The 54,400-nt window shown below is 69.0% G+C and carries 59 protein-coding genes (1 of these 59 running past the window's edge); 31 read left to right on the top strand and 28 right to left on the bottom strand.

The window, feature by feature from the left end; all coding sequences use genetic code 11:
- Nucleotides 1–179: 179 nt before the first annotated feature.
- From IQ292_RS01635 to IQ292_RS01625, 3 genes are read right to left on the bottom strand one after another with little or no spacing between them, the layout of a single operon-like run.
- On the bottom strand, nt 180–917 hold the full coding sequence (locus IQ292_RS01635) for a thioredoxin domain-containing protein (protein WP_203308560.1): 738 nt from the start codon (nt 915–917) through the stop codon (nt 180–182).
- A 34-nt stretch (nt 918–951) separates the two neighbouring features.
- Complete coding sequence (locus IQ292_RS01630) at nt 952–1,647, bottom strand: DsbA family protein (protein WP_203308559.1); 696 nt, start codon at nt 1,645–1,647, stop codon at nt 952–954.
- A 6-nt stretch (nt 1,648–1,653) separates the two neighbouring features.
- Complete coding sequence (locus IQ292_RS01625) at nt 1,654–2,175, bottom strand: DUF721 domain-containing protein (protein ID WP_203308558.1); 522 nt, start codon at nt 2,173–2,175, stop codon at nt 1,654–1,656.
- A 26-nt stretch (nt 2,176–2,201) separates the two neighbouring features.
- Here IQ292_RS01625 and mutY point away from each other — a divergent pair, with 26 nt between their 5' ends.
- Genes mutY through nudC form a run of 3 tightly spaced genes read left to right on the top strand, consistent with a single transcriptional unit; the run spans nt 2,202 to nt 5,529 of the window.
- A complete protein-coding gene (gene mutY, locus IQ292_RS01620) occupies nt 2,202–3,272 on the top strand; it encodes an A/G-specific adenine glycosylase (RefSeq protein WP_287977479.1) in 1,071 nt (356 codons plus the stop codon).
- Complete coding sequence (locus IQ292_RS01615) at nt 3,272–4,633, top strand: serine hydrolase domain-containing protein (protein WP_420853639.1); 1,362 nt, start codon at nt 3,272–3,274, stop codon at nt 4,631–4,633. The genes mutY and IQ292_RS01615 overlap by 1 nt, the downstream gene beginning before the upstream one ends.
- A 44-nt stretch (nt 4,634–4,677) precedes the next feature.
- Complete coding sequence (nudC, locus tag IQ292_RS01610) at nt 4,678–5,529, top strand: NAD(+) diphosphatase (protein ID WP_203308850.1); 852 nt, start codon at nt 4,678–4,680, stop codon at nt 5,527–5,529.
- 57 nt (nt 5,530–5,586) lie between these two features.
- Here nudC and IQ292_RS01605 read toward each other — a convergent pair whose 3' ends face one another.
- Genes IQ292_RS01605 through IQ292_RS01585 form a run of 5 tightly spaced genes read right to left on the bottom strand, consistent with a single transcriptional unit; the run spans nt 5,587 to nt 10,564 of the window.
- Complete coding sequence (locus IQ292_RS01605) at nt 5,587–6,684, bottom strand: glycosyltransferase (RefSeq protein ID WP_203308557.1); 1,098 nt, start codon at nt 6,682–6,684, stop codon at nt 5,587–5,589.
- A complete protein-coding gene (gene leuB, locus IQ292_RS01600) occupies nt 6,681–7,730 on the bottom strand; it encodes a 3-isopropylmalate dehydrogenase (protein WP_203308556.1) in 1,050 nt (349 codons plus the stop codon). Before leuB ends, IQ292_RS01605 begins: the two co-directional genes overlap by 4 nt.
- Before the next feature lie 59 nt (nt 7,731–7,789).
- Nucleotides 7,790–8,521 carry a DNA repair protein RecO gene (gene recO / locus IQ292_RS01595; protein WP_203308555.1) on the bottom strand — a complete coding sequence of 244 codons (732 nt, stop codon included), beginning with the start codon at nt 8,519–8,521 and terminating at the stop codon, nt 7,790–7,792.
- A 19-nt stretch (nt 8,522–8,540) separates the two neighbouring features.
- Nucleotides 8,541–9,878, bottom strand: a complete 1,338-nt coding sequence (locus IQ292_RS01590) for a sensor histidine kinase (protein WP_203308554.1) — start codon at nt 9,876–9,878, stop codon at nt 8,541–8,543.
- The gene (locus IQ292_RS01585) at nt 9,875–10,564 is read right to left on the bottom strand and encodes a response regulator (protein ID WP_203308553.1); all 690 of its coding nucleotides are present in this window, start codon (nt 10,562–10,564) and stop codon (nt 9,875–9,877) included. The genes IQ292_RS01590 and IQ292_RS01585 overlap by 4 nt, the downstream gene beginning before the upstream one ends.
- Before the next feature lie 95 nt (nt 10,565–10,659).
- Between IQ292_RS01585 and IQ292_RS01580 the strand changes: the two genes are divergently transcribed.
- The 4 genes from IQ292_RS01580 (at nt 10,660) to IQ292_RS01565 (ending at nt 17,593) form a co-directional block, all read left to right on the top strand.
- Nucleotides 10,660–11,922 (top strand): efflux RND transporter periplasmic adaptor subunit, encoded by a 1,263-nt coding sequence (locus tag IQ292_RS01580; RefSeq protein ID WP_203308552.1) that lies wholly within the window; start codon nt 10,660–10,662, stop codon nt 11,920–11,922.
- Nucleotides 11,919–15,134, top strand: coding sequence for an efflux RND transporter permease subunit (locus tag IQ292_RS01575; protein ID WP_203308551.1), 3,216 nt, complete (start codon nt 11,919–11,921; stop codon nt 15,132–15,134). The genes IQ292_RS01580 and IQ292_RS01575 overlap by 4 nt, the downstream gene beginning before the upstream one ends.
- Entirely contained in the window at nt 15,131–16,591 is a 1,461-nt protein-coding gene (locus IQ292_RS01570; RefSeq protein WP_203308550.1) for an efflux transporter outer membrane subunit, read from the top strand. The genes IQ292_RS01575 and IQ292_RS01570 overlap by 4 nt, the downstream gene beginning before the upstream one ends.
- 156 nt (nt 16,592–16,747) lie before the next feature.
- A complete protein-coding gene (locus IQ292_RS01565; protein WP_203308549.1) occupies nt 16,748–17,593 on the top strand; it encodes a hypothetical protein in 846 nt (281 codons plus the stop codon).
- Between the two features lie 70 nt (nt 17,594–17,663).
- Here IQ292_RS01565 and IQ292_RS01560 read toward each other — a convergent pair whose 3' ends face one another.
- Nucleotides 17,664–18,896: a phospholipid carrier-dependent glycosyltransferase gene (locus IQ292_RS01560; RefSeq protein WP_338057564.1), complete on the bottom strand. Its 1,233-nt coding sequence runs from the start codon at nt 18,894–18,896 to the stop codon at nt 17,664–17,666.
- Between the two features lie 97 nt (nt 18,897–18,993).
- Between IQ292_RS01560 and IQ292_RS01555 the strand changes: the two genes are divergently transcribed.
- From IQ292_RS01555 to IQ292_RS01535, 5 genes are all read left to right on the top strand, one after another.
- Nucleotides 18,994–20,199, top strand: coding sequence for a trans-sulfuration enzyme family protein (locus tag IQ292_RS01555; protein WP_203308547.1), 1,206 nt, complete (start codon nt 18,994–18,996; stop codon nt 20,197–20,199).
- A gap of 10 nt (nt 20,200–20,209) precedes the next feature.
- The gene (gene apaG, locus IQ292_RS01550; RefSeq protein ID WP_203308546.1) at nt 20,210–20,608 is read left to right on the top strand and encodes a Co2+/Mg2+ efflux protein ApaG; all 399 of its coding nucleotides are present in this window, start codon (nt 20,210–20,212) and stop codon (nt 20,606–20,608) included.
- Nucleotides 20,605–21,402 carry a LysR family transcriptional regulator gene (locus tag IQ292_RS01545; protein WP_203308545.1) on the top strand — a complete coding sequence of 266 codons (798 nt, stop codon included), beginning with the start codon at nt 20,605–20,607 and terminating at the stop codon, nt 21,400–21,402. Before apaG ends, IQ292_RS01545 begins: the two co-directional genes overlap by 4 nt.
- A complete protein-coding gene (locus IQ292_RS01540; RefSeq protein WP_287977458.1) occupies nt 21,399–21,971 on the top strand; it encodes a GNAT family N-acetyltransferase in 573 nt (190 codons plus the stop codon). The genes IQ292_RS01545 and IQ292_RS01540 overlap by 4 nt, the downstream gene beginning before the upstream one ends.
- A 61-nt stretch (nt 21,972–22,032) precedes the next feature.
- Entirely contained in the window at nt 22,033–22,476 is a 444-nt protein-coding gene (locus IQ292_RS01535; RefSeq protein ID WP_203308543.1) for a c-type cytochrome, read from the top strand.
- Between the two features lie 18 nt (nt 22,477–22,494).
- On the opposite strand, the gene IQ292_RS01530 is transcribed toward IQ292_RS01535, so the two are convergent.
- Complete coding sequence (locus tag IQ292_RS01530) at nt 22,495–23,736, bottom strand: serine hydrolase (protein ID WP_238940712.1); 1,242 nt, start codon at nt 23,734–23,736, stop codon at nt 22,495–22,497.
- Nucleotides 23,737–23,771: 35 nt separating this feature from the next.
- Nucleotides 23,772–24,626: an ABC transporter permease gene (locus tag IQ292_RS01525; protein WP_203308542.1), complete on the bottom strand. Its 855-nt coding sequence runs from the start codon at nt 24,624–24,626 to the stop codon at nt 23,772–23,774.
- A gap of 66 nt (nt 24,627–24,692) precedes the next feature.
- Between IQ292_RS01525 and IQ292_RS01520 the strand changes: the two genes are divergently transcribed.
- From IQ292_RS01520 to parE, 3 genes are all read left to right on the top strand, one after another.
- Entirely contained in the window at nt 24,693–25,379 is a 687-nt protein-coding gene (locus IQ292_RS01520; protein ID WP_203308541.1) for a GcrA family cell cycle regulator, read from the top strand.
- A gap of 280 nt (nt 25,380–25,659) precedes the next feature.
- Nucleotides 25,660–26,082 carry a hypothetical protein gene (locus IQ292_RS01515; RefSeq protein ID WP_203308540.1) on the top strand — a complete coding sequence of 141 codons (423 nt, stop codon included), beginning with the start codon at nt 25,660–25,662 and terminating at the stop codon, nt 26,080–26,082.
- Nucleotides 26,083–26,277: 195 nt separating this feature from the next.
- On the top strand, nt 26,278–28,263 hold the full coding sequence (gene parE / locus IQ292_RS01510; protein WP_203308539.1) for a DNA topoisomerase IV subunit B: 1,986 nt from the start codon (nt 26,278–26,280) through the stop codon (nt 28,261–28,263).
- A 39-nt stretch (nt 28,264–28,302) separates the two neighbouring features.
- Here parE and IQ292_RS01505 read toward each other — a convergent pair whose 3' ends face one another.
- On the bottom strand, nt 28,303–28,569 hold the full coding sequence (locus IQ292_RS01505; RefSeq protein ID WP_203308538.1) for a hypothetical protein: 267 nt from the start codon (nt 28,567–28,569) through the stop codon (nt 28,303–28,305).
- A gap of 288 nt (nt 28,570–28,857) precedes the next feature.
- Here IQ292_RS01505 and IQ292_RS01500 point away from each other — a divergent pair, with 288 nt between their 5' ends.
- The 5 genes from IQ292_RS01500 to queE all read left to right on the top strand — a co-directional run bounded on the left by IQ292_RS01500 (nt 28,858) and on the right by queE (nt 33,616).
- On the top strand, nt 28,858–30,054 hold the full coding sequence (locus IQ292_RS01500) for an acetylornithine transaminase (protein ID WP_203308537.1): 1,197 nt from the start codon (nt 28,858–28,860) through the stop codon (nt 30,052–30,054).
- A 45-nt stretch (nt 30,055–30,099) separates the two neighbouring features.
- A complete protein-coding gene (gene argF, locus IQ292_RS01495; protein WP_203308536.1) occupies nt 30,100–31,020 on the top strand; it encodes an ornithine carbamoyltransferase in 921 nt (306 codons plus the stop codon).
- Nucleotides 31,021–31,131: 111 nt separating this feature from the next.
- A complete protein-coding gene (gene hslO / locus IQ292_RS01490) occupies nt 31,132–32,043 on the top strand; it encodes an Hsp33 family molecular chaperone HslO (RefSeq protein WP_203308535.1) in 912 nt (303 codons plus the stop codon).
- Between the two features lie 233 nt (nt 32,044–32,276).
- A complete protein-coding gene (gene queC / locus IQ292_RS01485; RefSeq protein ID WP_203308534.1) occupies nt 32,277–32,975 on the top strand; it encodes a 7-cyano-7-deazaguanine synthase QueC in 699 nt (232 codons plus the stop codon).
- An 8-nt stretch (nt 32,976–32,983) separates the two neighbouring features.
- The gene (gene queE / locus IQ292_RS01480) at nt 32,984–33,616 is read left to right on the top strand and encodes a 7-carboxy-7-deazaguanine synthase (RefSeq protein ID WP_203308533.1); all 633 of its coding nucleotides are present in this window, start codon (nt 32,984–32,986) and stop codon (nt 33,614–33,616) included.
- Between the two features lie 222 nt (nt 33,617–33,838).
- Here queE and IQ292_RS01475 read toward each other — a convergent pair whose 3' ends face one another.
- The 3 genes from IQ292_RS01475 to lipB all read right to left on the bottom strand — a co-directional run bounded on the left by IQ292_RS01475 (nt 33,839) and on the right by lipB (nt 35,853).
- Nucleotides 33,839–34,582, bottom strand: a complete 744-nt coding sequence (locus tag IQ292_RS01475) for a hypothetical protein (RefSeq protein ID WP_238940711.1) — start codon at nt 34,580–34,582, stop codon at nt 33,839–33,841.
- A 215-nt stretch (nt 34,583–34,797) separates the two neighbouring features.
- Nucleotides 34,798–35,061: a hypothetical protein gene (locus IQ292_RS01470; RefSeq protein WP_203308532.1), complete on the bottom strand. Its 264-nt coding sequence runs from the start codon at nt 35,059–35,061 to the stop codon at nt 34,798–34,800.
- Nucleotides 35,062–35,148: 87 nt separating this feature from the next.
- A complete protein-coding gene (gene lipB, locus IQ292_RS01465) occupies nt 35,149–35,853 on the bottom strand; it encodes a lipoyl(octanoyl) transferase LipB (protein ID WP_203308531.1) in 705 nt (234 codons plus the stop codon).
- Nucleotides 35,854–36,011: 158 nt separating this feature from the next.
- Here lipB and IQ292_RS01460 point away from each other — a divergent pair, with 158 nt between their 5' ends.
- Nucleotides 36,012–36,845 carry a DUF7847 domain-containing protein gene (locus IQ292_RS01460; protein ID WP_203308530.1) on the top strand — a complete coding sequence of 278 codons (834 nt, stop codon included), beginning with the start codon at nt 36,012–36,014 and terminating at the stop codon, nt 36,843–36,845.
- 10 nt (nt 36,846–36,855) lie between these two features.
- Nucleotides 36,856–37,611: a hypothetical protein gene (locus tag IQ292_RS01455; protein WP_287977425.1), complete on the top strand. Its 756-nt coding sequence runs from the start codon at nt 36,856–36,858 to the stop codon at nt 37,609–37,611.
- On the opposite strand, the gene IQ292_RS01450 is transcribed toward IQ292_RS01455, so the two are convergent.
- The 4 genes from IQ292_RS01450 to IQ292_RS01435 form a co-directional block, all read right to left on the bottom strand.
- The gene (locus IQ292_RS01450) at nt 37,584–38,183 is read right to left on the bottom strand and encodes a GNAT family N-acetyltransferase (RefSeq protein WP_203308529.1); all 600 of its coding nucleotides are present in this window, start codon (nt 38,181–38,183) and stop codon (nt 37,584–37,586) included. The two genes, IQ292_RS01455 and IQ292_RS01450, sit on opposite strands and share 28 nt — an antisense overlap.
- A gap of 4 nt (nt 38,184–38,187) precedes the next feature.
- Nucleotides 38,188–39,030 (bottom strand): oxygen-dependent coproporphyrinogen oxidase, encoded by an 843-nt coding sequence (gene hemF / locus IQ292_RS01445; RefSeq protein ID WP_203308528.1) that lies wholly within the window; start codon nt 39,028–39,030, stop codon nt 38,188–38,190.
- A gap of 48 nt (nt 39,031–39,078) precedes the next feature.
- A complete protein-coding gene (locus tag IQ292_RS01440; protein WP_203308527.1) occupies nt 39,079–39,840 on the bottom strand; it encodes a Crp/Fnr family transcriptional regulator in 762 nt (253 codons plus the stop codon).
- 82 nt (nt 39,841–39,922) lie between these two features.
- Complete coding sequence (locus tag IQ292_RS01435) at nt 39,923–40,399, bottom strand: tRNA (cytidine(34)-2'-O)-methyltransferase (RefSeq protein WP_203308526.1); 477 nt, start codon at nt 40,397–40,399, stop codon at nt 39,923–39,925.
- Nucleotides 40,400–40,602: 203 nt separating this feature from the next.
- Here IQ292_RS01435 and petA point away from each other — a divergent pair, with 203 nt between their 5' ends.
- The 5 genes from petA (at nt 40,603) to IQ292_RS01410 (ending at nt 44,883) form a co-directional block, all read left to right on the top strand.
- Nucleotides 40,603–41,178 carry a ubiquinol-cytochrome c reductase iron-sulfur subunit gene (gene petA / locus IQ292_RS01430; protein WP_238940752.1) on the top strand — a complete coding sequence of 192 codons (576 nt, stop codon included), beginning with the start codon at nt 40,603–40,605 and terminating at the stop codon, nt 41,176–41,178.
- 14 nt (nt 41,179–41,192) lie between these two features.
- Entirely contained in the window at nt 41,193–42,479 is a 1,287-nt protein-coding gene (locus IQ292_RS01425) for a cytochrome b (protein ID WP_203308524.1), read from the top strand.
- Between the two features lie 24 nt (nt 42,480–42,503).
- On the top strand, nt 42,504–43,346 hold the full coding sequence (locus IQ292_RS01420) for a cytochrome c1 (protein WP_203308523.1): 843 nt from the start codon (nt 42,504–42,506) through the stop codon (nt 43,344–43,346).
- Nucleotides 43,347–43,610: 264 nt separating this feature from the next.
- Entirely contained in the window at nt 43,611–44,141 is a 531-nt protein-coding gene (locus IQ292_RS01415) for an adenine phosphoribosyltransferase (protein WP_203308522.1), read from the top strand.
- Between the two features lie 130 nt (nt 44,142–44,271).
- Complete coding sequence (locus IQ292_RS01410) at nt 44,272–44,883, top strand: hypothetical protein (RefSeq protein ID WP_203308521.1); 612 nt, start codon at nt 44,272–44,274, stop codon at nt 44,881–44,883.
- A 9-nt stretch (nt 44,884–44,892) separates the two neighbouring features.
- Here the strand turns inward: IQ292_RS01410 and IQ292_RS01405 are convergent, their stop codons facing one another.
- The 7 genes from IQ292_RS01405 to ychF form a co-directional block, all read right to left on the bottom strand.
- On the bottom strand, nt 44,893–45,345 hold the full coding sequence (locus IQ292_RS01405) for a MaoC family dehydratase (protein ID WP_203308520.1): 453 nt from the start codon (nt 45,343–45,345) through the stop codon (nt 44,893–44,895).
- A gap of 10 nt (nt 45,346–45,355) precedes the next feature.
- Entirely contained in the window at nt 45,356–46,681 is a 1,326-nt protein-coding gene (locus IQ292_RS01400) for an alkaline phosphatase family protein (protein WP_203308519.1), read from the bottom strand.
- A 92-nt stretch (nt 46,682–46,773) separates the two neighbouring features.
- Entirely contained in the window at nt 46,774–48,354 is a 1,581-nt protein-coding gene (locus IQ292_RS01395) for a hypothetical protein (protein ID WP_238940710.1), read from the bottom strand.
- A gap of 57 nt (nt 48,355–48,411) precedes the next feature.
- Nucleotides 48,412–48,717, bottom strand: a complete 306-nt coding sequence (locus tag IQ292_RS01390) for a hypothetical protein (protein WP_420853643.1) — start codon at nt 48,715–48,717, stop codon at nt 48,412–48,414.
- 70 nt (nt 48,718–48,787) lie between these two features.
- A complete protein-coding gene (locus IQ292_RS01385; RefSeq protein ID WP_203308517.1) occupies nt 48,788–49,126 on the bottom strand; it encodes an energy transducer TonB in 339 nt (112 codons plus the stop codon).
- 92 nt (nt 49,127–49,218) lie between these two features.
- A complete protein-coding gene (locus IQ292_RS01380; RefSeq protein ID WP_203308516.1) occupies nt 49,219–49,545 on the bottom strand; it encodes an energy transducer TonB in 327 nt (108 codons plus the stop codon).
- A 54-nt stretch (nt 49,546–49,599) separates the two neighbouring features.
- The gene (gene ychF / locus IQ292_RS01375) at nt 49,600–50,700 is read right to left on the bottom strand and encodes a redox-regulated ATPase YchF (RefSeq protein WP_203308515.1); all 1,101 of its coding nucleotides are present in this window, start codon (nt 50,698–50,700) and stop codon (nt 49,600–49,602) included.
- 235 nt (nt 50,701–50,935) lie between these two features.
- Between ychF and IQ292_RS01370 the strand changes: the two genes are divergently transcribed.
- From IQ292_RS01370 to IQ292_RS01355, 4 genes are all read left to right on the top strand, one after another.
- The gene (locus IQ292_RS01370; RefSeq protein WP_203308514.1) at nt 50,936–51,607 is read left to right on the top strand and encodes a hypothetical protein; all 672 of its coding nucleotides are present in this window, start codon (nt 50,936–50,938) and stop codon (nt 51,605–51,607) included.
- A gap of 106 nt (nt 51,608–51,713) precedes the next feature.
- A complete protein-coding gene (locus tag IQ292_RS01365; RefSeq protein ID WP_203308513.1) occupies nt 51,714–52,346 on the top strand; it encodes a trimeric intracellular cation channel family protein in 633 nt (210 codons plus the stop codon).
- A 97-nt stretch (nt 52,347–52,443) separates the two neighbouring features.
- A complete protein-coding gene (locus IQ292_RS01360; RefSeq protein WP_203308512.1) occupies nt 52,444–52,824 on the top strand; it encodes a hypothetical protein in 381 nt (126 codons plus the stop codon).
- Nucleotides 52,821–53,012, top strand: a complete 192-nt coding sequence (locus IQ292_RS01355) for a hypothetical protein (protein ID WP_203308511.1) — start codon at nt 52,821–52,823, stop codon at nt 53,010–53,012. Before IQ292_RS01360 ends, IQ292_RS01355 begins: the two co-directional genes overlap by 4 nt.
- Before the next feature lie 57 nt (nt 53,013–53,069).
- Here IQ292_RS01355 and IQ292_RS01350 read toward each other — a convergent pair whose 3' ends face one another.
- Nucleotides 53,070–53,630: a GNAT family N-acetyltransferase gene (locus IQ292_RS01350; protein WP_203308510.1), complete on the bottom strand. Its 561-nt coding sequence runs from the start codon at nt 53,628–53,630 to the stop codon at nt 53,070–53,072.
- On the bottom strand, nt 53,627–54,400 hold the end of the coding sequence (gene sppA / locus IQ292_RS01345; protein ID WP_203308509.1) for a signal peptide peptidase SppA. The gene runs 1,131 nt beyond the window's last position; 774 of the gene's 1,905 nt are visible here — the last part of the coding sequence; its start codon lies off the right edge, out of view; the stop codon is at nt 53,627–53,629. The genes IQ292_RS01350 and sppA overlap by 4 nt, the downstream gene beginning before the upstream one ends.

Raw genomic sequence — 54,400 nt, 5'->3', positions numbered from 1 at the left:
GGGCGCAAACTCCGGGAACATTGCGGCAGGTTTGTGTCGAACCCGACGGTGCGGCAATCCGGGGCGAAGGGCGCCAGATGCGCGGGCCTGCCGCCGTCACGTCTCGCGGGCGAGGGGCACGGCCGCCTCGCCCGGTACTTGCAGACACCGGCCGTTCCGGTCGGCCGGTTGAATGGCCGTTACGCGCCCGCAGCCTTGAGCAGCGGCTCGAGCTGGCCCCAGGTGATCGCGTCGAGCTTCTGGCCGTTCAGGATCAGCGTCGGGGTGCCCTGCACGGTGCCGTCGGCGCCCTTGTCGGCGGTCTGCTTGGTCCAGCGGTCGATCTGGCCCTGGTCGGCGAGGCACTGCATCGCCTTCGCCTCGGGAATGCCGCGCTGCTTGACGAAGTCGATCAGGCCCATCTGCTGCGCCATCATGCGGAAGGCGTCGACGGGCTTGGCCGACTGGATCTGCTGCTGCACCGCGGGCGACGCGGACTGCATCTTGTCGAGGAAGCTCTGCTGGTTGGCGTACATCTGCTCGAGCAGCGGGAAGAAGGCGTCCTTGCCCGTGCAATTGCCGAGCAGCGTCGGCGGCATGTCGATCGCGCCGTGGACGAGGAACTCGCGGAACTCGAGGCTCACCTTGCCCGAATCGACGTATTTGGAGGTGAGCGGCGCATAGCCCTCACGCGCGAGCGCGCCGCAGGTCGGGCACAGGCGCGAGCCATATTCGACGAGCTTCAGCGGCGCGTCGGGATTGCCCATCACATAGCCCTCCTTGGTCTGCGCGACCACGTCGGTCCAATGCTGGCCGGCGGGCGGGGCCTTCGCCGCCACGGGCGCGGCGGGCGTGCCGCCGTTGGCGGTGCCGGCGTCGCCGCCCTTCGAACAGGCGACGAGCGCCAGCGGCGCAAGGAGGAGGGCGAGGAACTTCATATCGGACTAACGCTCCACGAAGGGGACTGGACGATTACTTGCCCGCCGGCGCGCCCTTGGCGCGCAAGGCGGCGGCGAGCTGCTCCCACGCCATCGGCGGTTGCAGCTGATTGTTGATGTAGAAGGTCGGCGTCGACTGGACCTCGATCGGCGCGTCGCCGGTCATCGCCGTGATCCGGTCGACCCCGGCCTTGTCCGCGAAGCAGGCGTTGATCTGCGCCGGGGTCAGTCCGCGCGCGCGGACTGCCTGCGTCAGCCCGGCAGCGTCGACGAGCGCGCGCGCCTGCGCGATCCCCGGCTTGGCATCGAGCTCCGGATGCGCCTGGGCGTAGCTGGCGAGCTTGGGCAGCCACGTCTCCTGCGTCGCGAAGATCATCGCGCTGGTCGGGAAGAAGCCCCTGGTGCCCGTGCAGCGCGCCAGGATCGCCGCGCCGAGATCGGCGGGATCGCGGATCAGGTGCCGGTATTCGAGACTGACCTTGCCCGATCGCACCATCTGGCCCTTGAGCGCCGCCTCGCTCGACTTCGAGAATTCGGCGCAATGGGAGCAGGTGTAGCTGCCATATTCGACCAGCTTGATCGGGGCGGCGGGATTGCCGAGCACGAACGCGCCCTTGGCGGTCTGCGTCGCGTGGCCGGCCCAGTCCGTCGCGGGCGCGGCCGCGACCAGTGCGCCGGCCGTCGCGGCGGCGGCGAGGAAGACGGCGAGACCGGCGGCGAGGGGACGCATGAGAACCTATCCTATCTTCGGCAGGCCGCGCGGCGTGGCGGCGACGCCCGCGGCAAGCGATTCGAGCACGGCGCGCAATTCGGGATCGGCGATCGTCTTCAATCCCTCGCCCAGATCGGCGGGCACCGGGCGCAGGGTCGCCCCGGCGGCGGGCGCGCGGCGCACGGGCTTCGCGACCTCGCCCTGCCGCAGCGTCAGGCGCGCGACCGCGGCATAGCCGAAGAAGCGGTTCACCCGCTCGACGATCTCCGGCGCGATATGCTGCATCATCGGCGCATGGCTGCCGCGCACCGTCACCGTGAGCGTCCCGTCCGCCTTCTTGCCCGGCGGGAAGCGCAGCGATTCGGGCGCGGACGCCCCCGCCCAGCGCTCCCCAACGATCTCGGGCCAGTGGCTGACGAGCGCGCTCTGGACGAAGCCGAAGCGGCGGAAGGCGGCGCCGCCGACCGCGGGCAGCAGCTCGCTGACCGCGCGGGCGCGGTTCTGCCGGGGGGATTCCATTTCGGGGGCGCGGCCGCGCTTGCTCATCCGCCGCTCCATGCCATAGCGAAAGCGTGGACGCTACATGCCTTTACCCAGCGGATACGGCCGCCCCCGGCGATATCGCGCCGCTGCTCCTCGCCTGGTACGACCGCCATCGCCGCGACCTGCCGTGGCGCGCCAGGCCGGGAGAGACGCCCGACCCGTATCGCGTCTGGCTGTCGGAGGTGATGCTGCAGCAGACGACGGTCGCCGCGGTGACGCCCCGTTTCCTCGCCTGGACGCAGCGCTGGCCCGACTTCACCAGCCTCGCCGCGGCGGCGGAGGCGGACGTCATGGCCGCCTGGGCAGGGCTGGGCTATTACGCCCGCGCGCGCAACCTGGTGAAGGCGGCACGTGCCGTGGTCGCGGACCATGGCGGGGCGTTCCCACGGACGGAGGCGCAATTGCGCACGCTGCCGGGCCTGGGCGCCTATACGGCGGCGGCGGTGGCGGCGATCGCCTTCGGCGAGCGGGCGGTGGTGGTCGACGCCAATGTAGAGCGGGTGGTCGCGCGGCTGTTCGCGATCCGCACGACGTTGCCCGCCGCGCGTCCGGCGATCCGCACGGCGGCCGACACGATCACGCCGGCCCGGCGCGCGGGCGACTTCGCGCAGGCGATGATGGATCTCGGCTCCGCGATCTGCACGGCGAGGGCGCCCAAGTGCCTGCTCTGTCCCCTGCAATCGCACTGCCGGGCGCAGATCGAGGGGGTGGCGGCGGCACTGCCCGCCAAGGCCGCGAAGAAGGCAAAGCCGCAGCGGCATGGCACGATCTTCTGGCTGGAACGGGACGGCCGCGTGCTGCTGGTCCGTCGGCCCGACAAGGGGCTGCTCGGCGGCATGCGCGCGCTGCCGACGGGACCCTGGCAGGATGAGCCGCCCGGCCTCGCGGACGCTCCGGCGGATGCCGCTTGGCAGATGCGCAACATCGTGGTCGACCACGGCTTTACGCATTTCGACCTGCAACTGGCGCTTGCCGTCGCGTCGGCGGACGCGCATCACGCGGCGGACGGCGAATGGTGGCCGATCGCCGACCTGGGGGCGGCGGGGCTGCCGACCGTCTTCGCCAAGGCTGCGGCCGCGATCATGAGGAGGGAAGACTGATGCGCGTTCCAGTGATGATCGGCGCGGCGCTTGTCGCGCTCGCGGGCACCGCCACGCTCGGAGCGCAGGCGCTGCGGCAGGAGGCGCGGCCGCTGCCGGCCCGCGTGCCCGCGCCCGACGCCGTGCCGGCGCGGGCGAATGCCGCCTTCCCGGGGACGCAGGCGCTGTTCGACGGCTATGTCCGCGACGGCAAGATGCCCGGCATCGTCGCCGCCTTCGGCATCGGGGACCGTCCGACGCAATTCATCGCGGCCGGCCGGATCGCCACCGACGCCGGTGCCGCCGCGGTCACGCCCGACAGCCTGTGGCGCGTCTATTCCATGACGAAGCCGGTCACGGCGATGGCGGCGATGATCCTGATCGAGGAGGGGAAGATCGGGCTCGACGATCCCCTGTCCAAATATATCCCCGCCTTCGCGAAGATGCGCGTCCTGACCAGCCCCGATACCAGCCTCGACAGCGAGCCGGCGAAGAGCCAGATCACGATCCGCGAACTGCTGACCCACACCTCCGGCCTCGGCTACAACATCAATGCGCAGGGGCCGCTGCTCAAGCTCTACGAGGCGCAGGGAATCGTGCCGGCGGCGGTCAACACGCCGGTCGAGGCGCTCGCCCGCCGCACGCGACCCGCGACGCTCGCCGCCTTCGCCGACCGCGTCGCGACGCTGCCGCTGGTCTACCAGCCGGGCACGCGCTGGCATTATTCGATCGGCCTCGACATCATGGGCCGGGTGATCGAGATCGCGTCCGGCAAGCCGTTCGACCGCTTCGTCCAGCAGCGCATCTTCGACCCGCTCGCGATGACGTCGAGTTTCTGGACGGTGCCGCCGCAGGACGCTGCGCGGCTCGCCACCAATTACGCCTTCGTCGGCGACCAGCTGACGCCGCTGGACCCGGGCGCGACCTCTGTGTGGCTGAAGCCGCCCAGTTTCCCCTACGGGGGCGCGGGACTCGTCATGTCGGCGCGCGACTATGATCGCTTCCTGCACATGCTCGCCGATCAGGGCACGCTGGACGGGGTGCGGATCATGAAGCCGGAGACGGTCCGCCTCGCCATGTCGAACCTGCTGCCCGCCGGCGTCACCTTCGGCGGCGTCGCGGGCAATACCGGCGGCACGCGCGCGGCGACGCCGATGGGGTTCGGCGCGGGCGGATCGGTGTATCTTGCCGACGGCCCGGCCGGCGTCCCGTCCAAGGGCACCTACGGCTGGGGAGGCGCGGCCGGGACGGTCGCGTTCGTCGATCCGGTCAAGCGCATCCGCGGCACGATCATGGTCAATTACTTCCCCGCCGATCGCTGGCCGGTCCGCGAACAGACCGTCGCCGCCTTCGCCGGCGACCTGACGCGTCTGCGCCCGTGAGCACGTCGACCCGGGAGCGCCCGACGCCGGGCTTCACCGGCGGCATGCTGGACCGCGCCGACGCTATCCGCCACGATCCCGATGCCTTCGCGGCGCTGCTGACCCCCGCGGCGCGGCTGCTCCGCCTCGACGGGCTGATGCCTGCGGTCGACGGCGACCACCTGTGCTGGGGCAGCATCGCCGAAGCTCCCGATGGCGCGGATTTCGCCCTGCTCGGCCTCGACGGCGACGGACGCGCACACCTTGCCGCAATCCCCCCGGCCGGCGCGGAAGGCACGGCGCCGGCGATGCGCAATCCGCAGCTGATGGCGATCCTTGGCGCGCTCGCGCCGGGCGAGGCGGCGGTCTATGCAGCGGCGCGCAGCCTGCTCGACTGGCACGCGCGGCATCGTTTCTGCCCGCGCTGCGGCGCGACGACGCACGTCTTCCGCGCCGGCTGGGGGCGCAGGTGCGACGCCGACGGCACCGAACACTTTCCGCGCGTCGACCCGGTGGTCATCATGATTGCGGAACATGACGGGCGCGCACTGCTCGGCCGTCAGCCGAGCTTTCCGCCGGGCCGCTATTCCGCGCTCGCGGGGTTCCTGGAGCCGGGCGAATCGATTGAAGAGGCGGTGGCGCGCGAGATCGCGGAGGAGGCCGGCGTCCGCGTCCGCGACGTCCGCTATGTCGCCAGCCAGCCCTGGCCCTTCCCCTCGTCGCTGATGATCGCCTGCGTCGCGGTCGCCGACGACGATGCGCTGACGCTCGACCGCAACGAGTTGGAGGATGCGATCTGGGTGCCGCGCGACGCGGTACGCCGGGTGCTGGCGGGCGAGGCGGGCGCGTTTTTGCCGCCGCCGCCCTATGCGATTGCGCACACGCTGTTGAGCATCTGGGCGGCGGAGCGAGATTGAGGCGCGCAGACGCGTGCGGGCCGGTACCGCGCCGATCCAGCCGTGCCGGACCAGGCCCTAATACCGCCCCCAGGTGAATTTGGACGACAGCGCGTAGTTCCACACCGCGCCCACCAGGATCCCGGCCAGTGCGGAGCCGGCCGCGCTGCCGTCGCGGAAGTCGTGCAGGAAGGCGGCGATGCCGATATTGGCGATCAGTCCGACCGAGCAGACGATACAGAACGATACCCAGCCGTCGAACAGCTTGCGGAACCCCTTCAGGCGCCGTTCGCGATAGGTGAGGGTGTTGTTGAGGAAGAAGTTGAAGGTCATCGCGCTCATCGCGCCGAGGATCTGTGCGAGCAGGAAATCCGCGCCGAGCGACAAGGCGGCGCCGAGCACGCCCATGTGGACGCCGACGCCCAGCACGCCGATGCCGGAGAACATCGCGAAGCGGACCGGCACGACATGGCCGAACATCCGGTCGTAGAGCGCGATCAGATATTCCATCGCGACGACGTGGTCGAGCTTGCTCTCCCCCTCCGTCCGCAGGCGGAAGGTATAGGGCAGCTCGGCGAAGCGCAGCGGCTCCGGCGACGTCGTCATCAGGTCGAGCAGGATCTTGAACCCGATCGCCGACAGGTCGGGCGCGAGGCGGCGGACGTGGTCGGTGCGGATCGCGAAGAAGCCGCTCATCGGGTCGGACAGGTCGCCCTTCAGCACGCGGCGCGACAATTTGGTCGCGAAGGCCGATTTGGCGACGCGGTCGCGATCCCAGTCGCCCGTGCCGCCGCCCGCGACGAAGCGCGAGCCGACGACGACGTCGAGCTCCGTGTCGCGTTGCAGCAGGTCGAGCATCGCGGGCAGCAGCGTCTCGTCATGCTGCAGATCGCCGTCGATCACCGCGACCACGGGCGCGGCGGTCGCGCACATCCCCTCGATGCAGGCGGACGACAGGCCGCGCCGGCCGATTCGCTGGATCACGCGGACGCGGCGGTCGAGCCGGGCGATCTCGCGCGCGGCATCGGCTGTGCCGTCGGGACTGTCGTCGTCGACGAAGATCGCCTCCCACTGCCGCCCGACGAGCGCCTGGTCCAGCTTTGCCACGAGGGTCGGGACGTTCGCACGCTCGTTGAACGTCGGGATGACGACGGCGATCTCGAGCAGGTCGCTCATAGCGCGGCGAGGATCGCGTCCGCCATCGCCCGCGTCGACAGCGTGCCGCCAAGGTCGGCGGTGCGCGCACCGCCGTCCAGCGCCCGGGCCACGGCCGTCTCGATCCGCTGCGCCGACGCCTCGTCGTCCAGCGAATGGCGCAGCAGCATCGCGGCGGACAGGATCGCCGCGCAGGGATTGGCCTTGCCTTGCCCGGCGATATCGGGCGCGGAGCCGTGGATCGGCTCGTACATGCCGGTGTCGCCGCTCCAGGCGCGCAGCGAGGCGCTGGGCAGCATGCCGATCGAGCCGGCGCACATGCTCGCCTGGTCCGACAGGATATCGCCGAACAGATTGCCGGTGACGATGACGTCGAACTGCGTCGGCGCGCGCACCAGCTGCATCGCGGCATTGTCGACGTACATGTGCGTCAGCGCGACCTCCGGATAGGCGGCGGACAGCTCGATCACGACGTCGCGCCAGACCTGCGACGTTTCCAGCACGTTCGCCTTGTCGACCGAACAGAGCTTGCGCTTGCGACGCTTGGCCATCTCGAAGCCGACGGTGGCGATGCGGCGCACCTCGTCCTCGTCGTAGCGCATCAGGTCGTAGCCCTCGCGCTTGCCCGCCTCGGTGGTGCGTTGCCCCTTGTCGCCGAAGTAGACGTCGCCCGTCAGTTCGCGGACGATGACGATGTCCAGGCCCTCGACCACCTCTGGCCTGAGCGACGACGCATGGGTCAGGGCAGGGAAGATCGTCGCCGGGCGAATGTTGGCGAACAGGCCTAGTCGACTGCGCAGGCCGAGCAGCGCGGCCTCGGGGCGCAGGTGCCGGTCGAGCCTTTCGTAGCGCGGGTCGCCGATCGCGCCGAACAAAATGGCATCGGCGCGGCGGGCGAGCGCCAGCGTCTCCGGCGGCAGCGGATGGCCGGCAGCTTCATAGCCGGCACCGCCGACGGGCGCCTCCTCGAACGACAGGTCGAGGTCGAGCGCCTCGAGCACGCGCCGCGCCTCCGCCGTCACCTCCGGACCGATGCCGTCGCCGGCGAGGATTGCTACGAGGGCCATGAACGCCTTTCCAGTCATGCGGTTGGTGCCGACGCGGCTTCATGGCGACGGGCGGCCGATCAGGCAACCGCCCTTTGCATCAGGTCGACGAGCCGCGCGCGCGCGGCGATGGTGTCGGCGCGGCGGTCGGTGAGCAGGTCCCGCGCGAGGAAATGGCCGGTGATGCGGAGCGCCTCGAACACCGCCGGCCAGTCCGCGACGCCGCCGTCGCGCAGGAACGGGGGCAGCGGGAACAGCCGGCTTTCATAGCCCGCGGCCGCCGCGCCGCTGACGGCGGCGCCGCTCTTGGGGCTGACGAAGCCAAGGTCGGCCGTGGCGCCGGTGACGATGCACGCGCTGAGGTCCAGGCCGAAGCCGAGTTCGGCGAGCAGCAGCAGCTCGTAGCGCGCGAGCGCCGCCGCCCAGCCGCGTGCGCTCGGTGCCGCCTCGATCGCGTCGAGCAGGCCGGCGAGGCCGTCATAGACCCGTGGATAGGGCTGCGCCTCGGGCAGGGCGGCGGCGGTGAGCGCGGCGATCCAGGCGAGCGCGGCGGCGGGCAGCGGCTCGCCGTGCAGCGCGGCGCGGCTGTGCAGCGGTTCGACGGTCAGCGCCGCGAGCTGTTCGCCCGTGCGCGCGCGCCATTCGCCGCGGATCGCGTTCGCCGGTTGCAGGATGGGACGCAGCGCGCGCGAGCGGCCGCCGCGCACATAGCCCGGCTGTACCCCGTCGTCGCGGGTCAGCGCACGCACCACCGCGCCATGCTCGCCATGTGCGCGAACGGCGAGGACCAGGGCTTCGGCGACGCGATGCATGACGGCGATATAGGCGCGGTCAGGCGCCGCGGAAACGCAGCGTGAAGGCGATGCCGCGACCATCCTCGCCCGGGGCGATGGCGAGCGTGCCGTGATGCGCCTCCGCGACGCGCTGGACGATCGACAGGCCGATGCCATGCCCCTCCGTGCGCGGCGCATCGCCGCGGAAGAACCGTTCGGACAGCCGCGCGCGCTGTTCGGCGGGCACGCCATCGCCGTCGTCGCTGACGGTCAGCCGGGTGCCGGGGCCGACGATGACGGTGATATGCGTTCCCTGCGGCGTGTGGCGGACCGCATTGTCGACCAGATTCTCCAGCGCCAGCGTCAGCGGGCCGGCAAAGCCGTGGAGCGGCATCGCGCCGCGATCGTCGAGCGCGATGGTGCGACCGCCGGCGAGGATCGCGGGGGCGCGGGACGCGACGACCTCTTCGGCGAGCGCGGCGAGATCGATACGCGTGCCCGCGTCCTCGACCCGGCGTTCGAGATCCGCGAGGCCGAGCAATTGGCCGACCACACGCGAGCTGCGGTCGAGGCTGTCGAGCAACGCGCGCCGTTGCTCCTCGTCCGCGACCTTTTCGGCGCGCAGGCGCACGATGGCCAGCGGCGTGCGCAGTTCGTGCGCGATGTCGGCCGCGAAGGCGGCCTGGGCGCGGAACCCCTTTTCGAGCCGGTCGAGCGCGGCGTTGGTCGCCACGGCGAGCGGCTCCACCTCCAGCGGCAGCGTGCCGCGCGGCAGGCGCTGGTCGATCGCGCGCGGCCCGATCCCCGCGGCGATCGCGGACACGGTCCGCATCCGCCGGGTGAGCCGCCGGGTGAGCAGCGCACCGATCAGCGGCAGCAACGCCGCGAATGGCAGCAGCAGCAGCGCGAACCGCGTGAGGAAGACGCGCACGATATCGTCGGTGACGACCTGGGGCGCGTCCGAATCCTGCGCGACGACGATCCATCCGGCCCGGAACGGCCGGCTGAGCGCCCGCACGCTGCCGCGATGGAAGAACACCGTCTCGCGCGTCAGCGGCGCCGCGGCGATGATCGCGCGGCGGGCCGGGCCGTGGACGATCCGCGCGCGGCGGCGCGCGTCGAGCACCGCGATCGACAGGCCGCTGACCGGCAGGTCGGTCGCGGCGACGATCGTCGCATCGGGGCGGCGCGCCAGCACATGTTCCGCCGCCGTCGCCTGCTGCACGAGCAGGTCGCGCTGATAATGGCGCGCGGTGCGGTTGAGCAGTACGGAAACACCGAGCGACAGCACCGCCGCGGCGACGATGCCGAGGATGACGTGCAACGCGATGAACTGGCCGAACAGCGACCGTGGCCAGAGGCGCCGCAGCCGGGCCGCGAACCGTCCGTGCGTCATGCCGGCGCGCCGGTCCGGTCGGGCGCGATCATGTAGCCGACGCCGCGCACCGTCTCGATCCGCACGCCGCCCCCGGCGTCGCCCAGGCGCTTGCGCAGGCGGTGCACATAGACTTCGATCGCGTTCGAGCCCAGATCGCCGCCGACGCCGAACAGATGGTCTTCCGCCAGTCGCTTGGGCACGACGCTGCCCTGCCGGCGGAGCAACAGCTCGAGCAGTTCGGTCTCGCGCGCGGACAGCGTCAGCACCGTCTCGCCGATGCGCGCGCGCCGCGCGGCGATGTCGAAGGTGAGCGCCCCGCAGCCGAGCGTTTCGCCGATATAGCCGCCCTGGCGACGCAGGACGGCGAGGATGCGGGCGTGCAGCTCGTCGGTGTCGAACGGCTTGACCAGATAATCGTCCGCTCCCGCGTTGAGCCCCGCGATCCGCGCTTCCACCGCGCCGCGGGCCGTGAGCAGCAGCACCGGCCGCGTCACGCCACGGGCGCGCAGCCCGCGCAGCAGCGCAAGCCCGTCGCCATCGGGCAGCCCCAGGTCGAGCAGCACCGCGTCGTGTGCGCCGGCGCGCAGGAAGGCTTCCCCCTCCTCCACGTCGCGGGCGCGGTCGACCGCCATGCCACGCCGTTCCAGGGCATCGGCAAGTTCGCGCGCAAGGTCGGGGTCGTCCTCGACCAGCAAAATCCGCAAAACCCGGCTCTCCCATTCCCGCAGCGCAGCATCCGTAAGCCGCTTGTAAGGAAGCGACCGTATCGGGGCCAGTCGGATATCGTCAGGACCGCCGAATGCACGCTTCTACCCCCGCCGAACCGTTGCCCCCCACCCGGACGCTGTCGCGTCCGCAGCAAGTCCGCTGGCTGGGGATCGTCGCGGCGGTGCTCGTCGGGATCGCCCTGCTCGTACTGATCGTCGGCAAGCTGACGCACCATGAGCCCGCACCCGCCCCGACCACGCCGCCGGGCACGCTGCGTCTGACGCCGCAGCAGATGGCGTCGTTGACGACGATGCGGGTCGGCGTGGCGGCGACGGGCGAGCGGACGCTGGCGACCGGCGCGATCACCGTCGACGGCAACCGGTCGACGCCGGTGCTGATGCCCTATTCGGGTCAGGTCGTGCGGGTGCTTGCCGATGCGGGCCAGCGCGTGAAGCAGGGCCAGCCGCTGCTGCTGATCAAGACGAGCGACTTCGTCGACGCGCGCAGCGGGCTGTTCGCCGCGCGCGCGGCCTATCAGAACGCACAGGCGCAACTCGGCGCGGCGCAGCGTACCGCGGACCGCCAGCAGCAGATCTACCAGACCGCGGGCGGCGCGCTGAAGGATTATCAGCAGGCGCGCGCCGATCTGGTCGCGGCGCAGGCGAGCGCACGCACCGCGGCGGCGTCGCTGGGCGCGGCGCGCGACAAATTGTCGATCCTGGGCAAGTCGCAGGCCGAGATCGCGCGGCTGGAAAGCGTCGGCGAGGTGTCGGGCATCCACGACGTCACGACGCTGCACGCCCCGATCGGCGGCCTGATCGCATCGCGCGACGTGGCCGCGGGACAATATGTGTCGCAGGGCGGGGACAAGCCGGTGATGACGATCACCGACCCGTCGCGCGTCTGGCTGGTCGCGCAGGTCGCGGAGAGCGACGCGAGCGACGTCCACCTCGGCGATACGGTGACCGTGACGACGCCGGCGCTGCCGGGGCGGACCTTCTACGCGACGATCGACCTGGTCGGCGCGGCCCTCGATCCGCAGACGCATCGCCTGCCGGTCCGTGCCACCATCGCCAACCCCGATGGCGCGCTGAAGCCGCAGATGTTCGCCAGCTTCGCGATCCGCAGCCGCCAACAGGCGGAGGCGATCCGCGTTCCCGCCGCGGCGGTGATCCACGAGGGCGACGCGGCGCGCGTCTGGGTGGTTAGGCCCGACGGGCTGCTCGCCGCGCGCAGCGTGCGCACGGGTGATTCGACCGACGGACAGGTGTCGATTACCGACGGCCTGAAGCCAGGCGAGCGGATCGTCACCGCGGGCGCGCTGTTCGTGAACGAAGCGGGCCTGGGCGAATGAACCGCATCGTCTCCTTCGCGCTGCGCCAGCGGCTGCTGATCGTCGGCGTGTTCGTCGCGATGCTGGTCGCGGGCGTGATCGGCTTCGCCAATCTGAACATCGAGGCCTATCCCGATCCGGTCCCGCCGATGGTCGAGGTGATCACCCAGACCAAGGGGCTGTCCGCGGAGGAGATGGAGCGCAACGTCACTATTCCGATCGAGGTCGGCATGGCGGGCATCCCCCATATGACGGCGATCCGCGCGATCAGCCTGTTCGGCCTGTCCGACATCAAGATCCAGTTCACCTACGACTACACCAACGAACAGGCGAAACAGCAAGTCATCAATCGCCTGTCACAGTTGCCGCCACTTTCCGGGGGTGCACAGCCGTCGATTTCGCCGACCAGTCCGGTGGGCGAGATCTTTCGATACAAGCTGACCGCGCCGCCGGGTTATTCGGTGATGGACCTGAAGACGATCCAGGACTGGATCCTCGACCGCCGGTTCAAGCGTATTCCGGGCGTGATCGATGTGACCGGCTGGGGCGGCAAGCTGCGCACCTATGACGTCGTCATCGACAACGACCGGCTGGTCGCGCACAACGTCTCGATCCCGGCGGTGCTGACGGCGCTGTCAAAGAGCGACGGCAACGTCGGCGGCCAGACGATCAACTTCGGCAGCCAGGCGGCGATCGTGCGCGGCGTGGGCCTGATTCAGTCGGTCGGCGGGATCGAGAACGTGCTCGTCGGCACGGCCAATGGCCAGCCCATCCTTCTGAAGGACGTCGCGCATGTGACGATCGGCAACGCGCCGCGGCTGGGCATCGCGGGCTACAACGACCAGGACGACATCGTGCAGGGGATCGTGCTGATGCAGCGCGGCGCCCAGTCGATGCCGACGATCAAGGCGGTGCAGAAGGAAGTCGCCGACATCAACGCGTCCGGTATCCTGCCGCCCGGCGTGCAGCTGCAACGGATCTACGACCGCTCCGACCTGATCAACCTGACGATCCACACCGTGCTGGAGAACATGGTGGTCGGCATCCTGCTGATCTTCGCGCTCCAGTGGGTCTTCCTCGGCAATCTCAGGAGCGCGGTGATCGTCGCCGCGACCATTCCCTTCGCGCTCGCCTTCGCCATCCTGCTGCTCGTGCTGCAGGGGGAGAGCGCCAATCTGCTGTCGGTCGGCGCGCTCGACTTCGGACTCGTCGTCGATGCCAGCGTGATCATGGTGGAGAATATCTTCCGCCACATGGTCGAACGGTCCGCGCACGTCGAAAGCGGCAGGGGGCATTACACGGTCGCCAACCGCTTCTCCGCGGTACTGGGGGCATCGAGCGAGGTCAGCCGCGGCATCTTCTTCGCGGCGGCGATCATCATCGCGAGCTTCCTGCCCCTGTTCACGCTCACCGGGGTCGAAGGCCATATCTTCGGCCCGATGGCCAAGACCTACGCTTATGCGATCACCGGCGGCCTGCTCGCGACCTTCACCGTCGCGCCGGTGCTGTCGACGCTGCTGCTGCCGGACAAGCTGTCGGAGGTGGAGACGTGGATCGTCGGCAAGCTGCGGCGCGCCTACGAACCGGCCGCGGCGTTCGCGCTCGGCAACCGCGTCCTGGCGATCGGCGGCGGCGTCATCATGCTGCTGCTGGCGGTGGTCGGCATACGCTCGCTGGGCATCGAGTTCCTGCCGCACCTCGAAGAGGGCAACATGTACATCCGCGCGACCATGCCCGCGTCGATCAGCCTCGAGGCGGGGCAGCCGATGGTCAACCAGGTGCGCCGGATCATCATGCGCTATCCGGAGGTGCAGTCCGTCCTGTCGGCGCAGGGCCGGCCCGATGACGGGACCGATTCGACCGGCTTCTTCAACGCCGAATTCTTCGTGCCGCTCAAGCCCTTCGACACCTGGCCCAGCGGCGTCACCAAGGAGACGATGACCGACGAGCTGTCGAAGAAATTGCAGCAGCGCTTCCCCGGCGTCGATTTCTCCTTCTCCCAATATATCGAGGACAATGTCGAGGAGGCCGCGTCCGGCGTGAAGGGCGCCAATTCGATCAAGCTGTTCGGTCCCGACCTGCCGACGCTCGAGAAATACGCCGATCAGATCAAGGATCAGATGGCCAAGGTGCAGGGCATCACCGACCTTGGCGTATTCCAGTCGCTGGGCCAGCCGACGGTGCGCATCGACGTCGATCGGCTGAAGGCGGCGCGCTACGGTCTGACGCCCGACGACGTCAACGCGACCGTGGCGGCGGCGATCGGCGGCAATTCGGTGTCGGACCTGTACGAGGCGGGGACCGACCGCCACTTCCCGATCGTCGTCCGCCTGAAGCCGGCGCAGCGCGACTCGATCGAATCGGTCAGCCAGATCGCCATCGCGGCGCCGGCACCCGACGGGACCGGCACGATCCAGGTACCGCTGTCGCAAGTCGCCGACATCAAGCTGACGACGGGTGCCTCCTTCATCTACCGCGAGCATCAGGAACGCTACATACCGATCAAATTCTCGGTGCGCGGGCGCGACCTGGGCGGCGCGGTGGAAGAGGCGCGGACGCGGATCCAGCGCAACGTCCATCTGCCCGCCGGCTACCATCTGGAATGGGCGGGCGAGCTCGACAATCTCAAGAACGCCATCGCGCGGCTGGAGATCGTCGTGCCGATCAGCCTCATCGTCATCCTGCTGCTGCTCTACGCCAATTTCGGCTCGATCCGCGACAGCCTGCTGGCGTTCAGCGCCATTCCGATGGCCATCGTCGGCGGTGTGATCGCGCTGGCGCTGACCGGCACGGCGTTCAGCATCTCCGCGGCGATCGGGTTCGTCGCGCTGTTCGGGATCGCGGTGATGGACGGCATCCTCGTCGTCACGACCTACAACAACGCGATCGACGACGGCGCGCATCCCGACGTGGCGCTGGCGACCACGGTCCGCAACAGCCTGCGCCCGGTGGTGATGACCTGTCTCGTCGCGGCGATCGGCCTGCTCCCCGCCGCCTTGTCGCACGGCATCGGCAGCCAGGTGCAAAAGCCGCTCGCGCTCGTCGTGGTCGGCGGCATGACGCTGGCGCCCGTGCTGATCCTGCTGCTGCTGCCGGTGCTGATCGCGCGCTTCTCGCGTCGCGTGCCGCCGGACCTGCGCGGCGCGCATGGCCGCGACGTCAGTCATGCGGAGGACGTCCGTGAAGCCGGGGACGGGGATCCGCTCGCACAGGACGGGGAGGCGCTGGCATGACGCATGGGAAGACGCGCGCGCTGGCCCAGCTCGGCTTGGCCGGCCTGCTCGCCGGGTGCAGCATCGGGCCGCGCGATCTCGATCCGCATGCGGCGCTGCCGCCCGCGCCGGCGGCCGTGCGCATCGCGCCGATCGGTGGCCCGGCACAAGCGACGGGGGAGACGGCGGTTGCCGCCGACTGGTGGACCGCCTTCCGCAACCCGTCGCTCGACGGCCTCGTCGCGGAGGCGCTGGCGCACAGCACCGACGTGGCGGTGGCGGAGGCGACGCTGCGTCAGGCGCGGGAGCAGGCGCGTGTCGCCGGCGCCGCGCTGCTGCCGCAGGCCGATGCCAGTTACCAGGCGCAGCGGACGCGCGTATCGAACGCGCTGTCGCCGGCGGTGGCCGACCAGAACCAGCAGCTCTATACGCTCCACACCGCGCAGGCGACGGTGACCTATGACGTCGACCTGTTCGGCCTGAACCGCAATCGCCTGCGGTCGGCGCGCGCGGCGGCGGCGGTGCAGGCGCATCGCCTGGACGCGGCGCGGATGACGGTGGTCGCCAACCTCGTCACCGCCGTGATCACGCGGGCGAGCCTCGCGGAGCAGATCGCGGCGGCGCAGACGAGCATCCGCGTGAATCGCGACATATTGGGCAAGATCCAGCAGCGCCAGCGACTTGGCGACGTGGGCCTCGCCGACGTGGCGACGCAGCAGACGGCGCTCGCGACCGCAGAGGGCGTCCTGCCGCCGCTGATCCGCGCGGAGGCGCAGCAGCGCGTGCTGATCGGCACGCTGATCGGTCGGGCGGCGGGGTCGCCGCTGCCGGCGCTGCCCGACATGGCCTCGCTGACGCTGCCCGAGACCTTGCCCGCGGTGGTGCCGTCCGACATCGTCGCGCGCCGTCCCGACGTGCAGGCGGCCGAGGCCCAGCTCGTCGGCGCGGGCGCCGATGTCGGGACCGCCATCGCCGCGCGGCTGCCGAGCATCCAGCTCAGCGCCAGCGCCGGCGGCGCGGCGCAGCGGTTCGGCGACCTGTTCGCGACCGGCAATCCGTTCTGGAGCCTGATCGGCGGCATCACCCAGCCGATCTTCCACGGTGGTGCGCTGCGCCATCAGCAGAAGGCCGCCGAGGCGGCGCTGGAAGGGGCCAAGGCGCAATATCGCGCGGCGGTGCTCCAGGCGTTCGGCGACGTCGCCAATGCGCTGACGGGCCTGCAGACCGATGCGGACGCGCTGACGGCCGCGACCCGCGCGAGCGACGCGGCGACGCAGGCGCTGACCTTCGCGCGGCGGCAGCTCGCGCTGGGCAGCGTCGGATCGCTCCAGTTGCTGAACGCGACCGGTGCGGACGCGCAGGCGCGCGCGCAGCTGATCCAGGCGCGCGCCGCGCGGCTGACCGACACGGTGGCGATCTTCCAGGCGGCGGGTGGTCCGATCGCGACACCGGCGACGCAGGCTCCGCCGCCGCGCTGATCGGCGCGGGTCGCCGCGCGCCCGGGGCGGGGGATCGCGGCGGCGCTTGCGGCGTTCGGACGTCGGCGTCTAGCGACGCATCGACGATCGTGCCTGCCTTCGACGGGCGGGCTCCGTCGCGGCCTGGCCGCGGTGGCAGGAGGTTTGAACGTTACGATGACGACGATCCGCGTGCGCTGGCTCTTGATCGTTGCGCCCGTGCTGGCGCTCGCCGGCTGCGCGACGCCGGTCGCGCCGCCGCCGGTCGTCGCCACGCTGCCGCCGCCGCCACCCCCACCGCCGACGATGCCCGCGGGCGGCTATGCCGGAATGGAGATACCGGACAAGCGCGAGGACGGCACCTTCGTCACGCCCAATTTCCGGATGACCGACGCGGCGGCGGTCTGGCACCTGCGCGGCGCGCTCAATGTCGCCGCGCTGGCGTGCGACGGCGCGGGCGGCGGGGTGGTCGGGCCGTATAACGCTTGGCTCGTCGGCCATGCCGCCGGTCTCGACCGCTACGTCAAGAAATATCGCGACGAATGGGCGGACACGGGCTGGAGCGACTGGGAAGCGGCTTTCGACGCCAACCAGACGCGGCTGTACAATTTCTACGGCGCGCCGGCGCTGCGCGTCGCGTTCTGCGCCGTCGCGCGACAGGAGATCGCCGCGGTGCTCAACGTTTCCGATGCCGATCTTCCCGCCTTTGCGCGCGGCTCGCTCGGCCGGCTCGACCATCCGTTCATCGCCTTCTTCGGCGCGTTCGAGAAATGGCGCGACTATTACGAGCCACGGGTGACGCCGCCGCCGGTGGTCCCGACGCTGCCACCGCAGCCCGCGCCTGCGGCTGCCATCGCGCAGGTGCCGGTGCCGGGCGAAGGCGCGGCGATGACCGCGGACGCGGGGGCGCAGGCGCAGGCACCGACGGCGGCCGCCGAAACGCCGGCGCCCGCGACGCAGGCCACGACGCCCGCATCTCCGCCCGAGGCGCAGGCTCCGATGCCCGCCGCGACGACGCCCTGATGTGCGGTCCAGCCGCGCGGGATCGGCGCGGCGGCGCTGCCATGCAGGTGGATCAGGCGCCGGTCGACCGTCAGATCCAGCTCTGCAGCCACATCCAGCGATGGAAGGCGCCCGGCCCGTCGAGCGCAGTGGCGGCGAGGATCGGGTAGAAATGGACGAACAGCACCGCCGACAGCAGTAGAAAGCCTTCGTCCCAATAGGCCAGCTTCGTGCGCCAGTGATCGAGGGCGACCGCGATCGCGATGCCGAGCCAGATGCTCGACAGATAGTAATAATAGAAGAAGCCGAGCGACTTGGGGATGATCGCCCACATCGCGATGCTGGCGGCCCATAACAGTCCCGCGAGTGTCGGCGCCGCCGCTCGCGCGCGCATTCCTGCCCAGAGGCAGGCAGCCACCGCGACCAGGCCGCCCCACATCACCGCCGGGTTGCCGAGCATCAGGATGCCGCGCTGCGCGCCATCCGCCCGTTCGTAGAGATACCAGATCGGGCGATAGTCGAACGGCCAGCTGTACCAGGCTGACTGATAGCTGTGCGGTGGCAGCACCTCCGTCTGCTGCCGATACATATCGAGCTGGAAGGGCAGGAGCCGATCCAGCGTCAGCGGCGCACTGGCGTAGAGGAAGGCGGGCCAGAACGTGGCGAAATAGACGAGCGCGCTCGCCACGCCGAGGATGGCGAGGCCCGCCCACCACGGCATGCCTCCCCAACGATCCGTCCGGCCGCGCCGCAACACCAGGAAACCGGCTCCGGCGAGCGGGATATAGGTCAGGGCGGTCCACTTGCACCCGACCGCAAGCCCCAGCAACACGGCACCGAGTAGCCAGCGCCACCACGCCGCCGCTCCCGCGCCACGCATCGCCCAGAGCAGCGCGGCGAGTCCGAGCACGACGAAGGCAGCCATGAACCCGTCGAGCATCGCGATCCGGGCCTGCACGAAGACGGTGAAGTCGAGCAGCGTCAGCAGCGACCCGATCACCGCCGGCCGCAGCCGGCCGAGCCCGAGCCACAGGATCGCGAACACCCCGAGCACCACGCCCGTCGCCGCCAGCGTCGACAGCGCACGCCAGCCGACCGGATCGTCGCCGAACACGCGAATGCCGAGCGCGATCAGCGTCTTGCCGAGCAGGGGATGTTCGGTGTTGGTCGGCCCCCACAGCCGTCCGAGCACCTGCGCCGCGGGGACGTAATGCATCTCGTCGAAGACATAGCTGTGCGGCGTGGCAATTCGCCAGCTGAACAGTCCCTGCGCGAGGAGCCCGATCGCGGCAGCAGCGGGAAGGGGACGGGAGAGGACACGCACGCGGCACGTTGTTCCCGTTGGCACGGCGCTTGGCAAGGCGACACGCGTCCTCCCGCGACCCTTGCTCCCCGCGCGTCTTCCCGGCAAAGCGGACGCCATGAAGCGCAAGGCAGGCCAGGACCGTTCGATCACCCAGTCGTGGCGCCCCGCGACGCTCGCGGTGCGCGGCGGCACCGCGCGCAGCGAATATGGCGAGACGAGCGAGGCGCTGTTCCTCACCTCCGGCTACACCTACGACCGGGCGGCGGACGCGGCGGCGCGCTTCGCCGGCGAGCAGCAGGGGATGACCTATTCCCGCCTGCAGAACCCGACCGTCGAAATGCTGGAGCAGCGGATCGCGCTGCTGGAAGGCGCGGAGGCGTGCCGCACGATGGCGAGCGGCATGGCCGCGATGACCGCAGTGCTCCTCTGCCAGCTCCAGGCGGGCGATCATCTGGTCGGTGGTCGGGCGGCGTTCGGGTCGTGCCGATGGCTGACCGACACGTTGCTGCCAAAGTTCGGCATTGCGACGTCGATCGTCGATGCGCGCGACCCGCAACAATTCCTCGACGCGGTCCGGCCGGAGACCAAGGTCTTCTTCTTCGAGACGCCCGCCAATCCGACGATGGACGTCGCCGACCTGGCGGCGATCTGCGCCATCGCGCGCGAGCGCGGCATCACGACCGTCGTCGACAACGCTTTCGCCACGCCCGCGCTGCAGCGGCCGATGGATTTCGGCGCCGACGTGACCGCCTATTCGGCGACGAAGATGATGGACGGGCAGGGGCGCGTGCTCGCCGGGGCGGTGTGCGGCACCGAGGATTTCATCACCAACACGCTGTTGCCGTTCACGCGGAACACGGGCCCGACGCTCTCCCCGTTTAATGCCTGGGTGGTGCTGAAGGGGCTGGAGACGCTGGATCTCCGGATCATGCGCCAGTCGGAAAACGCGCTGGCGGTCGGCCGATTCCTCGAGGCGCGCGTACCCCGCATCCTCCACCCCGGTCTGCCCAGTCATCCGCAGCACGATCTCGCGATGCGCCAGATGCGCGCGACCGGACCCATCTTCGCCTTCGAAGTCCAGGGGCGCGAGCAGGCGCATGCGCTGCTCGACGCGCTCCTGCTGATCGACATCTCCAACAACATCGGCGATTCGCGCTCGCTGATGACGCATCCCGCGTCGACCACGCATGCCGGCGTGTCGGCGGAGACGCGCGCGGAGATGGGCGTCACAGAGGGCATGTTGCGGCTGAACGTGGGCCTCGAGGATCCGCAGGACCTGATCGACGACCTCGACCAGGCCCTGAAGATTGCCGGATTGTGAGGACGGGACGGTGAAGCAGTTCTTCCCGCATGCCGCGACGACCGACGGCGTCACCGTGCGGGTGTCGGTCAGCTACCTTTCGGACCAGTCGGAACCTGCGCGCGGCCGCTGGTTCTGGGCCTATCATATCCGGATCGAGAACGCGACGGCGGCACCGGTGCAGCTGCTGACGCGTCACTGGATCATCACCGACGGTCGGGGCGCACGGCATAGCGTCGAGGGCGAGGGCGTCGTCGGCGACCAACCGGTGATCGCGCCGGGCGGCAGCTACGATTACGTGTCGGGCTGTCCGCTCGCGACGCCGTCAGGGGCGATGCAGGGCAGCTACCGCATGATCGGCGCCGGCGGCGAGACGTTCGACGTCGCCATTCCGCGCTTTGCGCTGATCGCGCCGGCGGTGGAGACATGAAGCGTACGCACCTGCCGCTGAACGGCCTGCGCGTGCTCGACGCGGCGGCACGGCACCTGTCGTTCACACGCGCCGCGGACGAACTGGCGGTGACGCCGGCGGCGGTCGGCCAGCAGATCCGCGCGCTGGAGGACACGCTGGGCGTCGTGCTCTTTCGCCGCACGACGCGCGGGCTGGAGCTGACGCCGGAGGCGGAGGCGGGACTGGCACCGCTGCGCGACGGTTTCCTGCAGTTCGAGGAGGCGGTGCGCGCCATGCAGGCGGGCCAGTCGTCCAAGTCGCTGACCATTGCCGCGCCGCGCGACGTGACCGAGAAATGGCTGATGCCGCGTCTGGCGGCGATCGCGGCGCACGATCCCGACCTGCGCTTCGTGCTGCTGCCGGCCGACAGCCATGGCGGCGGCACCGCGCTCGATTTCACCGAGGCCAACCTCGACCTTGCCATCCGCTGGGGCGAGGGACCGGGTGAACACGAGGGCGAGGCGCTCGAGTCGGAAGGCATGGTCACCGTCACCGCGCCGGGCGGTGCCACGGCGCGGATCGGCTGGCCGGGGGACGGCGACGGCCAGGCGCTGGTCCGCGTCGCCGACGCCGGCCTCGCGATCGACGCGGCGGCCTCGGGCCTCGGCCAGGCGGTGGTGCCGGAAATGCTGGCGGCGCGCGACATAGCCGCCGGGCGGCTGGTCGTGACGGGCGAGCCGCAACCGTCGCGCCTTGGCTATTGGCTGGTCGCGCCGCTGCCGCAATGGCGCCAGGCGAAGGTGCGGGCGCTGGTCGACGCGCTGACCGCGTGAAGCCGACCGCAGCGCCGACCCCGACGCTGACGACGACGCGGCTGACGCTGCGGCCGCGGGGCCCGCGGGACGCCGACGCGCTGTTCGTGACCATGGCCGATCCCGCCGCGATGCGCTGGTGGTCGCACCCGCCATTCGACAGCGTCGCCGCGCTGCGCGCGCATTTCGCTGCCGACGGCGAAGGCCCCTGGCGTGCCTGGGCGATCACCGAGACGGGGAAGGACCATGCGGTCGGCTTCGTCGCGGCGGGGCCGAAGCGGCAGGGCGGGGTCGCAGAGATCGGCTATCTGCTCGCCTCGCAGGTGACGGGCCGGGGGATCGCGCGCGAGGCCGTGGCCGCGGTGATCGAACAGCTGTTCGGGGAAGGCTATCGTCGGGTGTTCGCCGACACCGACCCCGACAATCTGGCGTCGATCCGTCTTCTGGAGCGCCTCGGCTTCGTCCTGGAAGGGCGGCTGCGCGGCGAGTGGCAGACGCATATCGGCGTGCGCGATTCGCTGATCTACGGGTTGCTCGCGGACGAGTGGTCATATGCGCCATCGGGCCACCGCCGGCACGGCGGGGCATAGGCCCGGCGCCTCCTTCGGAACCGCGCCGGAGAAACGCGGTTCATCCCAGCGGAAGGTCGTCATGCGCTGCCGTGTCCTGCTGCTCGGGTTCGTCGTCGGTACATCTTTGTGCTGCGGTGCTTGCTCGGGCGAGGACAAGGAGGCGCGGCGCCGCGCGGCCGGGCCGGCACCCACGCGGGCGGCGCTAGCGTCGGTCGCCAGCGCATCCGCCGGCGCGGCGCTGTTCGGGCGATGCGCCGCCTGTCATTCGATCCGCCGCGGTGCACCCGACCGCAACGGTCCGAACCTGTTCGGCGTCATGGGAAAGCCGGTCGGGCAGAACAGCGCCCGCTTCGGCTATACCGCGGCGTTGCAACAGGTCGGCGGGCGGTGGACGCCCGACCGAATGGATGCGTGGCTCACCAATCCCCAGCGCTTCGCGCCGGGTACGTCGATGGGATTCCCGGGGCTCGCCGACCCGCTCGATCGCGCCGACATCATCGCGTATCTCGCCGCGCAGCGCTGATCGAACGCCGTCTCCGGCTCAGCGGCCGATCAGCCCCAAAGCGCGCATCGCCAGCGCGGCGAACTTTCCCTCGTCGACCGCCGCATCGGTGCGATGCCAACCGCCGACGAGCGCATACCAGCGGCCGTCCTTCGTCCGGACCAGATAGGACAAGGCGATGACGCCGGGTTCGGACCCGCCCTTGAAACCCACATAGTCGAGCCGTCGCGCGGTGCCCGGATCCGTTCCCGCATTGATCGCGAGGATGGCGCGCACCACGGGACCTGCGTCGCGCAGGTCGGCGAGCAGGCGGACCACGTCCCGGGGCGCGGCGAACCATTCGACGCTGTCGGTGGCGAGCGGTGCGCCGGCAAACATCATCGGGTCGAGCGGCGCGGCGGCCAACGTCGGGCCGATCCCTCTCAACATCGCGTGCCGCGCCTGCGCATCCGCGGCGGACCAGCGCCGGGTCAAGGTGCCATCGGCCTTGATCGCGAACGCCTCGCGCGTCGTCAGGACCGGCCCCGACCCGCCGTAGCGCGCGGCGGTGGCGTCGACCGCGTCGCGCCCCAGCAGCGCGATCAGCGTATCGGTCGCGGTATTGTCGCTCACCGCGATCATCAGCGTCGCGAGCGACTGCACCGTCATCGGTGTCGCGCGCGGCCAGGATTGCAGGATACCCGTCGGCAGAGAGGGCGTGCCCGTCGGCACCACCTCGTCCCAGCGATGCGTGCCCGCCGCGATCTGCCGTGCCAGCTCGGCCAGCACCCACAGCTTGAACGCGGAGCCGAGCGGCATCGGCCGTGCATCCTGGATGGCCAGGGATGGCGGCAGCTTGCCGTCGAGCGGGTAGAGCGCCAGCGCGGCCTGGCCGGGCAGGGCAGCAAGGTCCGCGGCGATATGCGCGGCGGAATCGTCGGCGACCTGCGTCCCGGTGACGAGCAGGCCGGTGACCGCGTGGGGCGCGGCGAGATCGATTGCCAGCCGCATCGTCGCCGTGCCCCGTTCATAGGCGATCGTCAGCTGCGCCGACCATCGCCCCTCGGGCGCGATCGTGACGACCCGCAGCGGCGCGCCGAGGCTCGCACGCAACTGCGCCGCAAGGGCATCGAATCGCTCTTGTGGCACCGCCGTCTGGAAGGCGGGTGCGAAGTACCGGTCGAAGACGAACCTGCCCGCCAGCACGTCGATCAACTGATGCGCCCGCTGGCCGAGCTGCGGCTCGATCGCCTGCGCCTGCGCCTGTTGCTGCGCCCACGCCGGGGTGGACGGGGTCAGCATCAGCGCGGCAAGCGCGGCGGGAGCGGCTTGGCGGATCAGCTCTTGAGCTTCCAGCCGCGGCGCAGCAGCAGATAGCAGGCGATGCCGAGCGCGATGTCCGCGGCGAGGATCGCGACGCTGCCGACCAATATGGGCGAGTCGGCGGTGCCGAGGAAGCCGTAGCGGAAGCCCGAGATGATGTAGAAGAAGGGGTTGGCGTGGCTGAACGCGCGGAACGCCGGCGCGAGCCGATCGACCGAGTAGAAGGTTCCCGACAGGAGCGACAGCGGCGCGATGACGAAATTGGTCACCGCCGCGGCATGGTCGAACTTCTCCGCCCAGATCGAGGTCAGCACACCGAGAAAGGCGAGGAAGCCGGCTCCCAGGAATCCGAACCACAACACCGCGAGCGGATGGCTGACGGCGACGTGCACGCCCGGATAGAGTGCCATCGCGCACCAGCATATGAAGCCGACGAGAAAGGCGCGGGTCATCGCGCCGCCGACCAGCGCGGCGAGCAGCTCCGCGGTCGACAGCGGCGGTTGCAGATAGTCGACGATCGTTCCCTGGATCTTGCCGACGAGCAGCGAGAAGCTGGCATTGGCGAAGGCGGGACCCATCATGCCCTGGCTGATGATCAGGCCGGGCGCGATGAAGTCGGCGAAGGGGATGACGACGCCGCCGACATGCACGGGACTTTTGGCGCCCGTCGCGATGGTGAAGACGACGAGGAACAGCAACGTGGTGATCGCCGGCGCCCATAGCGTCTGGAGCTGGACCTTGAAGAACCGGCGCACCTCCTTCACATAGAGGGTCTTCAGGCCGCCCCAGTTCACGTTCCGGATCACCGGGACGCCGGGTGCGGACCGGATCGCCGAAGGAATTTGGCCGATTGGGGGCTGGCTGCTCATGCGCCAAGCGGGTAACCGCAGCGGCTGCCGCCTGCAACCCGGCTGACGTGTGAGTGAGGAAAGACCATGTCCTGGACCGACGAGCGGATCGATACGCTCAAGACGATGTGGGAGGCGGGGCAGACCGCCAGCCAGATCGCCGATGCGCTCGGCGGCGTCAGCCGCAACGCCGTCATCGGCAAGGCGCACCGCCTGGGGCTGCAGTCGCGCCCGTCGCCGGTGAAGCCCAACGATCCCGAGGCGAAGGTGGCGGAGCCTGCGCCGGCCGAGCCGGCAGCGGTCACCCCGCCGCCGCCTCCGCCGCCGGCGCCCGTCGCCGCTGCGGAACCGGAATTGGATGCGGATCCCGATCCGGAACCCGTCCGCGCCGCGCCCGTCGCCCCCCCGGCGGCGGAACCGCCGGTGCGCGATCCCCAGCCGGTGCTGCGCTCGGTCGGACCGGGCGGTTTCGTCCGCCAGGCACCGGGCGAGCAGCAGGCGCCCTCCACGCCTGCGCCGCCGCGCCGCCTCGTCCCTGCGAAGCCGTCGCCGGAGATCGCGGGCAAGACGACGTTGCTCGATCTCAACGACCGTATCTGCAAGTGGCCGATCGGCCATCCGGGCGAGCCGGACTTCCACTTCTGCGGCGACAAGGTGAACCCCGGCTTCCCCTATTGCGTTGAGCATTGCGGGCATGCCTATCAGGCGCAGCTTCCTCGCCGCGACCGCCGTCCGCCGCCGCCGCTGCCGTTCGGCGGACCGCGCGTGCGCTGATCGCGGCGCAGCCGGTCAACACCTCTAGCAGCCTCTGACTGGCGCGTGCGCGCGACATTTCGTGCGCACGCGACGTTCGTCGGCCTGGCGTCAGCCGCGTGGTTGGTGGGGCGCCACTGCCGGCGACCGCCGATCGGATCGGGAGGCCGAGAGCGATGCATGCGGCACGCTGCCGCGATGGTGAATCAAACCGTTTCGGCCTATATACGGTATCAAAATACAACCACAAATTATTGATCGAGATCATAAAATAGCAAGTAATTGCTGTCATCTCGGTTGTATGACCTACCGGATCGACTTGCTGGCGCGTCACCATCGGCACCTGCTCGACGTTATAGCGGCCGCTCACCCGCTCATCACGGAACGTCATCGCGATGCGGACTTGCAAGGTCTTCGCCACTTGCGGCGCGAAATGGAAGAAGCGCTCATGGCGTACGAGCGCTTCATCCGCGAAGATATCTGCCACCGTTCGCTGTGGAGCCGGGTCGACGACGCGACCGCGGATGCGCGCGCGCTTCTTGCGTCATGTATCCAGTTGCGCAGCGACTATGAGCAGTTCGTCGCGCGATGGAGCGCGACCGACTCGCAGATCAGCTGGCCGCGATATCGGTTGAGCGCGCTCTGCATGATCCAGCAGTTTCGCGACCACGTCATCGAGGCCGCCCTCATGTCCAAACGCTGGATAGGCGACGAGGCGGCTTAGCACGCCGTGCCCGGATCGGCGTGACCACCCCGGCCGCCTGACGGCGCGCTTGGCGCGATGATCCGGAAAATCAGCTGCCGGGGGGTGGCAGGTATCTGACAGCACGCATGGAATTCGATCGTCGCGATCCGATTGCGGCCCCGCGCTTGCCCCCTGCGCTTGCCCTAAGCGCCGCCGTACCCCATACGTTCGCACATGGCCGACGATCTGTTCGCTTCCTCCTCCCCATCCACATCGCACAGTTACGACGCCTCCTCGATCGAGGTGCTCGAAGGGCTGGAGCCCGTACGCCGGCGTCCCGGCATGTACGTCGGCGGGACCGACGAACGCGCGCTGCATCATCTTGCCGCCGAGGTGCTCGACAACGCGATGGACGAGGCGGTGGCCGGCCATGCGACGCGCATCGAGGTGACGCTGGAGCCGGGCAACCGGCTGACAATCGTGGACAATGGCCGCGGGATTCCCGTCGACCCCCATCCCAAGTTTCCCGACAAGTCGGCGCTCGAGGTCATCCTGTCGACGCTGCACTCCGGCGGCAAGTTCGCCGGCAAGGCCTATGCGACCAGCGGCGGCCTGCACGGCGTCGGCGTTTCGGTGGTCAACGCCTTGTCGAGCGACACGGTGGTCGAAGTGGCCCGCGAGCGGCAGCTCTACCGCCAGCGGTTCAGTCGCGGACAGACGATGGGGCCGCTCGAGCACGTCGGCGCGGCTCCCAACCGGCGCGGCACGTCGGTCGCCTTCACGCCGGACACTGAGATTTTCGGACCCGAACTCGGCTTCAAGCCTAGGCGCTTGTACCAGCTCGCGCGATCGAAGGCCTATCTGTTCGCGGGCGTCGAGATCCGGTGGAAGTGCGCGCCCTCGCTGGTCGAGGGAACCGATACGCCGGCGGAGGCGGTGTTCCAGTTCCCGGGCGGGCTTGCGGACCATCTGCGCGAGCAGATCGGCGGACGCGAGTGCGCGACGGCGGACTTCTTCGCGGGGCAGCAGGATTTCCCCGGGGAACAGGGGCGCGTCGAATGGGCGGTCGCCTGGCCGCTGTGGAGCGACGGCAGCTACAGCTGGTATTGCAACACCATCCCGACGCCGGACGGCGGCACGCACGAACAGGGGCTGCGTCAGGCGCTGGTGCGGGGGCTGCGCGCCTTCGGCGACCTCGTGAACCAGAAGAAGGCGAAGGACATCACCGCCGACGACGTGATGGTCGGCAGCGAGCTCATGCTCAGCGTCTTCATCCGCGATCCCCAGTTCCAGAGCCAGACCAAGGACCGGCTGACCAGTCCGGAGGCGGCCGGACTGGTCGAGAAGGCGGTGCGTGACCATTTCGACCATTGGCTCGGCCACAATATGGAGCGCGGCAAGGCGCTGCTCGGCTACGTGCTCGACCGCATGGACGAGCGGCTGCGCCGCAAGGCGGAACGCGAGGTCAAGCGCAAGACCGCGACCTCCGCGCGCAAGCTGCGGCTTCCCGGCAAGCTGACCGACTGCGCCGCCGACTCGCCCGAGGGTACCGAATTGTTCATCGTCGAGGGTGATTCGGCGGGCGGCTCGGCGAAACAGGCGCGCGACCGGAAGACGCAGGCAATTCTGCCGATCCGCGGCAAGATCCTGAACGTCGCCTCCGCGACCAGCGCCAAGATCCTGGCGAACCAGGAGATCGCCGACCTGATCCAGGCGCTGGGCTGCGGCACGCGCAAGGATTGCGTGGCCGACAATCTACGCTACGAGCGCGTCGTCATCATGACCGATGCCGATGTCGACGGTGCGCACATCGCGACGCTGCTGATGACCTTCTTCTTCCAGGAGATGCCGGATCTGGTGCGGCGAGGGCACCTCTATCTCGCACAGCCGCCGCTCTATCGGCTGACGAGCGGCGCGAAGTCGCTTTACGCGCGCGACGACGCGCACCGTGCCGAACTCGAACGGACGGCGTTCAAGGGCAAGAAGGTCGAGGTCGCGCGCTTCAAGGGGCTGGGCGAGATGAACCCGCAACAGCTGCGCGAGACGACGATGGACCCGAAGACACGCGGCATGATCCGCATCACGCTGCCGCAGGAATATGAGGAGCGCGCCGGGGTGAAGGATCTGGTCGATCGCCTGATGGGCAACAATCCGGCGCACCGCTTCGCCTTCATCCAGGAAAACGCCGCGCGGCTCGATGAGGAGGCGATCGACGCGTGACGGGCCCCGCGGGGTACGCGTGGCCGTCCGCTGCCGTCTTCATTTGACGACGAAGGTCACACCCTGCGCTTCCCAGTCGGCGCGCGTCTGGCAGAGCGTGTCCGGCATCGCCTTGGTCGCCTTGTTGCCCAGGGTCGTCTTGGGCATGCAGAGGCGGCCTTCCTTGTTCTCCTGCATCTTGGCGGTCATCGTGATCGTGGCGGGGCCCTTCGAGCGGGCAAGCGCGGGAGTCGCGAACGCCGCGGCGAGAAGCGCGGAGGCGATTGTCGCGGTGGCGGCGCGGGTGGCAATCGAGCGATAGGTCATGGTCGTTTTCCCTGGCGGAAGTGCTTCTTGAGGCTCCTTGGCCTCCAACCATAGCACTGCATTAGTCATGCCAAACACCTAAGACACTGTAAAACAATGATAAGCCTCGTGACGGTCTGGCGGGGATTGCGAGGTCTGGGTGGATTGCGCCATGATCTGGCATGATAGTGTCCGGGCGGCACGGTACGTCTCCGGGGTGTTGATTCCCCAATGCCATTCCCGGTAATAGGCACGCCGGGCGGTCCTCGACGGGCCGCCCTTTCTCGTTTGGAGAGAAGGAGACCTTCCGTGACCATTACGCCGCTCATGCCCGTCTACCCACGGTGCGGGGTGCGTCCGGTCCGAGGCGAGGGCTGCTACCTGATCTCCGAGGACGGCGGCCGCTATCTCGACATGGCGGCGGGTATCGCCGTCAACGCGCTCGGCCACGGCCATCCGCATCTCGTCCAGGCGATCGCGGACCAGGCGGCGACGCTGATGCACGTGTCGAACCTCTACGGCAGCCCGCAGGGCGAGGCGCTGGCGGAGCGGATCGTCGCCCACAGCTTCGCCGACACGGTGTTCTTCACCAATTCGGGCACCGAGGCGGTGGAATGTGCGATCAAGACCGCGCGCCGTTACCATTATGCCAACGGCAACCCGCAGCGGCATACGATCATCACCTTCAACAACGCCTTCCACGGGCGCACGATGGGGGCGATCTCCGCCACCAATCAGCCCAAGATGCGCGACGGCTTCGAGCCGCTGCTGCCCGGCTTCGCCTATGCGCCGTTCAACGATCTCGCGGCGGCGCTGGCGCTGGTCGACGACCATACTGCCGGGTTCATGGTCGAGACGATCCAGGGCGAGGGCGGCGTGTCGGTGGCGACGCCGGAATTCCTCCAGGGCCTGCGCCAGGCTTGTGACGCGCACGGCCTGCTGCTGATCCTCGACGAGGTGCAGTGCGGCTATGGCCGCACCGGCAAGATGTGGGCGTATGAGCATTATGGCATCGAGCCGGACATCATGTCGGTGGCCAAGGGGATCGGCGGCGGCTTCCCGCTGGGCGCCTGCCTCGCCACCGAAGAGGCGGCGAAGGGCATGGTGATCGGCACGCACGGCTCGACCTACGGCGGCAATCCGCTGGCGATGGCGGCCGGGCAGGCGGTGCTCGACGTCATGCTCGCGGACGGCTTCCTCGACCATGTCGCCACGATGGGCGAGCGGCTGCGCGGCGCGCTGGAGCAGCTGATCCCGAACCACGATCACGTCTTCGAGGGTGTTCGCGGCAAGGGGCTGATGCTCGGCCTCAAGCTCAAGGCCGGGGTCGAGCCGCGCGAATTCGTCGCCCATGCCCGCGACAACCACAATCTGCTGCTCGTCGCCGCGGGCGAGAACGTCGTGCGCATCCTGCCACCGCTGGTGATCGAGGATGAGCACGTCGCCGAATGTATCGAGAAATTGTCGGATGCGGCGCGCGTCTTCGCACCGGCAAGCGACGATTGAACGTCTCTCCCTCTCCCATGCGGGAGGGGGAAAGAAGGACCTGCCATGATCCGCCATTTCCTGAACCTGACCGACGCCGGCCCCGATGGCCTAGCCGCGATGCTGGACGATGCGATGACCCGCAAGGCGGCGCGCGCGGGCTGGCCCAAGGGCCGCATCGATGCCGATGCGCCGCTTGCCGGCCACGTGCTCGCGATGATCTTCGAGAAGAATTCGACGCGCACCCGCGTCAGCTTCGACATGGCGATCCGCCAGCTCGGCGGCACGTCGATCGTGATGGACGCAGGCTCGATGCAGCTCGGTCGCGGCGAGAGTATCGCCGACACCGCGCGCGTGCTGTCGGGCTATGTCGACGCGATCATGATCCGCACCGACGACCATGCCAAGGTCGAGGAGATGGCGGCGCATGCCGGCGTGCCGGTGATCAACGGCCTGACCGACGCGTCGCATCCCTGCCAGATCATGGCGGACCTGCAGACGATCCTGGAAAGCGGCAAGGCGCTTCCCGGCCTGAAGATCGCATGGCTCGGCGACGGCAACAACGTGCTCGCCTCGATCATCGAGGCGGCGGGGTTGATGCACTTCGACGTCGTCGCCGCTTGTCCGCAAGGCTACCAGCCGACCGAGGCCGATGTCGCGCTGGGACGGGGGCGCGCGCGCGTCGTCGGTACGGCGGCGGAAGCGGTCGAGGGGGCGGACGTCGTCGTCACCGACACCTGGATCTCCATGGGCCAGGCGCATGCCGAGACGAAGCTCGCCGCGATGATGCCGTTTCAGGTCGACGAGGCGCTGATGGCGCGCGCCAAGCCCGACGCGACGTTCCTGCATTGCCTGCCGGCGCATCGAGGCGAGGAAGTGACGGAGGCGGTGATCGACGGGCCGCAGTCGCTGATCTGGGCGGAGGCGGAGAACCGCCTGCACGCGCAGAAGGCGGTGCTGCGCTGGTGCTTCGGGCAGATCGGGTAAGCTGCGCAGCGGGCTAGTCCTGCGCGGTCGGAATGGGGAGCGCGACCGGCCCGCTGCGGCGGGGTGTCGCCCGCCTGTTGACCGCCGCGCGGCGCACCCCATCTTGTCGCAATGCAACAGACCGTGACTTTCGACCTCGATCGCGCGCTGGCGTTCGCGATCCCCTCCCGCTCGGCGCGTGGGCGTGTCGTGCGCCTGGGCCCCGCGCTCGACCAGATCCTTGCCGCCCACGCCTATCCCCCGGCGATCGAGGCGCTGCTCGCGGAAGCGATCACGCTGGCGGCGCTGATGGGGTCGATGCTCAAGGATCCGCAGGCGCAGCTGACCTTGCAGACGCGTACCGACCGCGGCGCGGTGACGCTGCTCGTGTGCGACTATCGTGGCGGCGAGGTGCGGGGGTATATCCAATATGACGCCGACCGGCTCGCGACGCTCCCCGAGCAACCGACGCTGTTCGCGCTGTTCGGCGAGGGCTATCTTGCGATCACCTTCGACATGACCGCGACGGGCGAGCGATACCAGGGCATCGTCCCGCTCGATGGCGCCACGCTGGCCGAGGCGGCGCAGAGCTATTTCGTCCAGTCGGAGCAGATCCCGAGCCTCGTGCGGGTCGGCGTCGCCAAGCGCGACGGACGCACGATCGCGGGTGGCCTGTTCCTTCAGCATCTGCCCGAAGGCGAGCTCGGCCGCGAACGCCTGCATACACGTCTCGACCATCCGGAATGGGAGCACGTCGCCGCCCTCGGCGAGACGATGGGGGTCGACGAACTCGCGGAACCGACGCTGCCACTGGAAACGCTCGTCTGGCGCCTGTTCAACGAGGAGCAGGATGTCCGCGTCCTGACCGACACGCCGCTGGCGCGCGGCTGTCGCTGCACCGCCAGCTATATCGCGAGCGTGTTGGTGAAATTCTCGCTCGAGGAGCGCCGCGAGATGGCGGACGAGAACGGTTTGATTCAGGTGGATTGCGCCTTCTGCGCGACCAAATTCCCCGTGCCGGCGGAGCCGCAGGCGGCGGGATAGGGGCCGCGCCGTTCGTCGCGCCGCGCGAACGTCTGGCCGACGTGTTCATAAACACGTGGGAACGCAACGGGTTAACCGGATATTTACCGACCGGCTGCTAGGGCCGCTCGTGTGCACAGTCTGTATGGGCACGCTTTTTTCTCCCTAAAGGGCGGCGACGCTCTCTCCTTTCGGGCCGCGGTTTTCCGCGGCCCTTTTCTTTTGGGGCATTTTGGCCTAGCCGCGCGGGGATCATGACACTTCAACCGATTGCCGTCGTGCTCGTCTCGGGCGGGCTCGACTCGATGATCTCCGCCGCCAGCGCGCGCGAGGCGGGGTATCGCCTGCTCGCCCTGTCGATCGACTATAACCAGCGCCATCGCGTCGAACTCGCGGCGGCGCGCCGCGTCGCGCATGCTCTGGGCGCGGAACGGCATATCGTGCTGCCGATGGATCTGTCGGCCTTCGGCGGATCGGCGCTGACGGACGATATCGCCGTGCCCAAGGACGGCGCGGGCACGGAAGAGGGCGGAGGCATCCCGGTCACCTACGTACCCGCCCGCAACACCATCTTCCTCAGCCTCGCGCTCGGCTGGGCGGAGGCCGCGGGCGCGCGCGACCTGTTCATCGGCGTGAACGCGCTGGATTATTCCGGCTATCCCGACTGCCGGCCGGAGTTCATCGCCGCGTTCGAGGGGCTGGCAGAACTCGCCACCAAGGCGGGGGTGGAGGGAGAGCCCTTCCGCATTCACGCGCCGCTCCAGCATATGACGAAGGCGGACATCGTGCGGGAGGGCGCGCGTCTCGGCCTCGACATGGGGCTCAGCTGGTCGTGCTACGATCCCGCGCCGGGCGGCGTCCATTGCGGCCTGTGCGACAGCTGCCGCCTGCGCGCGCGCGGCTTCGAGGAAGCCGGGATCGCCGATCCCACCACCTACGCCACGCGGGCCTGACCCTTCCGATGAGCTATGCGGTCAAGGAAATGTTCCTGACGCTGCAGGGCGAGGGCGCCAATGCCGGCGCGCGCGCGGTGTTCGTGCGCTTCGCCGGCTGCAACCTGTGGTCGGGGCGCGAACTGGATCGTGCCAGCGCGATCTGCCGGTTCTGCGACACCGACTTCGTCGGCACCGACGGACTTGGGGGAGGGCGCTTCGCCGATGCGGCGGCGCTGGTCGCGGCGGTCGAGGGTTTCTGGGGGCCGGGGGCCGACCATCGCTTCGTCGTCCTGACCGGGGGCGAGCCGATGCTCCAGGTCGACGACGCCCTCGTCGAGGCGCTGCACGCAGCGGGTTTCCGGATCGCGATCGAGACCAACGGGACCTTGCCCGCGCACCCCGGGATCGACTGGGTCTGCGTCAGTCCCAAGGCCGGCAGCATCGTGGTCCAGCGCTCGGGCGACGAGCTCAAGCTCGTCTGGCCGCAGCCGGGGTCGGATCTGGATGAGATCGAGCGCTGGGACTTTCGTCACCGCCTGCTCCAGCCGCTCGACGACGCCGATGCGCCCGCGCATGTCGCCGCGGCGATCGCGGTGGTCATGGAGCGGCCGCAATGGCGGCTGACGCTCCAAACGCACAAGATGCTGGGATTGCGCTAGAGTTTTCCACGTGCTTGGTGGCCGGTACCACGCCGATCCAGCGTTGCTGGATCGCACGCTAACGGCTGATCCGGCGAGGCCGGGTCAGCGGCGGTGCATCGGATCATGTCCAGCCCGTGCCGTCCCGGGAGGGGGCGGGGACACTCAGGAGGGGGGCGCAATCCGATCGTGCCGGGCCCCTCGCGGGGCCGGGCGCGGCACGATCGGATTGCCGCGCCGGGTTCAGCGGAGCGCGGTCTGCGCCGCCGCCGGAGCCGCGCCGGCGGCGATCGCCGCGGTGGGGGCGGCCGCCGGCGGCCAGTTGAACGTGCCGCACTTCTTGATCGACCAGTCGCCGCGCTTGTCCCAGCAGACCGGATCGAACCGCGGCTTGGACGCATAGTCGCGGCCCAGATAGCGCGAGAAATGCTGTTCGCCATAAGGCGCCATCAGGCTGGCGCGCAGCTCGCGGAGCCGCTCGGCGGCAAAGGCGGCGAAGCTGCCGCGCGGGACGAAGGTCGCGTCCCGACCGATCACGCTCGCCGTCTGGCAGAAACCGTATTGCGCCGCGACCGGCGTGAAGCCTGCGTACAGCCGCGTGCCGAACTGGTCGAGCGCGGCGGTGCCGGCCTTGGGCGTCTTGTTCGTGCGCGCGAAATATTTGGCGATCGTGTCGAATGCGCCCTTCAGCTCGGCGGAATGGTCGGTGAGCAGCGCATTGTAATTCTGTACGGTGAGCAACGTCGGTTCGAACTGGCACTGCAGCGCGGCGACGTTGAGCGCCGCGCGCATGTTCCAGCTCACCGCCGCGCTACGCTCGGCATCGGTCGCGCCGGGCAGCAGTTCGGCGACGCCGCTGGGATCCCCCTTCAGCGTGTCGCTGCGGAAATCGTGCGAGCGCAAGAAGAATTGTGCCGAGGCCGGTGCCGCCAGCGTCAGGGCCATCGCCGCGCCGCCAAAAGCGATCGCGGTACGCAACAGGGTCATGGGTAGGGTTCCTCCCGAAGCGGGTATGTTATGCCGCGCAGAATACAGGAATTCCGGGCCTGACCCAATCCCCCATTTACCATGATCAGGTCTCGGACGCGACGAATTGAGTCGCGGTGGCGCCAAGACGACATGGGGCGGAGGAACAAAAAGAAACGGCCGCCCGGTATTCCGGACGGCCGTTTCACGAACGTAATGAACCCGGAAGGGGTCGATTACATGGCGTTCGTGGTCGTGGTGGTGTTCGACATCATCGTGTCGTTCGCCATCATCGTGTCGTTGGCCATCATGCCGCCGTTGGTCGAACCGTCGACCGCGGTCATGTTGTCCGACATGGTGCCCATGTCGTCGCTGCTGTTCATGTCGGTGACCATCGTGTTTTCGGTGGTGGTCTCCGTCTTCGGGCCGCAAGCCGACACGGCGAGCGCGGCGCCGGCGATCAGCGAGCCGGTCAGGACCTTGGAGATGATTGCACGCATTGGAAGCTCCCTAGAAAACGGATTTGGACGGCTTGCTGGCCCTTTAATCCCAAATCACGGTGGACATTAGCACATAACGCCTGCCCCTCAAGCCTCGTTTTCCGTGGCACAAGAAAGAGTATCGAGGAACGCCGGGGCGGTGAACGCAAGGGCGGCGTCAAAGGTTTCCAGCGGGCTGGGCCGGCCAAGCGCCGCGAGGCTGGTGACCGGGAAGTCCGGCAGGCCGCAGGGCACGATGCCGCCGAAATGGGACAGGTCGGGCGCGACGTTGACCGCGAAGCCGTGCAGCGTCACCCAGCGCTGCACCCGCACCCCGATCGCGCCGATCTTGGCCTCGGGCGCGCCGGCCTCGGCGCCGTCGCGGGTCCAGATGCCGACGCGGCCCTCCACGCGGAACGCATCGACGCCCAGCCGGGCAAGCGCGGCGATCACCCATCCTTCAAGGCCATGGACGAAACAGCGGACGTCGCGGCCACGTCGATTGAGGTCGAGGATCAGGTAACCGATCCGCTGGCCGGGGCCGTGGTAGGTGTATTTGCCGCCGCGGCCCGTCACATGCACCGGAAACCGCGCGTCGATCAGTTCGGCGGGATCGGCACTCGTCCCCGCGGTGTAGAGCGGCGGATGCTCCAGCAGCCAGACGAGTTCGCGTGCCTCGCCTGCCGCAACCGCCGCGGCGCGGGCCTCCATTTCGGCGAGCGCGGCTTCATAGGGCGTCAGACCCGGCGTCACGCGCCATTCGATCCCGTCGAGCGCGGGTGGCAGGTCATAGGGTGGGAGCGCATCCGTCATGCGGCTGGCCATGGCGCAACGGTCGCCCCTCGCGCAAGCGATGGTCGAGCGCCCCTCGCGCAAGCGATGGTCGAGCGTCCTTCGCGCAAGCGATGGTCAAGAGCCTTGCCTTGGGCTAGTCCCCGCGCTCGACAGTCGGGCGAAAGGTGGGACGGGCGATGGTCAGGATGGCGAGCGTGTGGGACCGCAGCAGCGCGGTGTTGAGCGGGCGAGGCGCTATGCTGGCCGCGATCGCCGCGCCGACGCTGTTCCTGCCCGGTGTGATCCGGGCAGGGTACATATGGGCTACGACCCCCATCGGCGGCGGGCCCGCGCCCGTGTCGGCGGCGATCGGCGGCCTGCTCGGCATCGTGGTCGCGCTGGTTTCCCTGTGGGGACAGCTTGCCCTGATCGCCGCGTCCAGCGCGCCGGAGACGCAGGGACCGGACGCACGGCGTATCGCGACGGCACGGTTCCTGCCGGCGCTGGGCGTGATGGTGGTGCTGGTGGTGGCCTTGACGCTGCTCGCGCTCCCGCCGCTCTTCGTCATGGCGCGTGCGGGGTTCGATTTCGCCGCGGCCGCCGCAGGCACGCAGCAACTCGCGGTCGCGCCGGGGGCGGCGGCCTTCGCCGGCCTCTACATCCTGGTGCTGGGCATCGTCCTGCTGTTCGTCGGCGCCCGTCTCGCGCTCACCTATGCGGTGATCGTCAACGAGCGGCTGGCCCTGGGCGCCATCGGGCGGAGCTGGCGGCTGACGCGACGGCATACATGGCGGATCGTCGGCGTGCTGCTGTTGTGGGTCGTCGTCCTGCTCGTCGCCACCTGGGCGACCCAGGCGGTGGTCGGCACCCTATTGGGCCTGCTGCTGGGGCGCGAGGGCGTGGCGACCGTCCTGTTCGTCACCGCCATCGCCACCGCGGCGGTGTCGACGGTCTTCAGCGTCATCGCGATCGTGTTCACGACGCAGCTCTACGTCGCGCTCGCCGCGCAGCGCCGTGCCGCGGACGGTTGAGGACCATCGCGTGCAGACATCCGGACGCCCGACCTTCGCCGGCCTGATCGCGGAGGGCTGGGCGCTGTTTCGCCGCGACGCCGACCTGCTGGTGCGGATCGCGGGACTGTTCATCTTTCTGCCGACCTATGCCGTCACGTTGCTGGTCGCGCCATTCCCCTTGCCCGACGACAAGATCGCGGACACCCAGGCACGGGCGCAGGCCTGGATGACCGCGCTCGACGGCTGGATGGGCGATTACGGGCTGGGCTGCGTGCTCGCGTTCCTCGTCACCTATTTCGGGATCGCGCTCGTCTATTGCCTCATGCTCGACCCGGATCGGCCGACGGTCGGGCAGGCGCTCAAGCGCGCGCTGCGACTTTATCCACGCTTTCTTCTCGCGATGCTCGTGGTGCAGGTACCCGCCGGCGCCGGCATGTACCTGCTGCTGTTGCCGGGCCTGTGGCTGATGAGCCGCTTCCTGCTCGCCGGCCCGACGCTCGTCGCGGAGGCGCCTGTCGGTGCGCTCGCCGCCGTGGGACGGTCGTGGCGCCGCACGCGACCTGCGCAGCTCGCGCTGCTCGGCGCCACCGCCTTCATCTATCTCGCCGCGATGCTCGGCGGCCAGCCCTTCCTGCTGCTCGGCACGTGGCTGGGCGGCGGCGGCGCCAATCCGTTGGGCGTGGCGCTCGTCGACGCGGTCGCCGCCGCGGTGGCGAGCGCGGCACAGCTCGCCGGTGCGCTCGTCGCCGTCGTCGCCTATCGTCGGCTGGGCCCGGCCAGATAGGGGACATGCGCGCCCGCGCTTTCCGGCAACAGGCCGAGCGCGCGGGGATCGGGAAAGGTTTCGAGCGTCCGCTTGACCGCGACGAACCCCTGCGCCCGATAGAAATTGAGCGCGGACGGGTGGTCGAGCGTACAGGTGTGCACCCACAGCTTCGCGATGCCGGGCCGCCACGCGCGGGCCAGCGCCTCCGCCATCATCCAGCGGCCATGACCCTGGCCCGCGAGCTCGGGGACGAGGCCGAAGTAGGAAAGTTCGCATACGCCCGCCGCGCGGAAGTCCAGTTCGACCATGCCGACCTCGATCCCCGCGCGGTCGACCGCCGCGTGGATGACGACGGCGGGATCGTGGATGATCCGTGTCAGCGCGGAGTCGTCCATCGCCAGGCGCGAATACCAGAGCCAGGGACCGCCGATCCGCTCGAACAGCAGGCGATAGCGCGCCGGCTCCGGCGTCCGCCACGCCACCAGCCGTAGCGGGGATGCGGGCAGCGGCCGCAGCGGCGGCCGGTCGCGCATTTCCAGCGTCGTGACGACCGTCGCCAGCTGGTCGGGCGGCACGTCGATCAGCGCCACCCGCTCATTCCCAGGTCGCGAGCGGCGGCAGGCTCATCAGGATCGCGTCGATGTTGCCGCCCGTTTTCAGGCCGAACAGCGTGCCGCGATCGTAGACGAGGTTGAATTCGGCATAGCGGCCGCGCCAGGCGCGCATCGCCGCGACGTCGGCGTCGGTGAACGGGGTGGCCATCCGTCGCCGGACGATGCGCGGGAAGGCGTCGAGGAACGCCTCGCCCACCGCGCGGGTGAAGGCGAAGTTCGCCTCGAAATCGCCCTCCAGGTGATCGTAGAAGATGCCGCCCACGCCGCGATGCACGCCGCGGTGCGGGATGAAGAAATACTCGTCCGCCCATTGCCGGAACCGCGGATAATAGGCCGCATCGTGCGCGTCGCATGCCGCCTTCAGCGTGGCGTGGAAATCCTCGGTGTCCTCGGCATAGGGCAGCGGCGGGTTCAGGTCCGCGCCGCCGCCGAACCAGCGTTTGGTCGTCACCAGGAATCGCGTGTTCATGTGGACCGCGGGGACGTGCGGATTGGCCATGTGCGCGACGAGGCTGATGCCGGTCGCGAAGAAGCGCGGATCGCTGCCCGCACCGTGAATCGTCTTGCCGAATTCGCCCTCGAACGTGCCGCCGACGGTGGAGACATTGACCCCTACCTTCTCGAACACCCGCCCCTTCATCACGCCGCGCACGCCGCCGCCGCCGGGGGCGCCCGACGGGTCCGCGCGGTCCCACGGCGTATAGGCGAAGGCGGCTTCGGATCCCGCCTCGCGCTCGATACTCTCGAACGCGGCGCAGATACGGTCGCGCAGGGATTCGAACCACGTCCGGGCGGCGGTCTGTTCGGCGTCAAGCGTCAGCATGGCCGCTGCCTTACAGGCTCGGCCATGCGCGTGGAAGCACCGCGGCCGTCACACGTCGGGCGCGACGGCCTTGAGCCAGTCAGGATCGTGCGCAAGCTTGCGGTCCTGCACACCCGTGAGGCTGCGCAGGCGCTGCCGGTCGGGGATGGTGATGCGGTGCCGATCGCGCAGGATGATCCCGTCGACTTCGAGCTGGCGGATCATCCGGTTCACGTGGACGCCCGTCAGCCCGAGGTAATCGCCGATCTGCTCCTGCGTCACCGGCAGGTCGAAGCTGTCGGAGGCCGCACACGCCACCGCCGCCAGCCGATCGCTGAGGTCCAGCAGCAGCGCGCCGAGACGCTGGAGCGCGGACATGCGTCCCACGGTCGCCAGCCGATCCATCAACGCAACCCTTTCGCGCTGCGCGCTCAGGAACATGCAGGCGGCAAAGCGGGGATTAGACATGAACAGCGCCCCGAACGCCTGGGTCGGAATGCGATGCACGGTGACGGGCGTCAGCGCAGCCAGCGTGTCGGGCGCGCCGATGACGCACAAGGCCGTCGAACCGAGCATGTCGCCGGGCAGATGCAGCTTCAGGATCTGCCTCTCGCCATCGGACAGCAGCATCGACGAGGCCGCCCAGCCGTCCGATAGCAGCCACACGGCCTGCGCCGGTTCGCCCTCCCGCCGGATGATCGCATGGCGCGGAAGGCGAACGGGCGCCTCGGTCAGCTCGCGGATACGCGCAAGTTCACCGGTGGTCAGGCTTGCGAATTCCTTGAGCCGGTGGGTCGGCAGGGGAACAGAGGGAGATTGCGGGTCGAGCAAGGTACGGTTCCGGTCAGAAGAAGTGTCCTTGCTAGCGTGAAACCCGCCAGGCGCAATTGACGCATGTTGCTGTCTTCGCTCGCTAATCCTGTCGCGCGAGGGGCGAATCCGTCGCCGGCCAGCCGTTCGTCTGGCGAAGCGCTTCGGCCAGGACGATGGCACCGGACACCGCGACGTTGAGCGACCGCATGCCCGCGCGCATCGGTATGCGCACGCGCGCATCGGCGCGGTGGTGGACCTCGTCCGGCACGCCGGCGCCTTCGCTGCCCAGCAGCAGCGCGTCGCCGGGCTGGAACGTCATGTCGGGGAGGGGCGTGGCGCCGCGCGTCGTGAGCAGCACGATCCTGCCCGGCACGGATGCGACGAACGCGTCGAAGTCGGGGTGGCGGCGGATGCTGGCGGCCGCGCCGTAATCCATCGCGGCGCGCGTCATCGCCCTGTCGCCGAAGGGAAAGCCCATCGGTTCGATCAGGTCGAGGCCGACGTCCATACAGGCGGCGAGGCGCATCAGCGTACCGACGTTGCCGGCAATATCGGGCTGGTAAAGGGCAAGGCGCATCGCGATCGTCCTATCGCGCGGTGACGCGCCGCGCAAAAAGCCTGTTGGCAAAGCGCGCGAGGCCCGTCTATCACCGCGACCAGCCTGCCAAGGGGATGGCGGTGTTCGGACGGGGCGTCTTTCGAAGGTTCCAGCAGGAACGACGGAGATGGCTCCGCCGCAATAAAGACGGTTAGGGTGAGAGACGCATGGCGACTGACAGCATGGTGCCTCCCGGTGAATCGCCGGAGCCGTTCCACGAGGAGGTGCCCGATCCCCGTCGCCGCGACTTCATCAACATCGCCGCCGTATCCTTCGCGGGTGTCGGCGCGGTCGCGATCGTGCTGCCGCTGATCAACCAGATGAACCCTTCCGCCGACGTGCTCGCGCAGTCGACGACCGAGGTCGATCTGTCGAAGGTCGAGCCCGGTCAGGCGATCGTCACCACGTTCCGCAAGCAGCCGCTGTTCGTGCGCAACCTGACGCCGAAGGAGATCGCGGATGCGGACGCGGTGTCGCTGTCGACGCTGCGCGATCCGCAGACGCTGGAACAGCGCACCAAGCCCGGCAAGAAGAACTGGCTGATCACGCTGGGCGTCTGCACCCATCTCGGCTGCGTGCCGCTCGGCGCGCGCGAGGGCGAGAACCGGGGGCCGTTCGGCGGCTATTTCTGCCCGTGCCACGGTTCGGCCTATGACACCGCGGCGCGCATCCGCCAGGGACCGGCACCGAAGAACCTGCTCGTCCCCGATTACAAATTCGATTCCGACACGGCCGTCACGGTCGGCGTGGCCAGCTAAGGGAGACCCGAGACATGAGCTTTCCCTGGGCGAAGCATTACGAGCCGAAGCAGCCGCTGATGCGGTGGCTCGACGAGAAGCTGCCGCTGCCGCGCCTCGTCTACAATGCCGTCGGCGCGGGTTATCCGGTGCCGCGCAACCTCAACTATTTCTGGAACTTCGGCGTGCTCGCCGGGGCCGCGCTGGCGATGCAGATCATCACCGGCGTCGTGCTGGCGATGCATTATGCCGCCAATGCCGGCGTCGCGTTCGGCTCGGTCGAAAGCATCATGCGCGACGTCAACGCCGGCTGGTTCCTGCGCTATGCGCACGCCAATGGCGCGTCGATGTTCCTCGCCGTCGTCTACATCCACATCGGCCGCGGCCTCTATTACGGCTCGTACAAGGCGCCGCGCGAGATGGTGTGGCTGCTCGGCGTCGTCATCTTCCTCCTCATGATGGCGACCGCGTTCATGGGCTATGTGCTCCCCTGGGGGCAGATGAGCTTCTGGGGCGCGCAGGTCATCACAGGCTTCTTCTCGGCCATTCCGCTGGTCGGCGAGACGATCCGCGTCTGGCTGCTCGGCGGTTTCGCGCCGGACAACGCCGCGCTCAACCGCTTCTTTTCGCTTCACTATCTGTTGCCGTTCGTGATCGCGGGCGTGATCATGCTGCACATCTGGGCGCTGCACATCCCCGGCTCGAACAACCCGACCGGCGTCGAGGTGAAGGATGAGCAGGATACGGTGCCCTTCCACCCCTATTACACCGCGAAGGACGGCTTCGGGCTCGGCGTCTTCCTGCTGATCTTCGCGCTGTTCATCTTCTTCTCGCCCAACCTGCTCGGCCATCCGGACAATTACATCGAGGCGAACCCGCTCTCGACGCCGGCGCACATCGTTCCGGAATGGTATTTCCTGCCCTTCTACGCGATCCTGAAGAGCTTCACCGCGGACTTCATCCTGCCGGCGAAGCTGTGGGGCGTGCTGGCGATGTTCGGCTCGATCCTGCTGCTCTTCTTCCTGCCCTGGCTCGACTCGTCGCCGGTCCGGTCGGCCAACTACCGGCCGAAGTACCGCATCTTTCTCGGCATCCTGCTCGCCGACGTGCTGGTGCTCGGCTATGTCGGCGGTGCGGAGCCGCTGCCACGCAACGTCATCATGGGGCAGATCGCGGCGGCCTATTACTTCGCGCACTTCCTCATCATCCTGCCGTGGGTCGCCCGCTCGGAGCGTCCGCGCCCGCTGCCCAATTCGATCACCGAGGCGGTGCTGGCGAAGCACGGCGGCACCAGCCTCGCGCACAGCGCGGCGCAGGCCTGATCCGGCCCAGGGGGAAATAAGACAATGGTCCGTATCATCTCATCCCTGGTCGGCGCTGCCTTCGTCTTCGTGCTGGCGATCGCGCTGTTCGGCACGGTCAAGACCGCCATCACCGAACCCGCGAAGGAGGGGCCCGAAAAGGTCTTCCACCTCCATCCCGAGGATATCCACCTGCCGTCCGCCGGCTGGTTCGGGAAGTTCGACAACCGCCAGATCCAGCGCGGCTTTCAGGTCTACAAGGAGGTCTGCTCGGCCTGCCACAGCCTGAAGTACGTCGCCTTCCGCGACCTCACCAAGATCGGCTATTCGGAGGCCGAGGTGAAGGCGATCGCCAACCAGTGGGTGATCGAACAGCCGACGGTGAATCCGGAGACCGGCGAGGCGTCGACGCGCAAGAACGTGCCGTCGGACCACTTCCCGTCGCCCTTCGCAAACGAGGTCGCCGCACGTGCCGCGAACAACAACGCGCTGCCGCCCGATCTGTCGCTGATGACCAAGGCGCGCGAGGATGGTCCGAACTACGTCCACGCGCTGATCACCGGCTATCGCAACCCGCCGGCCGAGATGAAGCGGGAGTTCCCCGACTTCACGACGCCCAAGGGGCTGCACTACAACCCCTATTTCGCGAACCTGAACATCGCGATGCCGCCGCCGCTGACGCAGGACGGCCAGGTCACCTACACGGACGGCACCAAGGCGACCCGCGACCAGATGGCGCGCGACGTCGCGGCGTTCCTGACCTGGACCGCGGAGCCGAACCTCGAAGCGCGCCATGGCGCAGGGCTTGCCGCGGTGATCTTCCTGGCGATCTTCATCTTCCTCGCCTGGGGCGCCTATCAGAACGTCTGGCGCGACGTGAAGCATTGATCCCCACCGCCTTGCGGGCGGTGCGGGACGAAGGGGCGGATGGCGCAACTCGGCGCCGCCCGCCCTTTTGTTTTGGGTAGCCGGCCGCCCCCTTTCGTCATCCCGGCGAACGCCGGGACCCATGGTTGCGGGCGGCCGGCGGTGTCGCGCCATCGCTCCGCAATCGTGTCCATGGCTCCCGGCGTGCGCCGGGATGACGAAGGAATGGGCAGGCGCAGCCACCCCCCATTGACCCCGCCACCAAGCCACGCGACAGCGGCTCGCATGAACGACGATCTCAAGGCGCTGATCCGTACGATCCCGGACTTCCCCAAGCCCGGCATCCAGTTCCGCGACATCACGACGCTCCTGCTCGATCCGCGGGGGCTGGCGCAGACGGTGGCGCGCATGTCGGCCGCAACGGTCGGGCCGGTCGACCTCGTCGCCGGGATCGAGGCGCGCGGCTTTCTGTTCGCGGCCGCGCTAGCCGTCCCGCTGGGGGCAGGTGTGCTGCTGATCCGCAAGGACGGCAAGCTGCCGGGTGCGACCATCGCGGAAGATTATGCGCTCGAATATGGCCAGGACCGGATCGCCATGCACGAGGACGCGCTCGTGCCGGGTCAGCGCGTGCTGCTGGTCGACGATCTGATCGCGACGGGCGGCACCGCGCGCGCGGCGATCCGGCTCTTGCGCAAGGCCGGCGCACAGGTGGAGCAGGCGCAGTTCGTCATCGACCTGCCCGATCTCGGCGGCGCGGCCGCGCTGGCGGGGGACGGCATCCGCGTCGATTCGCTGTTCGCCTTTCCGGGCCATTGAAAGGCGGCGCATCCCGACGCGTAACCAGTCAGTAAGGGTTCATCCGGAACCTGCGATGATCCGCCCTCGTTTTACGACGATCGGCGCGCCCGAGCCATCAGCCCGCGCCCGCAAGTATTGGGAGAGCGTGATGATCCTCAAGCGCCTTGGCCTCACCGGCCTCATCCTCGCCGCAGGCCTGGGCACCGCCGCCTGCACCGACGGCTACGGCTATAGCGGCGTGTCCGTCGGCTATGGCACCGGCTATGGCTACGGATATGGCGACCCCTATGGGTACGGCTATGGCGGGTACGGCGGCTATGGCTATCCCGGCTACTTCGGCTGGTACGGCGACTATTATTATCCCGGCACGGGTATCTACGTCTACGACCAGTGGCGGCGGCCCTATCGCTGGAACGACGCGCAGCGCCGCTACTGGCAGGACCGTCGCAACGGCTGGCGGGGCGACCGCAACTTCCGGAACAATTGGGGTGGTTTCGATCGCGGCCAAGGCGGGACGTGGAACGGCACCCGGCCGGAAGGATGGAACGGACAGCGTCCGGGTGGCTGGAGCGGCAATCGCCAGAACTTTTCCGGTACGCCCGGCCAGACGCCTCCAGCGGTGACGCCGCAGGGAACGCCGGGCGCCACGGGCGGACAGCATTGGGGCGGCAATCGCGGCTGGGGCGGCGGTGGCCGTGGCGGCTGGGGCGGCGGCCGCGGCTGGGGTGGCGGTCGCGGCGGCGGTCATACCCGCCGCTGAGCCATTCGGTCAGCCGTCGACGGGCCGCGTCGCGAGCAGATAGTTGGACACGAACGTCATGACTACGACGTCGTGCTGGTTGAATACCGCCATCTTGCTGCGCACGATGCCCATTTCCGGACGGCTGGCCGAGCGCCGGGCCTCGAGCACTTCGGTTTCGCAGCGCAGGCGATCGCCGGGATAGACCGGCTTCAGCCATCGCAACTCGTCGATGCCGGGCGATCCCAGGCTGGCCTGACGATGCGCGTCCATGTGCGCGACCAGCATCGCCATGGTCATCGCACACGTATGCCAGCCGCTCGCCGCCAATCGCCCGAAATGCGTCTTTGCCGCGGCTTCGTCCGAAAGGTGAAAGGGTTGCGGGTCGTATTGGCGAGCGAAGCCGATGACCTCTTCGCGCGTCACCGCATAATCGCCGAACCGCGCGGTCTCGCCGACGACGACATCCTCGAAGTAGCGCATGCTTGTCCTCCTATCGTCGCAGGACGGCGCGAAAGGGTGCGTCGTCGCCGTCGAGCCCCGTCCCCGCGGGCAGGCCGATCAGATCGCGCAGCAGCGGCGCGACGTCGGTATTGTCGAAGCGGGCGAGGGTCTTGCCCCCCACGAACGCCGGACCGTTGGCGATGAACAGGGCCGCCATGTCGGGAGCGCGATTGTCATAGCCATGCGCGCCGCCGTGGATCGCATCGGTCGGCGCCGTCTTGAGGATCAGCCAACCGGTCTCTGCGAGGCAGAAATAGGGCGGGATGCGCGGATTGGTGCCGTAACGGAAGCGCGGCGGGATCGCACCCTTGCGCCAGCATTGCATGTGCGGGTGCGACTTGAGCAGCGCGGTCTCCAGCGCGGCCTCGTGCCCCGGCACGGGATAGAGGCTGGCGAAGGGGCCGGTGTCGAACAGGCGATAGTCGGCCGGATTCGCCACGCGATCCATCGCGATCGTGCGGGCGGTGTCGGTCGCGGCCATGCCGTGGTCGGCGACGACGACGATATTGGCGCGCTGGCGCAGCGTCGCCAGCCCGTCGACCAGCCGGCCGATCTGCGCGTCGATCGTCGCCACCGCCTGCGTCGTCTCCGGAGCAGAGGGACCATAGCCATGGCCCGCAGTGTCGACCGTATCGAAATAGAGCGTGACGAAACGCGGCCGCGTCGCGGCCGGGCGGCGTAGCCAGTCGATCACCGCGTCCACCCGCTGCATGGGAGAGACCGCCTGGTTGAACTGCTGCCAATCCTCTGGCCGCGTCGCGCCGTCGACCTGACCATGACCATGCGGCGACGGCGTACCGCCCCAGCCGACGTTCGCGCCGGGCCAGAACATCGTGGCGGTGCGGATGCCGGCCTTTTCGGCGGTCACCCAGATCGGTTCCGCCTGGCTCCACCAGAAGGGGTCGTCGGTGGCCATGGTGAAGGTCTCGCCGGGACGGCGCGGATCCTCCATCTTGTTGCCGACGATGCCGTTGTGATCGGGCACCTTGCCCGTCACGAGCGTCCAGTGGTTCGGAAAGGTGATCGAGGGAAAGGACGGCTGCATCACCGCGCTCACCCCATTCGCCGCGAGACGGTCGAGATTCGGCGTCACGCCGCGCATGCGATAATCGGGACGGAAACCGTCGATCGATACCAGGATGGTCACCGGCGCATCGGCGGCGATCGGCGCGGCGCTGGGCGGGGTCGCGGTGGACAGCGCGACCGTCGATCCCGGCGGTGCGGGCTGCGTGACGGGAGACAGCGCGGGCGGCGTCGCGGGCAGGCCGCATCCGGCCAGCAGGAGGAGCGGTGCGGCGAGGGCGAGCGACTTCATGGGATATGTATTTTCCCGGATAGACGAAAGGCTTGCCGTCTTCCCTAGCCGCCGGCTGCGGTCGGCGGAAGGGTCGACGGCACGCCCCGATGCTACAGGCCCAGCGCGAACTTCGCGAAGACCGTCCCGCTCACCGGATGCCCATAGGCCTCTGCGATCGCACGGGGTCTATCATAGACGGCGACCGTCCCGCCCAGCGCGACCCCGAGCGGTCCCACGATGGGCAGGCGATAGGCATAGCCCGCTTCCGCCTTGGTGACGCGATAGGCGATGTCGTGGCGCGGATCGTCATCGGCCGGGAACAGCTCGTCGTTGGCGACATTCTCGATCCGGCCGAAGATCGCATGGCGACGGTCGATTTCCCAGGTCGCCTCGCCCAGCCACGCGGTCAGTGACGCGCCATCCGAACCGCTAGGGGCGAGCCGCGTCTTGCGCGACCAGGCGCCGGTTAGCGCGAGGCCGGCGCGCGCGTAGGAAATGCTGGCCGTGGTCCGTGCCTCATCCTCGCCGGGATGCTGCTGCTCGGGACTGTCGAGCCGGCCATGGCTGACCTGCACGGCCAAGAAGGGGGAGGGGGTCCAGGTGCCGCGCACGCTCCACGAATCGAGCCTGGGCGATTCTATGTCCCAGCGATGCTCGTCCGGTTCGCGCCCACGGAACGCCGAGGCCTCCAGCTGGACCCTCGGTCCCGCATAGCCGGCGGTGACGACGCCGTAGGTGATGTGCGTCGAATCGAACCAGTGGTGCGTGATCGGCGCCATCGGCAGGTAGCGGGCCGAGGCCCGATGCATGAACGCGCTCGGGCCGAGCGCCGGCTCGCCGACGGGAGCGGCATAGACGAAGGCGGTCGCATTCTCGCCCAGCCGCGCATCGAGCCGCGCCGACAGCTCCATGAACAGGTCGTGCGGGTGCTGGCGGTCGACGAGCGGGCGGCCGTTCGCCAGCTCGCCGGTGGCGAACAGATTCGCATAGCCGCGCGGTCCCATCAGCGGTTCCAGGCTGCCCATGCCGCGTACCTGCACATGGAAGGCGTCGCCCAGATCGCGGTCCGCCATCAGCATGGCCATCGATCCGACGAAAGCGTCGCTGCCGCCGCGCGGACCGCCCTGCCGCGTCGCGACGCCCCAGGCATAGCCATGCGCCATCAGCATCCAGTCGCCGGCGTGGATCATCGCGCCGCGCATCGGCCCCTCGCCCGCGGGGAGGCGGCTGGTGCCGCTGCCCGTCTGGTACCATCCACCGCCGGCACCCATGGACATCGTTGCCGGTGGGGCGCCGGGAGGCGCCTTGGCCCATGCGTCGGACGCGGCGTCGCGATAGGCGGCCGGCGCGGTGAAGGCCGGCATCGCCATGCCGTCGTGTCCCATCGCGCCGTGATCCATCACCGCATGATCCATGGCCGCTTGACCCATCGTCATGCTGCCGGACGCGGCATGGCCCATGTCCGGCTGCTGCGCCGCCTTCGCCGCTGCGGTCGCGGTAGGCGCCGCGGCAGCATGGCCCGTGCCGGCATGATGGCCGGCCGTTGCGGATCGGCGAGGTTTTCCGTCGGTCGTCGCCGGTTGGTCGAATGTCGCCGGCATTGCCATGCCAGGCATGGCGTGATGGTCCTGCGCCGCGACGGGCGCAATGCCGCCCGCGGCAAGCGCCGCCAGCAAATGTGTCGCTAACATAGTGTCGTCTCGCTTCGCGAATATTGGTCCGAGTCAGCGGGGCATCGCCCCGCGCGCTCAGCCGGTTCGCGGCGGTGGCAGGGCTGGCGGCGTCCCCTGGCCGACATCCAGTCGCATGGCCCGCGCGATCAGGACCGGCCGCGACGCCGGAGCGGCTGCCACGAGCGGTGCGCGCAACCAGTCGCTGGGCGGGATACAGCCGATACAGCCGTGAACCGCATCGGCATCCGATCGAGGGGTAGGATGGCGATCCGTCGCCATGGCGTGCGGCGCGGCCTCGATCGCATCGTGACAGGCAGCCGGCGCCGCGCCGGGCATGGCGAAGGTCGCGAGCAAGAGGGCCAGGAGCAGCCGAAACAGCATCGTCACGCGCTAGCGCGAACCGCGACCCGCGTCACCATGGGGTCGCCAGCCTCTCGGGCGCGACGCGCGATCATTCGGGCAGCACCCAAGTGACGTCGCGTAGGGCGAAGCTTCCCGCCACCGCGGTGCCGGCATGCGACGCCGGGACGAACCGCGCATTGCGTCGCGCCAGCTCGCACGTCTGCCGGTCGAGCGCGGCCGACCCGCTCGAGCTGGTGATACGGCATCCGACGACGCGCCCCTTGGCGTCGATCGCCAGCATCGCCGAGACCTTGCCCTGCTGTCGCTTGGCGAGCGCTTCAGCCGGATAGGGCGTCATTGGAAACCAGTCGCTGCCGTCGCGGATGGGCGAGGGCGGCAAGTCGCCGTTCAAGTCCTGCAGGAAGAGCGCCAGAAGTAGGATCGACATGGACCTATACTAACCGCGCGTTTTCTGCCTGTCACGCCGCGTCACACTCGACAACTCGCCGCGTGACATTCGCATCACAAATAACAAGCAAATCAGGGATTAAGTACCCATCGGATGCTTCGAAGAGAATAGGTGGCGCGTACCGGGACGCCATTGGTAATCGCAGGCTTGAAGCGCCCATTTCGGCGGGCCAGCGTGCATGTCATCTCATCCAAAGCAGCAGATCCGCTGGAGAAGGTCACCGCGCATCCGGAGACACGCCCCTTTTCATCAACGACCACCTCGACAGAGACAGCACCTTGCTCGTGCCGTTCCCGCGCCTCACGCGGATATGGCGTATTTGGAAACCACGTTTCCGGATGGATTGGCGTGACCAGACGATCCTGCAGAGGCACATTGAATAAGGCGTATATAGACATACCCTCACCTTATCCGACTGGTGCGGTCCAGCAATGCGATAGTGATTGCCGCCGTCAGACGTTGAAGCGGAACAGCATCACGTCGCCGTCGTGGACGACATAGTCCTTGCCTTCCTGCCGCAGCTTGCCCGCATCGCGCGCGCCGCTTTCGCCGCCGAACTTGACGTAATCGTCATAGGCGATCGTTTCCGCGCGGATGAAGCCGCGTTCGAAGTCGGTGTGGATCTCTCCCGCCGCCTGTGGCGCCTTGGCACCCGCATGGACCGTCCAGGCGCGTGCCTCCTTGGGACCGACCGTGAAGAAGGTGAGGAGGTGAAGCAGCTTGTAGCCGGCACGGATAACGCGGCCGAGCCCCGTTTCCGTCAGCCCCAGTTCGGAGAGGAATTCGCCGCGGTCTTCCGGCACCATCGTCGCGATTTCCGCCTCGATCGCGGCGGAGACGACCACCGCTTCCGCGCCCTCTGCCGCCGCCTTCTCGAACACCCGCGCCGAATGCGCGTTGCCGGCAGCGGCATTGGCCTCCTCGACGTTGCAGACATAGAGCACCGGCTTGGCGGTGATCAGCTGCGCCTGCGAGAAGACGCGCGCCTCCTCGGCGTCCTTCGGCTGCGTCAGCCGCGCCGGCTTGCCCTCGCGTAGCAGGTCGAGCGCCTGGCCGAGCACGCTCGCACCGATCTTGGCGTCCTTGTCGCCCTGCTGCCCCTTCTTGATCAGGGCCGGCACGCGCTTTTCCAGGCTTTCGAGATCGGACAGCATCAGCTCGGTCTCGACCGTCTCCGCATCCGCGATCGGGTCGACCTTGCCTTCGACATGGGTGACGTCGCCGTCCTCGAAGCAGCGCAGCACGTGGACGATCGCGTCGACCTCACGAATGTTGCCGAGGAACTGGTTGCCCAGGCCCTCTCCCTTGGAGGCGCCGCGCACCAGGCCGGCGATGTCGACGAACGCGAGCTGCGTCTCGATGATCTTGGCGGAATTCGCGATCTTGGCCAGCTCGTACAGCCGGGGATCGGGCACGGCGACGTTGCCGACGTTGGGCTCGATCGTGCAGAACGGGTAATTGGCCGCCTGCGCCGCAGCAGTCTCGGTCAGCGCGTTGAAGAGGGTGGACTTGCCGACGTTGGGCAGGCCCACGATGCCGCAGCGGAAACCCATGAGGAAAACTCTGTTCTGCAAAATGGACGGGAAGGTCGCGCCCTTACCCGGCTGCACCATGCTTGACCAGCAGTTAAGCGGTTCCCTCTTTTCGTCTACAGAAATGCACGGTTCGCCGCATGACAGGCATGCCACAATTGTGCCTTGATCCGCCGCGCGTCGTCTGTGGTATGCAGCGGGACGGCGGCCGTGGGGACGGTCGGCGTGGAATGAGATCGCTGTGGTGGGAGAACACATGCGTCGACTGGTGTGGTGCAGCACAGCGCTGGCGGTGATCGGCCTGAATGGTGCCGCCGGTGCGCAGTCGCCGGCGCAGCCCGCAATTCCCCCATCGCCTGCGGTGCCGGCGGCGTCGATACCGAACGCGCCCTTCCTCCCGCCCGCCGCTGCGCCCGCACCGCGGGGGCCGATGCGTCTGTCGCTCGCGCCCGTGGCGGCGGGCGGATCGGTCGAGCGCTCGGCCCGGCTCGCCGGCAAGCTGAGCATGCGCGTGACCGTGCAGTCGGTCGGCGATGGTTCGCGCGAGATGTTCCATTCGCGCATGACGGGGCAGATGGTCGACTTCTTCCCGGCCGGCGATCACGGCTTCCACCTGTCGATGGGGACGCGCGTCTTCAACCCGCGGCCGATGGGACCGTCCGAGATCGCGATGCGCGGCATATTGCCCAGTCTGCGTCGGCTGAACATTCCCGGGATGAAGACCAACATGCGGCGCGCACCCGCACTGACCATGGGCTATACCGATCGGGTCGACCGGGACACCAGCGTCGGGTTCGAGGTCGGCGCGATGCAGGGGCGAGCCTATAACGACGTCGCCAATGTCGCGCGTCAAACCCGGGCGGAGCGCAACGCGATCGAAAGTCCGATCAACCCCATCGTCAATCTGGTGATCGGGCACCGCTTCTAGAGTTTGATTTAGTGCGTGGACGCGGTGCCGGCCCGATCCGGCCTCGCTGGATCGCGCACTGCGGGCGGTACTCTTCGCGGTCGGCTTTCGCTAGGCAGGCGGTGCCATGTTGACGCCCACCGCCCTGCTGCTGCCCGCCTTCGCGCCCTGGTTCGATGTCGCCGGGCTTGCCGTGTTCGCCGCCTCGGGCGCGCTCGCCGCGGCCAAGCGGGGACAGACGGCAGTGACGCTGGCCTTCTTCGCGTTGATCACCGGCGTCGGCGGCGGAACGGTGCGGGACCTGCTGATCGGCGCGCCGGTCTTCTGGGTCCATGACGCGCGGGCAGCGACCGTCTGCCTGACGATGGCCGCCGTGATCTGGGTCACGCCCGAACGCTGGTGGCGCGACAGCGCGCTGGCCTGGTTCGATGCGGTCGGGCTTGCCGCTTATGCGGTCTATGGCGCGGCGAAGGCGATCGGCTATGGCATCCCGCCGATCCCGGCCGCGGTCATGGGCGTAGTGACCGCCTGCGTCGGGGGGATCATTCGCGACGTGCTGGCCGGCGAGCCTTCGATCCTGATGCGTCCCGAACTCTATGTCACCGCCGCCGCCTTGTCCTCGTCCAGCTATGTCGCGCTGAACCTCGCCGGTATTCCCAGCGCGCCCGCCGCGGTCGCCGCCGCGCTGGCAGGCTTCGGCCTGCGCGCAGCGGCCATCCACTGGCATCTGGGCCTGCCCGCCTATCGGGGGCGGCGGTAGTTCTCCTTCATTCTGAACCAGTCTCCCGCGTCGAGTCAGCCGAAGCTTTGACGATCTCTGGCTCACTTCGCAGTGGTTACATCAGAAGTGGGAAATCATGAACGCTACACAATTCGCCCTGATCGGCTTTGGTCCGATTGCGACGGCGCTGACGATATTTGGCTTTGTCGTCGTACGGGGAACTAAGGTCTCGGAATTTCGCCAATCCTGGATAAACGACCAGCGTACCGATCTGAGCAAGCTGCTTGCCGCGTCGCGGCAGCTTGCTCGATGCACCGGCGGCACGGGAGACGCCGCCTGGCTGGCATTCGACGAGGCCGCAACGCGGATCAACCTGCGCGAAAATCCAGCTAAAAGCGAATGGAAGGATGTTCTGGACGCCATTGCGGCACTGCGGATTGACCTGCGCGCGCAGCCGCGGCGTTTGACGTCGACGTTGCGGCAGCGGACATCGAAAGCAAGGCACGGCTGCTGTTGAAGGCGGAGTGGAAACGCGTCCGCTTCGGCGAGGCGGGCTACAAGACCCTGATTCTATTCGCTGCGCTGATGGTTTTCTGGCCGATTTTACCGCTCGTCGGTTATACTCTCGCGCACATGTTCGGGCTCGGTCACCTTCTGCCGGCCGGTCTCGCCCTGAACGCCCTGCTTCCCGATGCAACTAAATAGTGCCTGAGCGGGCCGGCCTATGGCGAGCGTTATCCCGCGAATGCCCTTTGGCCGGCCTTACCCCCGTACGACCCCGACGTCGACGAAGGGGCGTGGCTCTGCCGGGGGTGCGCCCGGTTCGGCGAGTTCGCGCTGCCAATAGCCAACGTCGATCCACTGCCCGTGCTTGTACCCGATCTCGCGGAACACGCCGGCGCGGCGGAAGCCGACTGCCTCGTGCAGGGCGATCGAACGTTCGTTGGGCAGCGCGATGCGGCCGATCGCCTGTGTGAAGCCCTGTTCGCGCAGCGTCGCGATCAACCCCGGATAGAGCAGGCGGCCGATGCCCTGCCGCTGCGCGACGTCGGCGACATAGATCGTCGTCTCGACGGTCCATCGATAGGCACGCCGCGTCGAGAATTCCGAGCCATAGGCATAGCCGATCACGCCGCCTTCGGCTTCGCCGCTGGTGGCGACGATCCACGGGTAGAGGCCGTGCGAGGCCGCCATGCGCGCGCGCATTGTGCGAGCGTCGGGGGCCTCCTCCTCGAACGAGACCGTGCCGGCGAGGACGTGCGGCGCATAGATTGCCGCAATTGCGCCCGCATCGTCCGCCGTCGCGGCGCGGAGCGCGATCACCAGCCCTGGAACCCCAAACGGGCGAGCACCAGGTCGACCAGGTTCGCATCGCCCGCGCTCGCGGCCGCCGGTGCGAGTTCGCCGCATTCGAGGCAGCGCGCCTGGACAGAACCGGAGGTCGCGAGCCGTCGCGCGTCGCCAAGCGCACGCGCGAAAGTGGCGCGCCGCTCGGCTGCGATCCGGCTGAACACGTCGCCGCCGTTGGTCGCGGCGTCGCCGGCGCCGTCCTCGTCGTCGCGATTGAGCGACGCGGCGAGCGTGGCGACGAAGCCCGGCGCCTTCTCGAGATATTCCGCATGGACCTTCGCCGGGTCGAGCTTGGCGCGGCGCGCAGCCTCGGCGATCGCGTCGTTCAGATTGCCGAAGCGGTCGACCAGATTGATCTGGCGCGCCGTACCGCCGTCCCACACGCGACCCTGCGCGATTGTGTCGACGCGTTCGGGCGTCATGTGGCGCGACTGCGCGACACGTGCGAGGAAGTTGCGGTAGCCGTTCTCGATCCCGGCCTGCAGGATCGTGTCCAGCATCGGGGTGAGGCCACCCGTGACGTCGGGCTGGCCCGACAGCGGCGTGGTCTTCACGCCGTCGGTCGTCACCCCGATCTTGGCGAGGCTTGCCTCGAAGCTGGGGATGATCCCGAAGATGCCGATCGACCCGGTAATCGTCGACGGCTCCGCGAAGATCACGTCGCCCGGCGTCGACACCCAATAGCCGCCGGAGGCGGCCAGCCCGCCCATCGAGACGACGACGGGAAGCCCCTTCTTCTTCGC

This window comes from Sphingomonas beigongshangi (assembly GCF_016820445.1).
Lineage (GTDB): Bacteria > Pseudomonadota > Alphaproteobacteria > Sphingomonadales > Sphingomonadaceae > Sphingomonas > Sphingomonas beigongshangi.
This window is presented reverse-complemented; position numbering and strand designations above follow the sequence as displayed.

Bases quoted from the DNA above. Each gene is read 5' to 3' on its own strand.
- IQ292_RS01400 (WP_203308519.1), bottom strand. From the start codon at position 46,681: ATGAAGTCGCTCGCCCTCGCCGCACCGCTCCTCCTGCTGGCCGGATGC.
- IQ292_RS01360 (WP_203308512.1), top strand. From the start codon at position 52,444: ATGAACGCTACACAATTCGCCCTGATCGGCTTTGGTCCGATTGCGACG.
- IQ292_RS01505 (WP_203308538.1), bottom strand. From the start codon at position 28,569: ATGACCTATCGCTCGATTGCCACCCGCGCCGCCACCGCGACAATCGCC.
- parE (WP_203308539.1), top strand. From the start codon at position 26,278: ATGGCCGACGATCTGTTCGCTTCCTCCTCCCCATCCACATCGCACAGT.
- IQ292_RS01435 (WP_203308526.1), bottom strand. From the start codon at position 40,399: ATGCGCCTTGCCCTTTACCAGCCCGATATTGCCGGCAACGTCGGTACG.
- nudC (WP_203308850.1), top strand. From the start codon at position 4,678: ATGCTGGACCGCGCCGACGCTATCCGCCACGATCCCGATGCCTTCGCG.
- IQ292_RS01470 (WP_203308532.1), bottom strand. From the start codon at position 35,061: ATGCGTGCAATCATCTCCAAGGTCCTGACCGGCTCGCTGATCGCCGGC.
- IQ292_RS01575 (WP_203308551.1), top strand. From the start codon at position 11,919: ATGAACCGCATCGTCTCCTTCGCGCTGCGCCAGCGGCTGCTGATCGTC.
- IQ292_RS01605 (WP_203308557.1), bottom strand. From the start codon at position 6,684: ATGAGCGACCTGCTCGAGATCGCCGTCGTCATCCCGACGTTCAACGAG.
- IQ292_RS01520 (WP_203308541.1), top strand. From the start codon at position 24,693: ATGTCCTGGACCGACGAGCGGATCGATACGCTCAAGACGATGTGGGAG.
- IQ292_RS01615 (WP_420853639.1), top strand. From the start codon at position 3,272: ATGCGCGTTCCAGTGATGATCGGCGCGGCGCTTGTCGCGCTCGCGGGC.
- IQ292_RS01570 (WP_203308550.1), top strand. From the start codon at position 15,131: ATGACGCATGGGAAGACGCGCGCGCTGGCCCAGCTCGGCTTGGCCGGC.
- IQ292_RS01390 (WP_420853643.1), bottom strand. From the start codon at position 48,717: ATGCTGTTTCGGCTGCTCCTGGCCCTCTTGCTCGCGACCTTCGCCATG.
- IQ292_RS01630 (WP_203308559.1), bottom strand. From the start codon at position 1,647: ATGCGTCCCCTCGCCGCCGGTCTCGCCGTCTTCCTCGCCGCCGCCGCG.
- IQ292_RS01420 (WP_203308523.1), top strand. From the start codon at position 42,504: ATGGTCCGTATCATCTCATCCCTGGTCGGCGCTGCCTTCGTCTTCGTG.
- ychF (WP_203308515.1), bottom strand. From the start codon at position 50,700: ATGGGTTTCCGCTGCGGCATCGTGGGCCTGCCCAACGTCGGCAAGTCC.
- IQ292_RS01380 (WP_203308516.1), bottom strand. From the start codon at position 49,545: ATGTCTATATACGCCTTATTCAATGTGCCTCTGCAGGATCGTCTGGTC.
- IQ292_RS01525 (WP_203308542.1), bottom strand. From the start codon at position 24,626: ATGAGCAGCCAGCCCCCAATCGGCCAAATTCCTTCGGCGATCCGGTCC.
- IQ292_RS01425 (WP_203308524.1), top strand. From the start codon at position 41,193: ATGAGCTTTCCCTGGGCGAAGCATTACGAGCCGAAGCAGCCGCTGATG.
- hslO (WP_203308535.1), top strand. From the start codon at position 31,132: ATGCAACAGACCGTGACTTTCGACCTCGATCGCGCGCTGGCGTTCGCG.
- IQ292_RS01385 (WP_203308517.1), bottom strand. From the start codon at position 49,126: ATGTCGATCCTACTTCTGGCGCTCTTCCTGCAGGACTTGAACGGCGAC.
- IQ292_RS01530 (WP_238940712.1), bottom strand. From the start codon at position 23,736: ATGCTGACCCCGTCCACCCCGGCGTGGGCGCAGCAACAGGCGCAGGCG.
- IQ292_RS01565 (WP_203308549.1), top strand. From the start codon at position 16,748: ATGACGACGATCCGCGTGCGCTGGCTCTTGATCGTTGCGCCCGTGCTG.
- IQ292_RS01590 (WP_203308554.1), bottom strand. From the start codon at position 9,878: ATGACGCACGGACGGTTCGCGGCCCGGCTGCGGCGCCTCTGGCCACGG.
- IQ292_RS01415 (WP_203308522.1), top strand. From the start codon at position 43,611: ATGAACGACGATCTCAAGGCGCTGATCCGTACGATCCCGGACTTCCCC.
- leuB (WP_203308556.1), bottom strand. From the start codon at position 7,730: ATGGCCCTCGTAGCAATCCTCGCCGGCGACGGCATCGGTCCGGAGGTG.
- hemF (WP_203308528.1), bottom strand. From the start codon at position 39,030: ATGCTGACGCTTGACGCCGAACAGACCGCCGCCCGGACGTGGTTCGAA.
- IQ292_RS01535 (WP_203308543.1), top strand. From the start codon at position 22,033: ATGCGCTGCCGTGTCCTGCTGCTCGGGTTCGTCGTCGGTACATCTTTG.
- recO (WP_203308555.1), bottom strand. From the start codon at position 8,521: ATGCATCGCGTCGCCGAAGCCCTGGTCCTCGCCGTTCGCGCACATGGC.
- IQ292_RS01545 (WP_203308545.1), top strand. From the start codon at position 20,605: ATGAAGCGTACGCACCTGCCGCTGAACGGCCTGCGCGTGCTCGACGCG.
- IQ292_RS01410 (WP_203308521.1), top strand. From the start codon at position 44,272: ATGATCCTCAAGCGCCTTGGCCTCACCGGCCTCATCCTCGCCGCAGGC.
- petA (WP_238940752.1), top strand. From the start codon at position 40,603: ATGGTGCCTCCCGGTGAATCGCCGGAGCCGTTCCACGAGGAGGTGCCC.
- IQ292_RS01475 (WP_238940711.1), bottom strand. From the start codon at position 34,582: ATGACCCTGTTGCGTACCGCGATCGCTTTTGGCGGCGCGGCGATGGCC.
- queE (WP_203308533.1), top strand. From the start codon at position 32,984: ATGAGCTATGCGGTCAAGGAAATGTTCCTGACGCTGCAGGGCGAGGGC.
- IQ292_RS01395 (WP_238940710.1), bottom strand. From the start codon at position 48,354: ATGTTAGCGACACATTTGCTGGCGGCGCTTGCCGCGGGCGGCATTGCG.
- IQ292_RS01405 (WP_203308520.1), bottom strand. From the start codon at position 45,345: ATGCGCTACTTCGAGGATGTCGTCGTCGGCGAGACCGCGCGGTTCGGC.
- IQ292_RS01580 (WP_203308552.1), top strand. From the start codon at position 10,660: ATGCACGCTTCTACCCCCGCCGAACCGTTGCCCCCCACCCGGACGCTG.
- lipB (WP_203308531.1), bottom strand. From the start codon at position 35,853: ATGACGGATGCGCTCCCACCCTATGACCTGCCACCCGCGCTCGACGGG.
- IQ292_RS01515 (WP_203308540.1), top strand. From the start codon at position 25,660: ATGACCTACCGGATCGACTTGCTGGCGCGTCACCATCGGCACCTGCTC.
- queC (WP_203308534.1), top strand. From the start codon at position 32,277: ATGACACTTCAACCGATTGCCGTCGTGCTCGTCTCGGGCGGGCTCGAC.
- IQ292_RS01370 (WP_203308514.1), top strand. From the start codon at position 50,936: ATGCGTCGACTGGTGTGGTGCAGCACAGCGCTGGCGGTGATCGGCCTG.
- IQ292_RS01365 (WP_203308513.1), top strand. From the start codon at position 51,714: ATGTTGACGCCCACCGCCCTGCTGCTGCCCGCCTTCGCGCCCTGGTTC.
- IQ292_RS01555 (WP_203308547.1), top strand. From the start codon at position 18,994: ATGAAGCGCAAGGCAGGCCAGGACCGTTCGATCACCCAGTCGTGGCGC.
- IQ292_RS01625 (WP_203308558.1), bottom strand. From the start codon at position 2,175: ATGAGCAAGCGCGGCCGCGCCCCCGAAATGGAATCCCCCCGGCAGAAC.
- IQ292_RS01460 (WP_203308530.1), top strand. From the start codon at position 36,012: ATGGTCAGGATGGCGAGCGTGTGGGACCGCAGCAGCGCGGTGTTGAGC.
- IQ292_RS01635 (WP_203308560.1), bottom strand. From the start codon at position 917: ATGAAGTTCCTCGCCCTCCTCCTTGCGCCGCTGGCGCTCGTCGCCTGT.
- argF (WP_203308536.1), top strand. From the start codon at position 30,100: ATGATCCGCCATTTCCTGAACCTGACCGACGCCGGCCCCGATGGCCTA.